Consider the following 57671-nt stretch of genomic DNA (forward strand, 5'->3'; position numbering starts at 1 on the left):
ACTTCCGGGGCCGGGGTGCCGGTGAGGCGCTGGTAGACGCGCAGCGCCTTCACCCCGCCCATGCCCAGCAGCAGTTCCTGCTGCAGGCGGTGGTCACCGCCGCCGCCGTAGAGGCGGTCCGTGATCCCGCGCGCGGCGTCGTCGTTGGCCGGAACGTTCGAGTCGAGCAGCAGCAGCGGCACGCGCCCGACGTCGGCCCGCCAGATGTGCGCCCGCAGCGTCCGGTCACCAGGCAAGGGAAGTGTGACCAGAGCCGGCGAACCGTCTTCCTCACGCAGCATTGTCAGGGGCAGGCCGTCCGGGTCGAGGACCGGGTAGGTTTCCTGCTGCCAGGCGTCCCGGGAAAGGGACTGCTTGAAGTAACCCGCCTGGTACAGCAGCCCGACGCCGATCAGCGGCACACCCAGGTCCGAAGCGGCCTTCAGATGGTCCCCGGCCAGGATCCCCAGGCCGCCGGAATACTGCGGAAGCACCTCGGTGATGCCGAACTCCGGGGAGAAGTACGCGATGCACGCCGGAGCGTCCGGACCCAGGCCCTGGTACCACCGCGGCTCGCTCAGGTACCGGTCCAGGTCCGCAGCCGCGCGCTGGACACGCTCAATGACTGCGCCATTCTCCGCGAGTTCATGCAGTTCCTCGCGGCTGACCAGGCCCAGGAAGGTCATGGGGTCATGATTGCTTTGCTCCCAGGCCTCGGGATTCAGCGCGGAAAACAGTTCACGTGTCGGCAAATGCCACGACCAACGCAGGTTCTTCGCCAATCGTGCCAGCGGGGCGATTGCTTCCGGGAGAACCGTTCGGACCGTGAACCGTCGAATCGCTTTCACTTCCGGCCACCTTCGAACGCGGACTGGGCCGATTGGGTCGACGTTTCCATGCGGTGTACCTCCAGGAGGTTGTTGTGATGATTGGGGAGATGTTGGCTAGGGGCGGGACCACCGGGGCACCGGGTGAGGAGGCTTCGCCGGGCGCCACCATTGCTGGGCAAGCGCTTACATTCTTTCTTTGAGCGGCATCGTTGGCTTCACAGGCGCACGGGTTCCGGGAACTCTGATCGGCGACTATCCGCCATGTTGTATAGGAGGAATTTCATCGCCGTTCGTCGACGCGCCTTGTCGACGCGGGTCGATGGCTCGACAGTAGTTGGCGGCGCAACGGTGTGTCAAATGTCACAATCACGTGGGCTCGGACCGCGTAATGATTGCGTCGAATTGGCGGATCACACCCGAACGGCGCGGAGATTCAGGGCTCGACGGCGCGCGCCACGGTGGTGCTTCCGCGCAACGTCAGTACCGGTTCGGCCAGCCATTGCAGGGCATCTGCACTCTCGCTCCTGAGGCGCCGGGAAAGGAATTGCGCAGCCTCGCGCCCCATTACCCTGGGTTGGGCGGACGCCGTAGTCAGGGCGGGCATGAAGCGCTCCGCGGAGCCGGCGCTGGTGTTGATCGCGACAATGGACAGGGACTCCGGGACCCGCCAACCATGGCTCGCCGCAGCACCCAGAAGGCCTGCCGTAGCCGCTTCGTTGATCACCACAAGTCCGGTGGTTTCCGGGGATTCGTCCAGGATCTGTCCGAACACCTCGCGACCGCCGGCAAGTGAGCTGGCGGTCGGGAACAGCCGGGCACTGACCCCGTGCCGCGACGCGGCGGCTGCCACGGCATCCCACGATCGGACCATCGGGCCGTAGCCGGTGTCCAGGGACTCCCGCGAATGCGTCACGAGGCCGATTTTCTTGTGCCCCAGGCTAACGAGGTGCGACACTGCCAGCTCGCCCATCGCTTCAAAATCCGCGTCCACGAATGTCAGCCCAGCGGCATCCGTTGGCCGTCCAATGGTGACGAATGGAACCCCCGTTTCACGCAGGACGGGAATCCTTTCGTCGAATGACCTGACTTCCATAAGGAGGATTCCATCCACCAGGCCCTGGGCAACGATCCGCTGCATCTCGCCCAGGTCGTCTGGGTCCATCGGCCACAGGAGAAGATGGTACCCGTCGACACGGGCTTGTTCGGCAGCGCCTTGAACGTATTCGAATTCCGTGGTGTTCATGCCTTGCTCCCCGACCGGGAAGATCAGGGAGAGGATGCCGGTCCGCTTGCCGGCCAAACCCTGGGCGAGCAGGTTCGGCGTATAGCCAAGGTCGGCCATGGCCTTCAGGATGCGCTCGCGCGTTTCGGGTGCAATCGGCCGGACACCGCTGAGGGCATAGGACACAGTGCTCCTGGAAACGCGGGCTACCCGCGCAACATCGGCCATGGTTACCAAGGACTATCCCCTCGTATTGTTGGTGGCTGGCCGGCGATGGACCCGCAAATGACTGCGACCCGCCGGACGGTAGTCCCTCATAGTAAACCGTAATCGGTTGGCAAAGTGTTGCAGGCGTGCTGAGCCCACTGTTGCATACGCTCGACGGCTAAGCGAGCCTAAGGCAAGGGGATACCTCCTCTACACGAAAAACGGAATAGCCACGTACCGTTGGCCGGATCACGGAATCCGGTAGAGCCGCACGCCGAGTCCTTCGATGTCGTCGGTGTACCTGCCCTGCCTCTTGCTGAGGCTCCGGTGTTCGTAGAGCACCTCCACGGGCTCGTTCCCCGGCGCGGCGAATGAAGCGGTACGGGCTTCTTTGGACAGGTTGACCATGAACAAGTAGTCACGGTTGTCATAGCGGCGCGTAGTCCAACGCAGCGCGTCATCGTCAGCCACCCGGATCGACGGCGGTCGGTCTGTGGAGAGGATGACCGGTGAGAGGTCGCGGATCTGGGTCACGACCGTTTTCGCATTGTCCAGCAGGGTGCGGTACGGGATGCCGCTCACGTCGTTCTCGATGTCGAACCGGGAATAATACAGCAGGCCGGTGGCGCCGGCCACGATGGCCTGCCACGACATACTCCGGACCTCGGCCAGGTTCGGCGGACGCACGCCGAAGTGCTTGTAGTTGCCGAGGTTGTGCAGCTGGATGACCGGCCAGATCGCGGTGTTGGGCAACTCCCGCACGGTTGCTTCGGTGTGGGTGAAGACACGGCGAGGGATGTCGGTCGGCTTGCCGAAGATCGGATAAGGGTCCGTCCCGAAGGCGTCGGTGACAAACTGGGCGTCGTCACCGGCCCACACACGGTAGTCGACCGAATAGCTCGGATGATTGGGATCGTTGTCGGCGACTGATGTGTATCGCGGACGGACGTGGTCGGCTTGGCTGTCGGCGGGTGTCTCGTCGTTGATGTACCAGCCCAGGAGCGAGGGGTGGTTCTTGTACTGGTTGATCTGGTTGGCGTCGGTATTCTGATGATTGAACAGAGTCGTCATCCCGCGCGCTTGGGTCTCGTCGAGAATCTGCGGGGACGGTACGTGGTAGGACAGAATCGTGGTGAACCCCGCGTATCTGAGATCGTCGAGGTTCTGCACGGTGGTCGGCCCGTTGTACGCCCCGATCGGGAAATACAGCTCGCCATTGCGCCGAAGCCTTCCGTGCGAGTCGAAATAGCTCGTTGGCACCTCATCCACGCGAAGCTTCCGAAGGGCGAACGTCTTCTCCGCGGCGGTGGAACCGTCGCGGGTGCGCGCGCTCACCCGAAGTTGGTGGGACCCTTCGCGCAGCCTCGAAACGGGGCTGGTATACCTAAGCTCGGACGATCCTTTGAAGGACTTGGCGTCGACGCGTTTGCCGGCGGTGTCGCTGAGTTCGACCTGCACCTGATAGTCGGTGGCACGAATACCGGACGGCGGGAATACCCCCATCCGAAGGTCGATTTCCTGTTGTTCGCCGGGAATGAGCAGACCACGATAGGCCGGGGCCGCGAGGGTCGCCCGCAGGAGGCGCGGCGTGTATTTGGTGATGGTGAGATCGTCATACCAGGCCGTTCCCGTGGCGCCGCGGCCGAGGAAGAAGATGGCCTTCATGTACGCGGCTCCGGCCGGGGCCGCCTGTGGGGGCACGGACAGCTGGACCCACTCGGTGGATTGGGTTGTGCCGGTGTAGCCGCCGGTGAGGAAGGTGCCGTCCTCTGCGTACCACTCCACGCAGACCGACGCCCCGCCGTTTTGCATGCCGGCGGTCTTCACCCACACGGAGACCGAGACAGGAACGTAGGCGTCGGTGGTCCCTGGGATTTTCTTGCCGGCAAAGACATAGGTGCTGCTGTCTGCCCGGGTGTAGCGCAGCGACGCAGCACCGGTGCGGTGCTGCGACGAGTCGAAGGCGGTGTAGTCCGACACCCATTCACGGTCCGAGAAGTCCTCGAACGAGGTCTGATAGAGGACCTCGGGTATCGTGTCCGGCAGGTTCGACTTGGGCATCGAGGCCGTCTCCTGGCTTGCTTGAGCGGAGCCGGGAAACAAAGCCGGACCGATGAGCCCGAGCGCTGCGGCGCTGAGCATCAGTGTTCGTCGGGAAACTCCGGATTCCCGGCCTTCGTCGTCCGGCGTCGAGGCGTGCGGGTTACTTGAGTCGTTCACTATTGTTTTCTCCTTTGCGGTCGATGTGGTGCATTCTGTTCGGGACGAATCGGGCGTGGCAGGATGCCCGGATCAACACGCGAGGCAAATCGCCGGCCCGTAAATTTCACTGCGTGATGATCTCGAGTTGCGGGGCTGAGCTGTTGTTCAGCCGGCACTGGAGAATGGTTGCCAGTCCAGGTGCCGGGCCGGGCTCCCAGACGGCCAGGGATGCGATCCCGTCGCCTCCCGAACCGGTGAGTGCCGAGGCGACGGCGGCCGTGACGTCCAGGCCGACCCAGTCAGCCACCAACCCGAGCGTTCCGGTTCCCAATGCCGTGGTGAGCGAAGGTGCGGTGGACCATGTCACGGCCGTCTCGGTCCACATGTCTGACGCCGTAGCGAAGGCTTGAAGGGTGGTCTGGGTCCCGCCCGAGTCGTTCACGAAGCCGTTCACCCACAGGATTGCCCGGTTGAGGTGTCCGGACACGGATGAGACATCGAACTTGAGCAGGGCCTCGCGGTTGTAGCCCGTGCTGGTCTTGGTGTCGTTCTTGACGATCATCGTGGTCTGGCCGCCGTAGTTTGTGTTCGCATAGGTGCCGTCCCGGACATAGGTCGTGGCCGTGGCGGCCAGCTGCGCGGCCGTCCTAGGTGCCGGGGAGGTTCCCGAAGCACTGAGGCAGGCGGTGAGGGTGGTGCCGTGGGTTCCGCCGACTTCTGCGAGGAGGGAGATTTGGCCCGCCGTTGTGAGCACGTTGATGCCCGAGGTCGAGGAGATTCCCGGGTAGGTGTCGCTCGCGATCGTGATCTGTACGGTGGCCTGGCCGCGGGTCGGGTCCGAGACGGCGATAGTCATGCTGCCGTTCTTCTCGCTCGTCAGTATCGAGCAGGGCCCTGATGCGGTCAGGGGGCCAGCTGTTCCGGCGGCGAAGAAGTTCGCCATGGTCAGCCCGAGCCCGGGGCAACTGATCGCCTGTACCGTCGGCGTGTTGGCGAGGATGACGAAGTCGGGGTTGGCCGAGCGCGCGGCGGCTGCAGCGGCGTCGGCCCCCGGCATGAGCTGGTAGCAGTACGTAGCCCATACCGGATCAGTGCCATGGTCGAACCACATCGTGACGTAGTTTTTGGTGATCTGGGCGGTCGGCCCTCCGGTATTGATGGCGGACCAGGCCCCCGTTCGGGCGATGCGCTTGGCGCTGACATTGGCGCCTCCAGGGAAGATCCATGACGCCATGCCGTCGATGCTCATGTAGTGGGCGTTGGCGAAGGTCTGATCCCAGCCCAGGGTGGAGTCTTGAACCGCGCCGTCGACCCAAAGGGCCTGGGTGTTGTTTGAGCCGAGGTTCCGGTTGTCGATGGTGGTCTGGACGCCGACCCCGTCAGCGCACGTGATGCCCGCGCCCAAGCAGACGATGGAATCGTCGAGGCAGAACCACGACTTCTTTCCAGTCAGGCTCGACTGGAGCCCGCGGAGGTCTTGGCCGAACGCTGTCCAGGTCCCGTCCGTAGCTCCGCCTGCCCAGGCCGTGGCTGGGTGGGACGCCCCCCACTCCCCTCCCGCGGCATCGGCCAACGAAAGCGTCGAGACGGTCGTTCCGGGCAGCATGTAGGGGTCGACTGTTGGCCAGAACGCGTCGGAGTGCTGGTCGTTGCCGTACGTGGAGCCATACCAGTAGAGCATGCCGCTGTTCGTGTGCCAGCCGTGGAGATTCTCTCCGTTGCCGGTCTCGTAGAAGGTGGTGCGGGAGGAACAAGCGCTGATCTGTGCTGCCCAGCCTTGGCGTCGATGGATGGCCCGGTCCATGCCGAAGACCTGGCTGCAGACAGGCTCCCCAGCAGCGGTAACGGTCGTATCGTTCAGCAGCGCCTGGGCGCGCGCGAGTTCAGGCACAGCGACCGAACTGTCGTTCATGTACGGTTTGGTGGTGTCGCGCTGGATCCATCCCTTGGCGATTGCCTTCCAGGAAGCTGCCTGGTCGGTGGATGCACCGCTTTCCGCCATCAGCAGGACGTCGCTGGCCAGCGCATGGCCCCGGGTGTGGGCGTCTTCCGTGCTCCTGCTGATGGCGCGGCCGGACTGCCCGTCGAAGGCGAGGCCGTTGTAGACGACGGGCGCGTAGCAGCTGCTCACGGCGTTGAGGATGTCCTGGATGTTGGGGTCCTTGATCGCCCAGCTGGTCCCGCTGAGCAGGGTGATGAGGCGGGCCACGCCTCCGATGAGGATGGCCCCGTAGGTGGCGGTGTACGGGACGTAGGTGTGCTGGATGAAGCTGCCGTCGGCATAAATGCCGTCGCCGGCGAGGACGTACGGCATAACCGGCGAGAGAGCAGTCTGGGCAGTGCTGATCGGAGCGGGCACTCTGCCGATCACTCCGCGAAGCGCGAGCACGCGGCAGAGGTCGACGCGGTTGGCCCCGGTGCTTGTCCCGGTGTACGAGGAAACCGCGCTTGTCGAACGAAGTGATCGATCGATGCACAATAGCTGTCGATCTGGGCAGGTGTGAGCTTGCCGTACGTGAGGATACAGGTGTCCAGGAGCGACTGGGGGGCGCCGATCTGCCAGTCCCACCAGTTGTTGTAGGGGATCGTCGTCGGGGCATAGGCCTGTGCCTGCATCCAGTCGAGCCCCGTAGTGACGGCCGAGGCGAGGGACGCACTGCCCGTGAGGCCGGTATTGGGCTGTGCGTAGGCCAGGGCCATGGTCTTCAGCCGCGAGTAGCTGCTAGTGACATTCGCGGAAACCGAGCCGGCGGGAAGATCGGGCCAGAGCGAGGATGAGGCGGGGGCCATCGTCGACTGGTATCGCGAGGCGGTCGATCCCAAGGAGGCAAGAGCGCCGGAGAACGGTGCGGAGGTGGGGTCGAACCCAGTGCCTGTGAGGAGTTGGAACCATCTGCCGCGCATGGAGTCGTACGTGTCGGCCCAGGCTGCTGGTGGCCCGATCAGCTGAGATGCCATGCCCAGCGCAGTGGCGGCACCCCCGTACTGGAGCAGTCGCCGCCTGCTGAGTTCAGCGCGGCTGGATCGCCTTTGTGAATCGCTACCTGTCATTTCATGCCTTCCTTGATGTTCGGCACCCAGGCCTGGGCGGTCCCCGCTCCCCTGACGGGGACCGCCCGTTGCAGTGCCGGGCTAGTCCAGCTTGGAGGACCCCGGTGCCCTCGTGTCGGCGCCGAGGCTGGGTGATGCGGGTATCGCCTTGCCGAAGTAATCGGTGGTCACATCATTGGAGATGGGAGTCCCGGCTCCGGCCGCAGGGGAATCGTGCCGGAGCCGGATGTCCTTGGGCGTTTTCGGATCGGCGTTCATGAACCCGGGGTCACCTGTCACCGCGTTGGAATTGTGCGCCGGGAGAGTGGTCGCGCCGAAGAAGAGATTGTGGTCATATGTGTTGCTCGAGTCGCGGACCGGCAGGCCTCCGGCGACGGTGGCGGCGAAGATGTTGTTGCGGAAGGTTACCCCGCCGAGGCCCCTGAGGTCGTTGACGAGTGTGGTTCCGCCCTGGTTGGACACGATGCTGTTGCCGTAGACCTGGGTGTTCGTCGTAGGAGCGCCGCAGCCGATGGTGATGATCCCGTAGTACGGCGTCCATGTGTTGCGGTCGTTGATGCTGACGTTGTACCTCGCGATGTTGTCGGCGGATTTGACTCCAGGGGAGGTGCAGATCAGCAGGAAGCCGCCCTCGTTGTCATGGCTGTAGTTGTACTGATAGACGTTGCCGTTGTTGGCGCCGTCGATGTCGTAGGCCATCGAGTCCAGTACCCCGTGCCCGTGGCTGACGTCGTTGTACTCATAGGTGACGTGGTCGGCGTTCCAGGACCAGATCCCGGCGTTGTAGGCGGCCGAGCGCATGTTGTAGCCGTCGACGGTGTTGCGGGCGACCAAGGCCCCTGTGGAGACGCGAAGGACGATGCCGTCCCCGCCGGTGTCCTTCACGTGGTTGCCGACAACGCGGACGCCGGTGTTCGGGTTCCAGGTGGTGATCTGGTCGCCCTGTTCTGGGCGTTTGTTCCAGCTGCTGGAGAAGCTGATGCCCGTCCGGTCCACGTGCGTGACAGTGTTGTCCAAAACCTGCACGTCATCGAAGCGTGTCGGGGTCGCGGTACCCAGCGAGGAGAACAGGATACCTGCCGAACCCTGGGCGCTCTTGTCGTCGAGGCCGTTGACATCATGGACGTCGACGTTGCTGATGACGTAATGGTGCCCTGTGCCGAAATCGGTCAGCCGGACCCAAATACCGCGCCTTTGGGACTTCGTTGGACCGGTGTTGACCACGTCGAGGTCGTGGAGTTCGACGTCTTCGGCATTGGAGACAACGATGGCGTCTGAGGCTCCGGCCCCGTCGATGCGCGCTTTTGCGTTTTCGCCGTAGCTGCGGACGGTGACATGGGAGTTGTGGATGGTCAGCGTTCCGGTGCATGTGGTCCCTGCGAGCAGTCGGATTTCCGCGCCGGCGGCGAAGCCCTGCGCACTTACATGTGCAAGGGTGCGCCAGGGGTGTCCGGGATCCGTGCCCGAAGCTGCGTCGTCTCCCCGGGAGCAGTCGACGTAGTACGCGGTGCTTCCTTGTGCTTGAGGGTCGGGCGCGGCTGACGCTGCGGTGGCGGAGAGGGTAGCGGCCAGCGAGGCGGCCAGGATAGTCGGAAGTGTCCGGTTGAGCCTGAACTTCCTGCTACTTGTCTTCATTGAGCTTTCCTTTGTTTGGGTGAGGGGTTCTGGTCTTCAGGGAAGGAGGTCCACTGCCAAGGTGGTGCCGGCAAGCCCGGCCGTGGACACCCGCAGTTCCACGCCGTCCGGGATGACGGTCAATTTCACCTCGCCCGCCGAGCGCGCCCGCGTCGCCTTCGTGCCTGCCACCCGGAGGACCAGTTCGACGGCGGTTTGGGTCGGTTCGGACACGGCCAGCTTGACGATTCCGTTGCTTTGCCAGGCCAGGACAAGTGCGGGGCCGGAGGCGGTGATTAAGCCGACGGTGGCCGCCTGCCAGAATGCGGCAGCGGTGAGCTTGCCGGTTCGTATGCCTTGGGCCAAGGCATCGTTGCGCAGCGGTTCGATGCGCAGGCCATCGAGGGACGATCGCTCTGTCTCGGCTGGCGTAGCGCCGGGGAGCAGGGCATAGAAATAGGTTCCCGGGCTTCCGGTGGCCGGGCGGAGGCCGTGGTCGATGGCTATCGTGGCGTATTCGCGGCTGTAGCTCGTGGTGGGGCCTCCGGTGTTGATGGCGCGCCACGTCCCTGATCGGCGCTGGCGGGAAACGCGCACGGGTGCCTCGCCGAGGAAGAGGTATCCGCCGACGCCCTCGACATGGGCCCAGCGCACGCCCTGCGCGCTCGCGCCGTCGGACGTGCCCAGAAGTGCGCCGTCGACTGTGATGGCACGCCCCCCGGACTGGCCGAGGTTCCGGTGCTCGATGGTCGTCTCGACTCTGGCTCCCGATGCGGTGGTGATGTCTGCGCCAAGGGCCAGGACGAACTCCTGGGTAAAGAACCATGACTTGCGGGCCTTCAGGCCTGTTCCGCCGGGTCCGATGAGGTGCTGGGCAACGAGCCCGTAGGAATCCAAAGTGGTTCCACCGGTGTATTCGTTCTTTGGCGTTGAAGACCCCCATTCCCCGCCGGCCTTCGGTGGAAGGGGGGTCTTGTCGACGGTCGTGCCAGGCAGCGCTGTGAGGTCGGCTGTCGGCCAGTAGTGGTCGTCCCAGTGAAGGGCGTCTGCTGCGTAGAGGTAGGTCAGGCCCGAGCCTGTGTTGTACCCCGTATCGTTCTCGCCGTTGCCGCATTCGTACCAGGCGATCCGCCGGCTGCAGAGGCCGAGGGCGACGGCCCACCCCGGTCCCCGGTAGGTTGAGCGGTCCATCGCGGGGAAGTACCGGTGTCCCAACGGCTCGGGTGCGGTGGCGGAGGTGCTGGCCTCGAGCTGGACGAGCAGGGCGAGCCGAGGGATCGAGGACGTCGCGTAAATGTCGGTGACGCCGTTGCGCTTGATCCATCCGAGGCACATGGAGCGCCAGGCCGCTGCCGTGGGCTGGTCGACGCCGCGGGCGAGCCAGAGAATGGCCTCGATCGCGCTCGCGCCGTCGTCGAAGCTCCGTTCGGAGCTCCGGGAAATGGCACGCCCGCGGACCGAGTCCATCATGAGGCCGTCGTGGATGAACGGCGCGAACGAGCGGTCGACGCTGTCGAAAAGCCGGGAGCGGCCGGGGTCGGCTGCTGCAGACGTGCTCGCTGCGAGCAGCGAGAACAGCTTGGCCAGTCCCGACAGGAGGCCGAGTCCGTAGGTTCCGGTGTAAGGAACGGTGTTGTGCTGGATGAACGAGCCGTCGGCATGGAATCCGTCTCCGCTTGCCACATACTGCCAGGTGGGGCTGAGTGCGGAAATCGCGGCTTGGAGCCGGGGCATGTCGCTCCCGACGATCGATCGGACCATGATCCCCTGGCAGATGTCCACCCGGTTTGCCCCCGTGGAGAGAACCTTTCCCCTTGAGTCGGGGTACTGGAGGGTCGGGTCGGGGATGAAGTGGTCGATGGCCCGGCAACAGGCGTCCAGAAGCGCAGGATCAAGATGGTCCTTGACGATGGCCAGCGTGTCACCGAGGGCCTTCGGGGTGCCGATCTCCCACGACCACCAGTTCCCGAACTCCGGCTGGGCGGTGTTGTAGACGAGACGATTACCGTCTGTGAGCCCCTCGGTAATCTCCTGCAGGACCACAGGGTCGGCCTGCACGGCGGTTCCGGGTGTCGCCCACGCGATGGCGAGAGTCTCGATCCGGGAATACGTGGTCACGATCTGGGCGTCCTGGGCCAGGTCTGCGTCGCTGAAGATGCGGGTCCGTGTCCCCGGGCCAGGGACCAGCAAACGACGGACGCTGGCGACCGCTGAGTCCATGCGGGTGATGACGGCGTTAAACCGGGGGTCTCCGGTGGCGATGGCTGTCCTGCCGGTGAGCTGGTCCACCCACCGCTGGCGCAGCGGCTCGAGATCCGAAGCGGACATTGCGGTGGCGGACGAGGCGAATACGGAGCCCAGCGCCGCTGCTACGGCAACGGCTCCCGTTCCGCGCAACAGGCTCCGTCGGGTGAAGGGGGTGGCCGCCAAGGCCGGGGGGGTCTTCATAGTCGTCTTCCTTGGATCTTCGAGAGTCAAGGCCGGTGGAGGTGTTCACAGAAGTGGACCCCTCCGCGACCAAAGGAATAAAGACTCATTCCCTCCTGAATGAACAGACTTGTCCGCCGGAACCGCCTGAGCCTCCCCATACGCCCCTGGATCATCATTGATTCCTCCCCACTTCTTCCTCGAAGCTGAAGTCGGAAATGGCAGATCATCATCCGAAGGACTGGTACATGGGCGGCAATTTCGGCCCCGAAGAACCCGGACGGCAGGCAGTCATCGGTCGTCAGGACCATGCCCAGCGGACTGCGTTGCTTACCGCCGGCATCTGTTCGGTCACGCTGCGACAGTTGCCCACCGCGTCTGTTGTGGCCACGGCCAGCCAAGCCGGTCTGGATGGCATCGAATGGGGGACAGATACCCATCTCACGCATGATGCCGAAGCGAGGACGGCTTCATTGCTTTGCCGCAGCCGCGGCCTTCGAGTCCTGTCTTTAGGCTCCTACTACAGGCTCGGCGACTTCACCGGCTTCGACGTGGTCCTTTCGCGTGCACGGGCTGCAGGTGCTCCTCGAATCCGGGTCTGGGCCGGTGGAAAGGGGTCCTCGGAGGCTTCACGTGACGACTGGTCCGCGGTCATCCGCGATGCGCAGCGGGTCTCAGACCTCGCGGAGGTGGCCGGGATCCAGATCGCCCTCGAATACCATGGCGGGACCTTGACCGACAGCACCATATCCACACTGCGGCTGCTCGATCGCGTCGACCGGCAGAACGTCGGCACGTATTGGCAGCCGCCAGTCGGCATGGACGATCGGACCGCGCTGGCCTCGTTCCAGGAGCTGGGACCTTTCCTTGCCGGCGTGCATTGTTTCAGCTGGCGTCCGGCCACCGAGCGCCGGCCGTTGGCTGAGGGTCTTGGCCTGTGGCAGTCGGTCGCCAACACCGCCTCGGACCTTGGCAGGCCGCTGGATTTCATGCTGGAGTTCGTCGCCGACGACAGTCCCCGGAATGTGCTCTCCGACGCCGCGACCCTGAACAAGATGCTGTCTGCAGCGTCTTCCGGTGGGCCATTCGGCTAGCAAGGCCTACGCCGGTTGCAGCGTGAGAGTCTGTCCGCTTGACGCAGATTGGTAGGCCTGCAGTACCACTTCGACGACGTGCCTTGCATGTTCGTTCGACACCAGGGAGGGCACTCCTGCGATCGCTGCACAGAAGTCGGCCATCTGGGAGGTGAAGGCATTTTGGATGTCGAGGTCCGAGTACTCGTGGAGCACTCTCGTGTGTCCGTTCTTCCGGAGGAAAGTGCCGCGCCGCGCGTCAGCCAGGAGGGTTCCGCCCTCGCACACCAAGAGCAGCCTGTCCACGGGCTCCGGGCAGTCCGAGACGACCCCGATACTCACATCGACGCCATTGGCCAGGGTCAGCGAAATCCGCCCGTCCGTCTCGACCCCTGCAGCGAAGCGGTCAAGGACCTTCGCCCGCAGGCTCTCGGCTCGCGCGCCCCCGAGCCAGAGACACCGGTCCAGGCAATGCGCACCGATGTTCATCAAGGCCCCTCCGCCGGACACTGCCGGGTCGAAAAACCACGCCGGCCGGGCGCTCGGGCGGTAGTCCGTGCTCCTCAAGTCCTGGACGGCCAGCACCCTGCCAAGCTCGCCGTCGTTGACGACCTTCTCCAAGGCCACTTTCTCTGGCAGGAAATGCTGGATCATCCCCACCACGAGGGCCACCCCGGCGCTGCGGCATGCCGCTTCCATCGTCAGGCAGTCCTCCACCGTGGTCGCCATGGGCTTCTCCACAAGCACGTGGCGTCCGGCTGCTGCCGCATCAAGGACCATCTGACGGTGCAGTGCATGCGGTGTGTTCACGATGATGGCGTCGATTTCAGGGTCATCGAGGAGGCGCCGGTAGTCGGTCGTTGTCCGTGCCCCCCAGTCAGCGGCGACTGAGCGCGCGGCTTCTTGCCTGAGATCGCAGACGGCTGTCAGCCGTAGACCGAGCCGTTTCGCGGCGACGGCGTGCAGCCGTGCCACTGCCCCCGCTCCGATGATGCCTATCTGCACAGTCCTCTTGTCCTTTCCCCGCGAAACGCGTTCAGCTTTCGATGATGATCGTCCGGGCCAGGTTCCGGGCGCCGCACGAGTCCCGTACGACGATCCGGGGCCGGAGCCGCACTTGGTGCAGCGGGCACTCGTCCCCCTCCTTCAGGCGGCGGAGCATCACCTCGGCGGCGATCCGTCCCAGCCTGTGCTTCGGGGGTGCCACCGCCGTCAAGGGCACCTCCGCCAGATCGGCGAGCTCGTCGTCGTAGGAGACGAGAGCAAGGTCCTCGGGTACGCGGAGGCCTGCCCTTCGGGCCGCGGCTTGAATCTGGGTCGCTTCCCGGTCTCCGAACACGAGAGCCGCTGTCGCGGCATGGAACCGCAAAAACTCAAGCATCTCCTGGGCGGCGCCCGCTTCCCATTCGGTTTTCGTGGCCCGCTCGAGGTGGGGGGCGAATCCGAAGTCTTCAGCAGCCCGGAGGTATCCGGCCACGATCGCAGGCTCCGTTGCGGTCCCGCCGCGGGTCAGTAGAGACACGGAAGGATGTCCGAGACCACGGAGGTGAGCGACGGCGTCGTAAGCTCCCCCGGCGTGATCCGAGCACACATGTTCCGTGCGGTCGGCCGGGCCGAGGTCCGTAAGGCTCCGCTCCAGCAGGACTACGGGAACGCCCTTCAGCATGAGGTCCTGGGCACGCGCATGAGGGTCGGAGATGCCGGTCAGGGTAGGAACGAGGATGAGGCCATCCACCCCTGACTCCAGCATCCGCTGGATACCTGTGTCTTCAAGCGAGGGGTCATAGTTGTAGGCCGACAGCTGCAAGCTCACACCGTTTGCCCTGAGGGTCTCCTCGATGCCCTGGAGGACCCGGGGGTAATACAGCTGGGTGTCCGGCAGAAGGACGCCCACGGCATAGCGTGAACGGCGCAGCACTGGACGGGGTTCGGCGACGAAACTCCCGGCACCCTGCCGCCGGACGACGAGCTCTGCCTCCACCAGTTCATCGAAGGCGCGTCGCACGGTCGTAAGCGACAAACCTGTCTGCATCGCAAGCTCCGCCTCCGTTGGCAGTTTCGCACCCACGGGCCACGCGCCGGCGAGGATCCCCCTGCGGAGGTCCTCAGCCAGGACCTTGAATTTGAGTTCGCGCGAGACCATGCCCTGGGCATACCCCCTCGGCGTCAACGACACTGTTCCCTCCTCCACATCGCCTCCCTTTCTAGTGTCGCCAACAGGAAAGGAGGAATACAGGAGTACTTAGTTCCCAATTCACCCTGGAATCTCCCCGTAATCCATACCTCCGCCGCCCCTCCGCCGCCCGGGAGCCGTCGGGACAACTCCACCCATGATGACCGTTCATGCATTCCTGCTTGATTCCTATTATTTCCCGCTGGTTATGTCTAGGCCCATGCCGCAATCGCGGCACCTTATGGACAAGAGGAGGACGACATGGGAATTGTTTCCCGTCTCATCCGGCCGTTGGCACTCGCCACCGTGTCGGCACTCGCCCTGGCCGGCTGCGGCACCGGCAGCAGCGGAACATCCGCCGGAGGCTCCAGCGGACCCATCACCTACTGGTCGATGTGGAAGGAGGGAGAACCCCAGCAGAAGGTCATCGCGGGGGCCATCAGCGACTTCGAGGCCGAGACAGGAATCCAGGTCAAGGTCCAGTGGCAGGGCCGATCGAACACCGACAAGCTCGTCGCCGCACTGAACACGAACAATGTCCCGGACATCGTCGACCAGACGTTCGCCAAACTCGCTACTGTCCTCGGCGATCCTGGCCAGGCAAAATCGCTCGGAGACGCCTATGCCGCGGACGTCGAAGGCTCGAAGGTCTCGGCGCTTGTTCCGGCAAAATACTCGTCGCTGGAGAACATCCAGAACAAGGACGGACAGCCCTGGCTGATCCCCTACAGCCTCATCACCGACGGGATCTGGTTCAACGCCGCCAAGCACCCCGAACTCGTGAGCGCACCGCCGAAGGACTGGGCAGGCTTCCTGGCGCTCCTGGACAAGATCAAGTCCTCCGGCGTCGCGCCGATCGCCGCCGACGGGGACATCTCCGGGTACAACTCCATGTGGTTCACGACCCTCATGAACCGGACCGGCGGAACCGGCTCATTCCGCAAGCTGGTCTCAGACCGCACCGGGGCCAGCTGGGACGACCCCGCTGTCCTGCGCGTCGCCCAGGACGTTGAGCAGCTCGTCCGCGGCGGATACCTCATCAAGGGATACGACGCGAGCAAGTTCCCCGCCCAGCAGCAAGCCTGGGGCGCAGGCAAAGCCGATCTGATCCTCAACGGATCCTGGATCCCGGCCGAGACCAAGAGCTACTCGGCAGCTGGCTTCCAGTACGGTTCGTTCCCGCTGCCCGGCGAAAGCGCGAAAGCCCCCCTCGCGCGGACCGACTTCACCGGATTCGCCGTCCCCGCCAAGTCCAAGAACGCGCAGGCCGCGCAGAAGCTGGCGACATACCTGCTGCGAAAGAAGTACCAAGACGCCTTCGGGTCGCAGGCGACCGTGCTGCCGGTTCGATCAGACGCCGCAGTTCCCGACGCCCTCAAGAAGGCCAAAGAGTCCCTCGACAGCGCCTCCGGCATCTACCTGCAGAACGACGGCGTTACGTACGCGGGTTACATCGAGAAGGTTTTCGGCCCGCTCGACGACCAGCTGTTCCTGGGCAAGATCTCATCTCAGGAGTTTGTCTCACAGATGAAAACGGCCCAGATCCAGTACTGGAAGGACAAGGGCTAATGACAGCCATTCTCCCCCGCCCGGAAGCACCGGCGCAGGTTCGTCCCGCTACGAATGGGCGGCGGCCCCGCGCCGCCGCCCAAGGCAGCACCATCGAACGCCAGCGGCGCCGACTGCTCGTTCCATTCGTGGGGCCAGCGTTTCTCTTCTACTCGGTACTGTTCGTCGTTCCCGCCCTCGCGGCCGTGTGGATCAGCTTCAACGCCTGGACCGGCTCGGGGCCCATGACTTTCGTCGGCCTCCAGAACTACACCGCAGTTTTCCAGGACCCGTTCTACCTCAAATCGTTCGGCAACACACTGCTGATCCTCTTCGTCGTAGGGAGCGTCATCTTCGTCCTAGCCTTCTCGATGACGCTTTTGCTGCGTGACATGGCCGGCCGGAAAATCGTCCGATCCGTGATCTTCTTCCCCCACCTGGTCAACGCGCTGGTCTTCGGTATCCTCGCGGGTTTCGTCTTCAACCCCGGGGGTCTTGTCAACACCCTTCTCCGTCCATTGGGTGTGACCTCCCCGCCGGCCTGGCTCGCACAGGATAATCTTTTCCCGCTGATCATGGCGACCCTGGTGGCCACAAGCACGGGTTACTTCACCACCATCCTCATGGCAGCCGTCGACAGAATCCCGCCCTACCTCTTCGAAGACTGCGCGTTGGCAGGCGCAACGGCCGTTCAACGACTGCGTCACGTCATCCTGCCCCTGACCTGGGACGTGTTCGGGACTTGCGCGGTCCTGTGGACAATCTCATCGATCAAGATTTTCGAGATCATTTGGGTCTTCGGTGGCAACTCGGGTTCGGGGATCCCGCCAACGCAAAGCTGGACCACAGCCGTCTATACCTACGTCACTGCCTTCTCCGGAATGTCGACGCCGGCGTACGGGGCGGCGACCGCGTCCGCCGTCATCTCCCTAGCGCTCGTGTCGGTACTCGTCATTCTGCTGCGGCGGCTCATGCACCGCGAAGCAATCGAGTTCTAGGAGCGTCACAATGACAACAGCAGCCAAGCCGCGATCCGCTCCCGGTCGTTCCGCCCGGACCCTCGTTGGAAGGTCGCCCCTGCGTACCCTCGGGGTCGCGACCTTGTGGGGTATCGTGGCATTGAGCATCGCCACACTCCTCTGGATGGTGCTCCAGGCCTTCCGCGACACGCGCTCGATACTCGGAGATCCGTGGGGGCTGCCGACTTCCGCGGACCCGACGAATTTCATCCACGCCTGGACTTCCAGTTCATTCGGACTGGCGACCCTCAACAGCGTCCTGGCCACCCTCGTTGCCTCGGCAGTGACGGTCGGCCTGGCAGCCCCGGCAGCCTACTACCTCAGCCGCATCGAAAACCGCCTCACAGGCTTCCTCAGCCTCTACTTCATCCTCGGCCTTGGCATCCCGGTCCAGGTCGTCCTCATCCCTCTGTTCGTCATGCTCGACCGTGCGCAGCTAACCGACAGCCTGCTCGGACTCAATCTCGCTTACATCGGCCTTGCCATGCCGTTCAATGTCTTCCTGCTTGCTGCCTTCTTCAGAAGCCTGCCCCTCGAACTTGAGGAGGCAGCCGCCCTGGACGGAGCGAGCGCGTTCTCCACTTTCCTCAGGATCACCCTCCCCCTGGCCAGAGGCGGACTAATCACGGCATTCATCTTGCAGGTCATCGGAAACTGGAACGAGACATTACTGGCCCTGACACTGCTCCAGAGCACGGAAAGGTACACCCTCCCCGTAGCGCTGATCTCCTTCCTCCAGCAGCAAACCTACTCCGGCGCTGACTGGGGCGGCCTCTTCGCCGGCCTCTGCCTCGTAGTATTCCCGATGCTGGTGGTCTACCTCTGGCTCGGACGACGGCTCACCGAAGGGCTGACAATGGGAATGAGCAAGTAGCAGGACGTCACAAGAAAGGCGTAGGAGAAACAAAAGGGCCACCCAACCGGGTGGCCCTTTTGACTTCCAAAAACCAAGGCCTTGCTAGGAACATTTACCAAACTAATGTTCCAGGCAAGGCCTCTATGGTGGAGCTGAGGGGACTCGAACCCCTGACCCCCTGCATGCCATGCAGGTGCGCTACCAGCTGCGCCACAGCCCCATATTTTCGCTGCTCCGAGAACCGTGAACTGGCTTGAAAACCTCGTCCGCTTTTCGGATTCCTCCGGAGCAACTCAAATATCTTAGAACAGCATTTCCGAAAATTCCAAATCGGGCATATTCAGTTGGTTTGCGCCTAGAGCCTAGGATTCCTCGACGGCAGGAGCCTTCGCCGAGGCGTCGTCACCGAGATCCAGATCCACAACCGGGCAGTCTTTCCACAGGCGTTCCAAGGCGTAGAAGACCCTGTCCTCGGAGTGCTGGACGTGCACCACGATGTCGGCGTAGTCCAACAGGACCCAGCGGCCCTCCGAACGTCCTTCGCGGCGGACGGGGCGCAGATCCTGCTTGAGCAGTTCTTCCTCGATGCCGTCGACGATGGCGTTGACCTGGCGTTCGGTCGGGGCCGAAGCGATGAGGAAAACGTCAGTCAGGGCCAGGCGTTCGCTGACATCCAGGGCGATGATGTCCTCGGCCAGCTTGTCCGCTGCCGCGCGGGCGGCGTGGCGGGCCAAGAGGACGGATTGTTCATGTGCAGTCACGGGACTCCTTGTATGCGGCTTCGAGAATAGACGAAGCCTGTTTGGTGGCAAAAGCCTTTATGGTCAGCGGGAAAGTCCGCTGGTGATCATGATGATGCCCGCAATCAGGGCGATGGCTCCGATGCCGACGAGTCCCAGGACCAGAAGCCGGGTACGCTGGGCCCGCCCAAGTCCCGCCGTCGCGGCGTCGAGCGGTTCAAGTCCGTAGGCCGAACTTGCCGAAACGGGCGGATGTTCGGCCGCTTCCGCGAACGCCTCGCCATCCGGTTCGGAGGCCGGCGCCGGGCGTCGACCTGCCGCTTTCGCAGCGGCTTCCGCGCGCGCCAGCACTCCTGCCCGGCCGCGCTGGCTGCGTGGCTTGCCCGGCGCCGACTGCCCCGGTTTCAGTTTCGGCGCAGGGGAGGTCACGAGAGGAACAAAGGTGGTGCCGGGCGGCTTCATGACGGGACGATCCAGCCCCGGAACCTTCACGAATTCAAGGGGCGTCACCATGGCGAGGTTGCTGGCCACGGAAGGTTCGGCACGGACCAGACCGGAAGGACGCTTGTTCTGTTCGGCAAGCTTCTGCTTGGCCATGGCCCTCTTGTTGAGGATCGCTTCACGTTCAGCCTGGGCGATTTGTTCAGCCAAGGCCTCTGGATCGGCCGGCTCAACATCGTTACCGGAAACCCCGGATTCAACGGCCGGGACTTTCTGCACCGCCGATTCCATCGCCGCGATGTGCTCAAGCTTGTTGGACTGATTGTTCGCTTGGGCGGCCAAAAGCTCACGGGCCATCAAGGCCTGCTCCACCGTCATTTCCGGTGCGCCGGGAGGAGGGCCCGCGGTGACGCGGACACCGCCGCCAGGCGATACGCCAGGGCGATCCGGGCCAGGCTGCTGTTTGCCGGAAGCCTGGACCGGGATGCCGGTTGTCCTCGGCCCGGATGCCGGTGCCGCCACAACGGGGATCGCCGACGTGCCAGGGGCAACTTCTTCCTGCAATTGCTGCAGGCGCAACTGACGGCGCGTAGGCGGGCCGCCGCGGGAAAGTTGCTGTTCCTTATCCGCGAGTTCCTTGATGGCGCGGAGGGCGGCGCGGTCTCGCGCACGCGCCTGGGAAGAGCGTTCCGAGGCCGGTTTGGCGTCCAGCGGAGCATCGGCCACCCGGCGCACCCGATTGACCGAAGCGCCACCGGACGCATGGCTGGCGTCGGCGGAGGCAGCGGCCTCGGCTGCCGCGGGACGTGCGCCGGTTTCTTCCAGGCGCGCGTCCCGGGCTCGTCGAAGCTCGCGCCGGCTAGGGATGGGGGGCTGTTCCTGGCTCATTCAAAACTCACTCGGTACGGGCTTGGTGTTCTGGTCCGGTCATAGCATGCAGGGGCTCCCCCATGCCGGGTTTGCCCGAGTACAGCTTGTATTTGGCGATGTACTGCACCACTCCATCAGGTACGAGGTACCAGACCGGATTGCCTGCACCCACGCGGGCACGGCAATCCGTCGAAGAAATCGCCATGGCGGGCACTTCCAACAGGCTGACGTCCTCCCTGCCCATGCCATCAAGAACATGACCAGGCCGGGTGACACCGACAAAATGCGCCAAGGACCAAAGCTCGTCGACATCTTTCCACGACAGGATCTGCGCCAGGGCGTCAGCGCCCGTGATGAAGAACAGGTCCGCGTCCGGCCGCTGGGTCCGAAGGTCCCGCAGGGTGTCGATCGTGAACGTGGGACCGGGGCGGTCCACGTCCACGCGGCTCACGGTGAAGTTGGGGTTGGAAGCCGTGGCAATGACCGTCATCAAGTACCGGTGCTCGGCTTCGCTGACCTGCTTGTGCGTTTTCTGCCAGGGTTGGCCGGTGGGCACGAAGACCACCTCGTCCAAGCGGAACTTAGCGGCCACCTCACTGGCAGCAACCAAGTGGCCGTGGTGAATGGGATCGAAGGTCCCACCCATCACGCCCAAGCGAAGTCGGCGCCCCGTTTCCTCGAAGGGTTTTGCGGCGGAAATGTTAGTGACCCAGCCCTGGGTGCTTGGCCGGGTGCTGGCGGTGCGGATCCGAGTGCTCTTCGACGGCGTCGTGGCGGTTGCCGAGGTTCGTGTAGGAAACGGCGATGAACAGCAGGACCAGCAGGACGGAGAACATCGTGATGCCGATGACGAAAGGAGGGGCAAACAACGGTGCCGGCGCCTCGGTTTCGCCCCCTTGCGTGAGAATTGAGATGGCGATCTGCTGAAACTGCATTTTCTCCCCTAGCGGTTCAAAGGATTTCGACGGCGGATCCTCCCACCGTTCAGGACTTCTGTTCTATGTTACAGCGTCGCTAGCTGCGGACCTGGCCTTCACCCTGGACGATCCACTTCGTGGTGGTCAACTCGGTGAGGCCCATGGGACCGCGCGCGTGGAGCTTCTGGGTGGAGATTCCTACCTCGGCACCGAGGCCGAACTCGCCTCCGTCGGTGAAACGCGTAGAAGCGTTCACAATGACAGCCGCAGAGTCGATGTCCGCGATGAACTTCTCCGCGTTCGCCAAGTTGTTCGTCAGGATGGCCTCCGTGTGGCCCGTCGACCATTTGCGGATGTGCGCGACCGCCTCGTCGAGGTTGTCCACCATGGCAACTGCGAGGTCAAGGTCCATATACTCCGTGGCCCAATCGACGTCGTCGGCCGGGACTGTATCCACGGAGCCGGACAGCGCCGCTTCGATCCGGGAATCCACATGCAGGGTGACACCGGCCGAGCGCAAGGCCGCTGCGACGGCAGGCAGCACCGTGGATTTCGAGTGCACCAGGAGAGTCTCCACGGTGTTGCAGACGCTGGGACGCTGGGTCTTGGCGTTAAGCAGGATATCGACGGCCATCTCTTCGCTGGCCGACTCGTCGAGGAAGATGTGCACATTGCCTTCGCCGGTCTCAATGACGGGCACGGAAGAGTTGTTGACCACAGTCTGGATCAGCTCCCGTCCACCACGGGGAATCAGCACGTCCACCCGGCCGCGGGCACGCATCAGGACGTTTCCGCCCTCGCGGCCGAACTGGTCCACGCTCTGGACGGCGTCGGCGGGAAGACCAACGGATTCCAGCGCATCGCGGAGGATGCCCACAAGGGCTGCGTTGGTGTGGGCAGCAGCCGATCCGCCGCGCAGGATCACCGCATTGCCGCTCTTCAAGGCGAGCCCGGCGATGTCGACCGTGACGTTGGGGCGGGCCTCGTAGATCGCCGCGACTACTCCCATGGGCACGTTGACCTGGCGCAAGCGCAGTCCGTTGGGGAGGGTCTGGCCCCGGACGACGTTGCCCACGGGATCCGGCAGGCCCGCCAGGTTTTCAAGGGCCGCCACAAGGCCGTCGATCCGGGCAGGAGTCAGGGTCAGCCGGTCCAGCATGGCAGCGGAGGTTCCGTTGTTGCGGCCAGACTCAACATCCTTGGCGTTGGCGGCGAGGATGGACCCCTGCTGTTCCCGGAGAGCCGCGCCGATAGCGTGCAGGGCGCGGTCCTTCCACGCACGGTTCGCCTGGGCCATGTGCCGCGCGGCCTGCCGTGAGCGGTCCGCGATCGAATGCACGGCCGCCTCCACTTGCTCAGAGGTGAGCGGCGCGGTTCCCAGCTCCGGAGTTTCCGGCACCTGGGCGGCATTGCCGGCAGCCAGGGCGTCAGTCATCACAGGAGAATCAGGGGTAAGGGCCTCAGTCATTCTCCAAGTTTAGTGGAGGGGGACCCCTGAACCAGCACGAGGTCGTCAACATGAACAATTACGCGGTCATACCCGCGGCCAAGGTCCTTGGCGAGTTCCTTGGTTGAACGGCCCAGCATGCGGGGAAGCTCTTCCGCCGAGTAGTTCACCAGTCCCCTGGCAATCACGGCGCCCTTGGCAGAAACCATCTCCACGGGATCGCCGGGCTCGAAGTCTCCCTGCACCGACGATATCCCGGCTGGCAACAGCGAGGTGTGTCGGTCGCGCACGGCCTTGACTGCGCCGTCGTCGAGCACCAAACGGCCCCGAACCGAGGCAAGGTGGGCCAGCCACAGCAGGCGGACGGGTTTGCGGTTGCCGTTGATGGCGAACCAGGTTCCCACGTCCTCGCCTGCCAGTGCGGCCGCGGCATTGGCCGTGGAGGTGACGAGGGCGTGGATGCCGGAGCCTGCGGCAATGGACGCCGCCTCCACCTTGGTGGTCATGCCCCCGGTCCCGACGCCGGCCTTGCCGGCCTTGCCGATAGTCACCCCGACGAGGTCAGCGGGACCGCTGACCAGCGGAATGCGCTTTGCACCCAACGACGGCGGACCGTCGTACAGCGCATCGACATCGGAAAGCAGGACCAGCGCATCCGCCCGCACCAGGTGCGCCACCAAAGCGGCCAGGCGATCGTTGTCACCGAAGCGGATTTCGTGGGTTGCCACGGTGTCGTTTTCGTTCACGACGGGTACGACGCCGAGGTTCAGCAAACGGTCCAGCGCACGGTAGGCGTTGCTGTGCTGCGTGCGCCGCATCAAGTCATCCGCAGTCAACAGGACCTGGCTGACCGTGACCCCGTGCGCAGCGAAAGCCTGCGAATAGCGCGCCATCAAAAGCCCTTGGCCCACGCTGGCCGCGGCCTGCTGTGTGGCGAGGTCCTTGGGACGCTTGGCGAGGCCGAGCGGTGCGAGACCGGCCGCGATGGCACCGGAGGAGACCAGGATGATCTCTGTCCCGGAGTTGCGCTTTTCGGCCAGGGCGTGGACGAGCGCCGTCAACGCCTTTTCCGAGATGCCGCCTTTGATGCTCGTCAGCGAGGACGAACCCACCTTGACCACGATCCGCTTGGCGCCGGCGAGTGCCTGGCGTTCGGCGGCGTCGTCGCCCTCAGCGACTTCAGCGATGCGGGCCGTGCTAGTCGTCATTTTCGGCTTCCAGGCCGCTTTCCTTCAGGGGCTTGGGGAGACGACGGCCGCTGACGGACTCGGTCCAGATGCCCGCCTTGCGCTCGGCTTCGAGCTCGGCGCGTGCTGCAGCCTTTGCCTCGCGGCGTTCGATCTGCTCATCGCGCTTCTGCGAACGGGTGGGGCGGTCACCGATGTCGGCAACACGGATGTCCGTGCCTCGGGGCGTCGCCAGGAGTTCGGCACCCGCCATCATGGTGGGCTCCCAGTCGAACACGACGCCGTCCTCTTCGCCGATCACCACGGTGTCGCCCGGGACGGCACCCATCTTGAACAACTCGTTTTCGATGCCAAGCTTGGCCAGCCGATCGGCGAGGTAGCCGATGGCTTCTTCGTTGGTGAAGTCGGTCTGCTTGACCCAGCGGACCGGCTTCTCCCCCAGCACGCGGAAAAGCGGCTCGAGGTTCTTTTCCTCGCGGCGGATCGTGAAGCCGGACTCGTTGACGGCACGCGGACGCAGGACGGGCGCTGCGACCTTGGGAGGCGCAGCGGCAACGGCCTTGCGGGCGGCCATGACAATCTCGCCCATGGCGAAGCTCAGTTGGCGCAGGCCTTCGTGGCTCGTGGCCGAGACTTCGAAGACGCGGTAGCCGCGCTGTTCCAGTTCGGGACGGACAAACTCGGCCATGTCCCTGCCGTCAGGCAGGTCCACCTTGTTCAGGACAACAAGCTTGGGGCGTTCGTTCAGGGGGACGACTTCGCCGTCAACGCCGGCGTAGCTCATGTCCACGGCGTACTTGTCGAGCTCTTGCTCGATGATCGCAAGATCCGAGAGCGGGTCCCTGTCCGCTTCCAGGGTTCCGCAGTCCAGCACGTGCACCAGCGCCGCGCAACGCTCCACGTGGCGCAGGAAGTTGTGGCCCAGGCCCTTGCCTTCGCTCGCGCCCTCGATCAGCCCGGGAACGTCTGCAATGGTGAAACGGACGTCACCGGCCTGGACCACGCCAAGGTTGGGGATCAGGGTGGTGAACGGGTAGTCGGCGATCTTGGGCCGCGCCGCTGACATTGCCGCGACGAGGCTGGACTTACCCGCGGAGGGGAAGCCAACCAGCGCGATGTCTGCGATGGACTTCAACTCCAGGACGATGTCACTGGAGTCGCCTTCAATTCCGAGGAGGGCGAAACCGGGGGCACGGCGCTTCTGCGAAGACAACGAGGCGTTGCCAAGGCCGCCCTGGCCGCCGGCGGCAGCAATGAATTCGGTGCCCTCACCTACGAGGTCAGCCAGGACGACGCCGTCCTTGGTCTTGACCACAGTGCCGTCCGGCACGGGAAGCACGAGGGTTTCACCGTTCTTGCCGCCGCGCCAGTCGCCCATGCCGGGGCCACCGTTGGTTGCGTGCCGGTGCGGTGCGTGGTGGTAGTCAAGCAAAGTGGTGGTCTGGGCATCGACGCGCAGGATGACGTCGCCCCCATTGCCGCCGTTGCCGCCGTCGGGTCCGCCGAGGGGCTTGAACTTCTCGCGCTTAACAGAGACACAGCCGTGGCCGCCTGTTCCGCCGGATACGTGAAGTACTACCCGGTCTACGAAGGTCGCCACGTGTTTCTCCTCTATGTGGAAATTACTGCTTGAAGTGCGCGTTGCGGGCTGATGCGCCGCCGCCCGCCCTACTAAATTCTAGTGCGGTTAAAAACACAGATGGAGCGGGCCATACGGCCCGCTCCACCCGTTCAGAACGTGTTGTTACTCTGCAGCTGCAGCAGCAACGATGTTCACTACGCGACGGCCGCGGCGAGTACCGAACTCAACCGCACCTGCCTGCAGGGCGAACAGGGTGTCGTCGCCACCGCGGCCGACACCGGCGCCCGGGTGGAAGTGGGTGCCGCGCTGGCGGACGATGATCTCGCCTGCGGAAACGACCTGGCCACCGAAGCGCTTTACGCCGAGGTACTGGGCGTTGGAGTCACGACCGTTGCGAGTGGAGCTCGCGCCTTTTTTATGTGCCATTTGAAATGCCTGCCTTTAAATTCTGGGGAACCTGTTGAAAACCTGAACAGCAACCAGTGGTTACTTGATACCGGTGATCTTGATCTTGGTCAGTTCTTGACGGTGACCCTGGCGCTTCTTGTACCCGGTCTTGTTCTTGAACTTCTGGATGACGATCTTCGGACCACGGAGGTCTTCGAGGATCTCAGCCGTAACCTTGACCTTGGCCAGATCCGCAGCAGCGGAGGTGACCTTGTCACCGTCCACCAGGAGCAGTGCGGGCAGCTCAAGGGTGCTGCCGGCTCCACCGGGGACGCGGTTCAGGGTTACGTAGTCTCCAACGGAAACCTTTTCTTGGCGGCCGCCTGCGCGGACAATCGCGTACACCACTTGGGCACTCACTTCTCTCGACGTTTATTACTAAATTTGCGTGCGGAACCCCGATCCGAAAACGGGCCTGGTTCACGCTGTGCCTCAACGCCGTGGACTCCGGTAGGGAATCCATGAGTCATCCCTCGAATAGTTCCAAATGAAAGGTCAGTTCCAAATGAACGGTTTCTGGGGGCATAACCCAAGTGTTGGCGTAAGCACCGAAGATCTAGATTACGCTAGTTTCGCCTTCGGCTGCAAATGAGGCCAGGTCCGGAGGCTGCCACGTGATGGCTGCCACAGACTGGCTATGCCGCCATCCGGTACCGTGCCCGTCCACCTTACCCTGCCGGGCGGGAAAAGCCCGGATCCCCACTCCGACACGCTGCAGCGCCCTCCGGCACAGGCCTTGTTCCCATCCTTCCGCGACAGGAACCGGGTTCAGCCGTGCAACCTTGGAGCATCGAAGAACGCCGTTTCATAACGGCAGGACTGGGTGAATGCCTCCATCATCGCGGTGCGCTCCGCAGGCGTTGCTGCCTGCGCGGCGGCATCCGTGATGTCGATCGCCTTGCGGGTGGCCTCGGCAAACGCCTCGTCCGCGTAGGTGCGCAGCCAGTCCGCGTAAGGGTGCTCCTCCGACGCTCCCGCCTGCCTGTAACCATGGTGGAGCTGCTGGCCCACTTCGGCGTACAACCAGTAGCAGGGAAGGATGGCAGCCAGCAGGACGGCATAGCTGCCCGACGCCGATGCCGCCAGCAAGTGGTCGACATAGGCCTTGGTGACCGGGCCTAACCCTCCACCTACCTGGCGTCCGCTGAGCCAATTCCGATGCAGCTCGGACTCGACTTCAAGGCACATTTGCGAGCCGCGGGCCCAGAACAGCTGTTCGCTTTCGCTTGGAGCGAGGGCGCTTGCCCGCGCCAGGACACGGGAATAGCCGTTGAGATAGATGGCATCCTGCGACAGGTAATAGCGGAACTGCGCTTCGCTGAGCCCGCCGGACTGCAAGTGCCGTATGAAGTCCAGGCCATAAATGGCCGCGAGTTCCGTTTGGGCGGCTTCCCACATCCGGACGGCAAAATCCCCCGGTTGAAGGGAATGCCGGAGCCCGTGGAAATGATGGATCGGCCCGTTGCCCTTCCCCACCTCCAGCACCCCGGACTGGGTCAGCGCCTCCTGAAGCCACGGCTTGACCACACGCAGGGCGGACTCCCATTCGCCGGTCCGCGCCTTGGCCGTCGCCATCGCCGACGACAGGGAACACCCCGTGCCGTGGCTATTGCGGGTCTCCACCCGTTGGCCGGCGAATTCCACCACGTCCTGGCTCAGGACTCCCCCGGTGTTGACGAGGGCGTCGGGGCAGCCCGCTCCCTGCAGATGGCCGCCCTTCACCAGGACGGTGTTCCCACAGGCGGCAGCCAGGCGTTTGCCTTGCTCCAATGCCGATGCCCAGTCAGTGGCCTCAGGTTCGCCTAGCAGCATGGCCAGTTCCGGAAGGTTGGGGGTCACCAAGTCAGCCAGGGGCAGAAGTTCCAGCAGTGCGGCTTCAGCGGACTCCGCCAGGAGCCGGTCGCCGCTGGTGGCGATCATCACCGGGTCCAGCACGACGACGGCGGGACGGGCCTCCCCGAGCCAGCGGCGGACCTCGTGGATGACCGCCGCATCCCCGAGCATGCCGATCTTGACGGCATCAACGGTGATGTCGTCGCTAATGGCGTCCAGCTGCTGGCGCAGGAACTCCACGGGTGGAACATGGACAGCAGTGACTCCCTGGGTGTTTTGTACGGTGAGCGCCGTGATGACGGCCATGCCGTAGCCGCCGTTGGCCGCGATGCTCTTGAGGTCTGCCTGGATCCCGGCGCCACCTGAAGGATCCGAGCCGGCAATGCTCAGGACCCTGGGGATAGGGCGCTGGACGGCCTTGAGCGGGTAGACGGCTGATTGCGCCGGAACAGTCATGCGAGACATCCCTTCGCCGGTGCTAACCGGACAGGTTCAACGGGTCTGGTCTCAGCCGGCTTGGTGCGCGGCACCCCGTGTCAGTCCCCAAGCTTAACCCGGATCACGCCCCGCCCGCTGAAACCGCCCTTTGCAACCGCTGCAGGGAGGTCCGGTCGCTTGGCCTGCAACGCAGAAGCCCCGGCGGTTTCCACTGGAGCGGGAACAGCCGGGGCTTCGGACAGGGTATTGCGCTTAGAGTTCGGACTTGGGCACGCCGACTCCGAGGATGATCGGTTCCGCTGCCGCCGTCGGCTTGGCCGGAGCGGCGTCCGCCGCCTTTGCCTCGTGCGCGGCCCCGCCGGAGGCGGCCGCGGCGACCTCGTGGTGCTCCACGTTGGTGGCGTTGGCGGCACCCTGGGCCCGGCTGGCACTACGGTTGCGGCGGCCTCGGCGTCCACGCGGACCCGTCTCCGGGGATTCTACGGGTGCAGCGGCAGCCGGGGCCGCTGCGGGCGCTTCCTTGGTTTCTGTCGCGGTCGCCGCGGTGTCCGGAGCTTCTCCCAGGCCAGCGAACGCCTGTGCCAACAGATCCAGGCTCATGGCAGGCGCCCCACTCGCCGGTTCCTCTTCGTGGTGGACGAAGGGCAACGCCACTTCCTCGCCGCCGAACCGCAGCACAGGCGTCGAACGTTCCTCGCCACCCGATGCAGCGGCGGGAGCCTGGACCGGGGCCGCAGGGGCCTGGACCGGGGTCGCTTCCGCTACGTGCCCGTCGGCGAGCAATTCGGCCGCATGGTGGAGCTCGTCGTCGTGCAAGTGGGCAGCGTGGGCGGCAGCCGCAATGGTGGCAAGGGCGGCGCGGGTGGCTGCCTTGCGATTCGGGTCAGTGGATTCCACGGAGTGGACCTGCACAGGAGGGGTCATCGGGAGCTCAGTAGTCCCCTGCCCCGTGCCCCTGCCGCGGCGGCGCTTGCGCTGTTCCGGGCGGACGGCCGGCTGTGACTCCGTACGCGGGTGGTGGTGTTCGGCGGCCACCACGTTGGCCCGACGGTGCTCCACCGGCTCGTCGTGCGTGACGATTCCGCGCCCTCCGCACGTTTCGCACTGCTCGCCGAAGACCTCTAGCAGGCCGGTGCCCATGCGCTTGCGGGTCATCTGGACCAATCCGAGCGACGTCACTTCGGCGACCTGGTGCTTGGTGCGGTCCCGGCCGAGGCACTCGACCAGCCGGCGCAGCACGAGATCGCGGTTGGATTCCAGGACCATGTCGATGAAGTCGATGACGATGATTCCGCCGATGTCGCGCAAGCGCAGCTGGCGGACCACTTCCTCGGCAGCCTCGAGGTTGTTCTTGGTGACGGTTTCCTCGAGGTTGCCACCGCTGCCGGTGAACTTCCCGGTGTTGACGTCAACAACCGTCATGGCCTCGGTACGGTCGATCACGAGCGAACCACCGGAGGGCAGGAAGACCTTGCGCTCCAAGGCTTTGTGGATCTGTTCGTCCACGCGCCAGGCCGAGAAGATGTCCTGATCCGAGGTCCACTTTTCGAGGCGTCCCACCAGGTCCGGCGCCACGTAGGTGACGTAGGCCTCGATGGTGTCCCAGGCTTCGTCGCCGGAGACGATGAGCTTGGAGAAGTCCTCGTTGAAGACGTCGCGGACAACCTTGATGGTGAGGTCCGGTTCGCCGTACAGCAGTTCCGGGGCCAGGATCTTGGTGGATGTGGACTGGCTTTCGATGCCTTCCCACTGGGCCCGCAAACGGTTGATATCGTGCGTCAGCTCTTCCTCGGAAGCGCCCTCGGCGGCGGTGCGGACAATGACGCCCGCGTTCTCCGGGAGGCGATCCTTGAGGATCTTCTTCAGGCGGTTGCGCTCCACGTCGGGCAGCTTGCGGGAAATACCGGTCATTGAACCGCCGGGCACGTACACAAGGTAGCGGCCGGGCAGCGAAATCTGGCTCGTCAGGCGTGCGCCCTTGTGGCCCACGGGGTCCTTGGTGACCTGGACCAGCACGGAATCGCCGGACTTCAGGGCGTTTTCGATGCGGCGCGGCTTGCCTTCCAAAGTGACGGCATCCCAATTGACTTCACCGGCGTACAGCACGGCATTGCGGCCGCGTCCGATGTCGACGAACGCGGCTTCCATCGACGGCAGCACGTTCTGGACCTTGCCCAGGTACACGTTGCCGATCAGGGAATCCTGCTGTGTCTTAGACACGAAGTGCTCCGCGAGGACGCCGTCTTCCAGGACGCCGATCTGGATCCTGTCGTCGCGCTGGCGGACGATCATCTGGCGGTCCACGGACTCACGGCGGGCCAGGAATTCGGCCTCGGTGATGACCTGGCGGCGGCGGCCGGTCTCGCGGGACTCGCGGCGGCGCTGCTTCTTGGCTTCAAGGCGGGTGGAGCCCTTGACGCTCGTGACGCGGTCGGAGCCGCTAGTGGACTCGACGTGTGCGCGGGGAGCACGAACACGGGTGACCGTGTTGGGGGGATCGTCGTCTCCGCCGCCGGTCAGCTCCAGGTCCTGGTCGCCACGACGGCGGCGCCGACGACGGCGGGAGGTCACGCCTTCTTCGAGCGCTTCCTCGGTACCGGCTTCTGCCTCGTCATCGGACTCCGCGGACGTTTCTTCTCCCGCGGCTTCATCACGCTCGTTGCCCCGGCGTCCACGACGCCCACGGCTACGACGGCGCCGGCGGCTGCCGGCTTCGTCCAGTTCGTTGTCCTCGGAAACGTCCTCAGCGTCAGCCTGCGGTTTTTCTTCGACGACGGCCGGCCTGGCAACCGCGCTCAAGTCCGGCGCCTGGAAGATCATGGACGTGACGGACGAAGGTTCCAGGAACAGCGATGCGATCGGGCTTGCAGCTTCCGCCTCGACGGCCGGCTCCTCGGTGGTTTCCTCGGGCGCAATCTCCGCAGCCGGGAGTTCCACACTGTTGTCCTCGGGGGCAACCCCGAGAGCGGGCGGTTCAACCGGGGCTTCTTCGGCGACGGGCTCGGCGCTCTTTGCCCTCGTCGTACGACGGCGGCGGACCGGCTTCTCGGGGGCGGCTTCGGCCTCTGCAGCCATTTCAGTTTCGACGACGGCTGGAACCTCCGGCGCGTCGCCACCTTCCGTGGAAGCTTCTTCGGCGAAACCTGGCAGCGGCTCGGAAGTTTCGACCTTCTTTCGAGCCCTGGTGCGCCGGACTGGAGCCTTGGGCGCTTCGATGTCCGTCGACTCGGCGGGGTGCTCAGCGTCGGCTGCGGCAGCTCCGGCGTCGGGGGCTTCATCCGCGGCGACCGTCTTCGGTGCCGCCTTGCGGCGGGTGCGGGTGACCTTTTTGGGTGCTTCAGTGGTCTCGGTGGACGCCGCATCTTCGGCGGCGGCTACAACTTGCTCATTATCCATATGTGGCAACACTCCTGCCCTTGCGCAACCGCCACATCCGGTGCCCAGAGGGGCAATATTGTCAAAACCCGCAGGCGTTGACAGAAGTCAGTAGTAGTCTTTCCGGTTCGCACCAGCATGGGGGTGCGGCATCCACGGAAAGCCGGCTTCGCTCCAAACCCGTTGTTCTAATGCCACAACCAGGTGCCGTCCATTGCCACTGCGGCCCTACCGGGGATCATTGGATCCTGGGCATGCCCTGCATATGACTGGCGGTCTTGGGAACAAGATACCGGACCGGATTCCGCATGTGGATCGGCTTCCGGCCATGTTCATTCTCTCACACGCCCGCACCCCCGGCAGGAAACACGCCCTGAAGGCTTCCGTGCCGCCGCCGACGCTGGACGCGTCATCCAGCCGTCGCGGCTAGAATCCTCCCATGAGCAGTCCCCGGTCCTGCGCCGGGCCATCCAGAAAAGGACAGCCAACCATGCCGAGCCCTGCCAGCCCGAACCTGGCCAACAACGATGCCCTCCCGGAGGGGAAAACCCCCTACCGGGAAAACGCCGTCGACGCAGCTATGCCACGCATGGTCCGCGACCGCCCCTTTGCGTGGCTGCTCCTCGCCACCGGCGCCATAGCGTGGCTCGCATCAGGGGCGCTCGTGCTGGAAAAGCTGCAGGTTCTCATCGACCCCAACCACATAACGGCCTGCGACCTCAATCCGTGGGTGTCCTGCGGCAGCGTCATGAAGACACCGCAGAGTTCGGTTTTCGGTTTCCCCAACATGTTCATCGGCATTGTGGCCTTCGCCGTGATCATCACCACCGCGATGGCGATCTTTGCCGGGGCCCAGTTCGCACGCTGGTACTGGATCGGACTGCAGACCGGCGTCACCCTGGGCTTCATCTTCATCGTCTGGCTCTGGTCCCAGGCACTGTATGTCATTCACATCCTGTGCCCGTTCTGCATGGTGGTCTGGGCATGCATGATCCCGCTCTTCGTCTTCGTGACCATCAGGAACGTCGCGCACGGGGTCATTCCAGCGCCCGCCCGCCTTGCCGGGATCCTCAGCGAATCCGGTTGGATCATTTCCGCGTTGCTCTACGTTGCCGTGATTGCAAGCATTTTCTTCGCCTTCATCAATGTCTTCATCGGCACGTCCGGTTACTGAGCACTCATCCCTTAACTAACGCGGGGTCACTTACGGCCCATTCCGGACCTCCGGATGGACTGTAAGTGACCCCGCGTTGTTCGTTTTTGGCGTGCCTGGAAACTACGCGCCGAACCAGATCTTGATCTCGCGCTCGGCGGAATCCACCGAATCGGAACCGTGGACCAGGTTCTGCTGCACTGCCAGGCCCCAGTCGCGGCCGAAGTCGCCGCGGATGGTGCCCGGCGCCGCCGTCGTCGGGTCCGTGGTTCCTGCGAGGGAGCGGAAGCCTTCGATCACGCGGTGACCCTCGAAGATGGCGGCGACGACCGGGCCGCTGAGCATGAACTCGACCAGCGGCTCGTAGAACGGCTTGCCGAGGTGCTCTTCGTAGTGCTGCTCCAGCAGCTCCCGGGTGGCGTTGACCTTCTTCAATTCGATCAAGGAGTATCCCTTGGACTCGATGCGGGCGAGGATGCTGCCGCTCAAGTTGCGGGCGACGCCGTCGGGCTTGATCAGTACAAGGGTGCGCTCAATGCTCACGGTTGCTCCAATGTTGAGTGTGTGGGTTTCCCAGCCAGTTTACGGGGTTTCGCTCAGGCGGACTGCCCGGCAGAGTCTTCCCCATGCGAAGCGTTCCACTCGGCTTGCTCACGATCGCGCTGGGCGTTCTCGCGGTCGATCCTCATGCCGGCACGGATGCCGTACCACCAGCAGGCCGCGAACAGGACTCCGACCACGAACATCGTGGGCTCGACGATGCCGCAAAGAATCAAGACCAGCTGCAATACCCAGCCGACACCGATGCCCCAGGGTTTGCTGAGCACGGCACAAGCCAGGATCAGCACCAGGCTCAGGGTGATCCCGGATGTCAGGATCAGCGCGGGCTGCACTTCGCCACGTTTCAGTCCGAAGACTGCCAAGGTGGCGAAGAACGCGACGAAGGCCTCCAGGAGCAACACGGTCGAAGCGAACATCACCTTGGTCGAGCGGCGCTTCTTGGGCATCCCGGGCCGCCATTCGCGCTGGGCTTTGGTGAGTTTGGCCATGCTCAGGAACCTGCCTTCCCGAGGAGCATGCGGGCTTCGGCCACCACGGTGATGGAACCCGTGACGAGTACTCCGCCGGCCAGGTCATCGTTGGCTTCGGCACGTTCCACGGCCCACTCGATCGCGTCATCCAGCTTCTCGGCAATGTGGACGTTGTCCGCACCAAAGCCAAGGTCGACGGCGAGATCGGCCAGTTGCGCGGCCGGGATGGCCCGCGGCGAGCTGGACTGCGTGAAGCAGAACTCCTCTGCCAGTCCGCCCAGGGATTCCTTGAGCTGCCGCAGGATTTCTTCCGCGTCCTTTTCCTTCAGGACCCCGAGGACCACCACCAGCTTGCTGAAGCTGAAGGCCTCTTCGATTGCCTCGGCTGAGACGCGGATGCCTTCAGGGTTGTGGGCGGCATCCACGATGATCGTGGGAGCGGTGCGCACCACCTCAAGGCGGCCGGGCGAGGTGACGTTGCCGAAACCCTCGCGCACGAGGTCGCCGTCGAGCTCTTTTTCGCCTCCACCGAAGAAGGCCTCCAGGGCAGCGACGGCGACTGCCGCGTTCTCGGCCTGGTGGGCGCCGTGCAAGGGCAGCAGCACGTCCTCATAGCGGCCCGCGAGCCCCTGGATGGTCAGCACTTGGCCGCCGACGGCCACGCTGCGGGACTCGACCCCGAATTCGACGCCTTCGAAGCGGAACGGCACGCCCACTTCGCGCGCCTTCTCCAGAAGCACCTGCGCGGCGTCCACGGGCTGGGCCGCGCTGATCAGGAAGCCGCCGGGCTTGATGATTCCGGCCTTCTCGTAGGCGATGTCCTCGGTGGTGTCGCCGAGGAGGTCGGTGTGGTCAAGCGAGATCGGCGTCACCACGGACACCTGCCCGTCGCCCACATTCGTGGCATCGGTAATGCCGCCCAGCCCTACTTCAATCACGGCGACATTCACGGGTTGGTCAGCGAAGATCGCGAAGCCGAGGATGGTCAGGCACTCGAAGTACGTGAGCTTGGGCTGGCCATCGGCCTCGAGTTCCTTGTCCACGATCTCAAGGTACGGACGGATCTCGTCCCAGATCCGGACAAAGGTCTCATCCGAAACCGGCTCGCCGTCGATGCTGATGCGCTCGGTCACCTTCGACAGGTGCGGACTCGTGTAGCGGCCCGTGCTCAAGCCGTGCGCGCGAAGCCCCGCCTCGATCATGCGGGCGGTGGAGGTCTTGCCGTTGGTGCCGGTGATGTGGATGATCGGGAACGCCTTGTTGGGCTCCCCCAGCACGTCCATCGCCCGGTACAGGGGCGCCAGCCGCGGCTCCATTTTGTTTTCCGGGGCGCGGCCCAGGAGTTCGGCGTAGACACTTTCTACGGAGAATTCGTCGCTCATGTACTAGGCCTCGATCTTGGTAACGGTGATCTGCGGTTCGGCAGCGTCGCCGGAGACGACGGGGTCGAGCTTGAGGGACAGGGTTTCGGTCTTGACCAGCTCTTCATTGGCGCGCAAGGCGTCAACAACGTCGGGGACGGCCAGGACCGTGGTGTGGATGCGGTCGCTCACGTTGAGTCCTGCGTCCTTGCGGGCCTGCTGGATGGCACGGACCATGTCGCGCGCCAGGCCCTCGGCAGCCAGTTCCGGAGTGACTTCGGTGTTCAGGACCACGAAGCCGCCGCCCGGAAGGACAGCGACGGCCGCGGAGGCTCCGCCTGCGGATTCCGCGACGACGGTCTCGAGCGTGTACTCCTGCGGCTCCAGTTCAAGGCCCCCTGCCGTGACCACCCCACCATCGGAAACGGACCAGTCGCCGGACTTGGAACCCTTGATGGCCTGCTGGACGTTCTTGCCCAGTCGGGGACCAGCCGCGCGGGCGTTCACCACGAGTTTCTGCTCGATCCCGAATTCCTCCGGCGATGCCGTAGCGGCATCCAGGAGCCGGACGGAACGCAGGTTCAGTTCATCCGCGACGACGGCGGCGAAGCCTTCCAGCGCGTCCGCGCCGGGTGCCACTACGGTAAGCTCCTGCAGCGGCAGGCGAACGCGAAGGTTGGCGGCCTTGCGCAGGCTGGAGCCGGTGGAGCAGATCTGCTGGACCCGGTCCATGGCTTCGACGAGTCCCGGGTTTGCCGGGAACAGGCTTGCCTCCGGCCAATCGGCCAGGTGCACGGAGCGCCCGCCGGTCAGGCCGCGCCAGATTTCCTCGGAGACCAACGGAAGCAGCGATGCCGAGACACGGCAGACGGCTTCGAGGGCCGTATGGAGTGCGTCAAAGGCGTCGGTGTTCTCGTCGAAGAAGCGCTGACGGCTGCGGCGGACGTACCAGTTGGTGAGCATGTCCAGGTAGCTGCGCAGTTCATCGCAGGCCCCGGAAATGTCGTATTCGTCCAGGCTGGAGGTGACGTTGCGGACGAGGTCGCCTGTGTTTGCCAGCAAATACTGGTCCAGGGTGTCCGTGTAGCCGTCGTAGCGCAGCTTGGCGTCATAGCCGGCGCCGCCATTGGAGGCGTTCGTGTACAGGGTGAAGAAGCTGTAGACGTTCCACAGCGGCAGGATGACCTGGCGGACGCCGTCGCGGATTCCCTGTTCGGTGACCACGAGGTTGCCGCCGCGCAGGATGGGGCTGGACATCAGGAACCACCGCATGGCGTCGGAGCCGTCGCGGTCCAGGACCTCGGAGACGTCCGGGTAGTTGCGCAGGCTCTTGGACATCTTCTGCCCGTCGGAGCCCAGGACGATGCCATGGCTGATCACATTGCGGAACGCCGGCCGGTCGAAGAGTGCCGTGGACAGGATGTGCAGCATGTAGAACCAGCCGCGGGTCTGCCCGATGTACTCGACGATGAAGTCTGCGGGGTTGTGGGTGTCGAACCATTCCTCGTTCTGGAACGGATAGTGCACCTGGCCGTAGGGCATGGAACCCGAGTCGAACCACACGTCCAGGACGTCCTCGACCCGGCGCATGGTGGACTGGCCCTCTTCGGCGGAGCGCGGGTCGTCCGGGTTGGGCCGGGTGAGTTCGTCGATGAACGGGCGGTGCAAGTCGACCTGGCCGTCGTTGTTCATCGGAAGGCGGCCGAAATCGGCCTCCATCTCGGCGAGCGAGCCATAAACGTCCGTGCGCGGGTACTCGGGGTCATCTGACTGCCATACCGGGATGGGCGAGCCCCAGTAACGGTTGCGGCTGATGGACCAGTCGCGGGCGTTGGCCAGCCACTTGCCGAACTGTCCGTCCTTGACGTTGCCCGGGATCCAGTTGATCTCCTGGTTCAGTTCGGACATCCGGTCCTTGAACTTGGTGACCTCGACATACCAGGAGGACACGGCACGGTAGATCAGGGGGTTGCGGCAGCGCCAGCAGTGCGGGTAGCTGTGCTCGTAGCTGGCCTGGCGGACCAGACGACCGCCGGAGCGCAGCGCCTGCGTGATCGGCTTGTTGGCATCGAACACCTGCAATCCTGAGATTTCGGCGAGGGGTCCGTGCGCGAACAGGTGGAGGAACTTGGCGCCTTCATCGACGGAAAGGACCACGGGGATACCCGCGTCCTCACAGACTTTCTGGTCGTCTTCACCGTAGGCCGGGGCCTGGTGGACGATGCCCGTGCCGTCGGTGGTGGTGACGTAGTCCGCCACGAGGAAACGCCAGCCGTTCTGCGTTCCGTACTTCTCGGTGTCGGAGAAATAGTCCCAAAGCGGCTCGTACTCCAGGCCGGCCAACTCGGTGCCGGTGTAGCTGGCTGTGACGGCAGCGGTGGCGGCAGCGCCGTCGTCGTACCCCAGGTCCTTGGCGTAGGTGCCGAGGAGATCGGCGGCCAGCAGGAAGCTGCCCGTCACCGGGGCCTCCGGCGAGGCGGCCTTGATGCCGTTGGGACCGGCCGGAACCACCGCGTAAGCGATATCAGGCCCGACTGCGAGCGCCAGGTTGGTGGGCAGTGTCCAGGGGGTCGTGGTCCACGCGAGGGCCTGCACACCCTCAAGGGACTTGGAGAGTTCCGACTCCCCGGCCTTGATGGGGAAGGTCACCGTGACGGTCTGGTCCTGGCGGTTCTTGTAGACATCGTCGTCCATGCGCAGCTCATGGTTGGACAGCGGAGTCTCGTCCTTCCAGCAGTACGGCAGGACGCGGTACCCGTTGTAGGTGAGGCCCTTCTCGTGAAGCTGCTTGAAGGCCCACAGGACAGACTCCATGTACTCGACGTTGAGGGTCTTGTAGTCGTTGTCGAAATCCACCCAGCGTGCCTGGCGCGTGACGTAGCTCTTCCATTCGTCTGCGTACTTCATGACCGAGGCACGGCACGCGTCGTTGAACTTGTCGATGCCCATCGCTTCGATCTGGGTCTTGTCCGTCATGCCCAGCTGCTTCATGGCCTCGAGTTCGGCGGGCAGGCCGTGGGTGTCCCAGCCGAAGCGCCGTTCGACGCGCTTGCCGCGCTGGGTCTGGTAACGGCCTACCAGGTCCTTGGCGTAGCCGGTCAGCAGGTGCCCGTAGTGGGGCAGGCCATTGGCGAAGGGCGGGCCGTCGTAGAAGACGAACTCGTTGCTGCCGGGGTGGCCGCCGGGAAGGTCGGCGCTGCGCTGGTCGATGCTGGCTTGGAAGGTGCCGTCTTCATCCCAGTACTTGAGGATGCGCTCTTCGATCTCCGGGAACTTCACGGAGGCGGACACCCCCGTGGAGGTGCCGGACGGAGCTGTGCCTGACACTGCGGTGGAGGCCTTGGGGTAATACGTCATCTCTTCATCCTGGGTTGAGCCGGTGAACACAAAGTTTCATTCAGGATGCGAGGACGGCGCCAGGCGTTGTTTCCAACCGCTCCGGTACCGCGGTACCACCTCACTTACCGTCGCTGGGGCTGCTCCCCGTGAAGAGGAACTGCTCCGGCGTCGGCCGCTCATTGCTGCTGTGACGGGCTTACCCGTCCGGTTCTACTGACCCCCATGGTGGCGCGGGCGTTCTTCCGGAAGCTCACCGGTGATGTCCGGGTCAAAGCTTGTGCCACAAGTCTAGCGGCAGCGGCGCCGCGAGCTCCACTTGAAGGCATGGGGCGCGCGACACCGCGACCTTAGCCCTTGCGGATCAACTTGTGGGTGGCTGCCTGTGCCACAGGACGGACGATGATCTCGTCGAGATTGATGTGGTGCGGAACTGAAACCGCGTACTTGACGACGTCGGCGACGTCCTCCGGCGTCAGCGGCTTCTCGACCCCGGCATACACTTTGGCTGCAGCAGTGGCATCGCCGAGGCGGTTGAGCGCGAATTCCTCCGTGCGGACGAGGCCTGGCGCAACCTCGATGACACGGATGTTGTTCTCGGCTTCCTCCAGCCGGAGGGCGCCGGTCATTGCGTGTTGGGCGAACTTGGCCGCGTTGTACCCGCCGCCGCCCTCGTAGGCCGTGAGTCCCGCGGTCGATGTCAGGTTCAAGACGGTGCCCTCGCCGTTGGCCCGCAGCATCGGGAGGAAGGCCCGGGTCAGCTTCAGGGTGCCGAGCACGTTGACTTGGTACATCCAGTCCCAGTCTTCGGTCTGCGCATTGGCCAAGGTGTCCGCGCCCCGTGCGCCGCCGGCAATGTTGATGAGCGTGTCCGCTCCCCCCGCCTCGGTGACGGCGGAGAGCAAGGCCGCAACGTCGTCGTCGTTGGTGATATCCGCGGCGAAAGGCACTGCGCCGCTCTCGGCGCCGAGTGCCTCGAGCCGTTCCGCACGGCGGGCAACGGCGAAAACCTTCCATCCATCGGCGGCGAGGGCGCGCACGGTGGCTTCGCCGATTCCCGTGCTGGCGCCGGTCACTACTGCGGAACGTTGGGACACCGAAGTTTCAGGAGCACTCATGTCACCAGCCTATCGCCGCCTCCCCCTCCCAGTTGTCCCATTCGCTGTTTCCCCTGTGCCGGACGTCAACCCTTCCGGCACCAGCTATCCCTTCCCTCACCAAGACTGGGACAGATGACGCGGACTTCATCGCCGAGAGTGCCCCGGACACAATGGGAAGCACAGAATTCGGATCCCGGAGAACCCAACGCGCCGGAATACGCACCACTGGGATGCCCTGCATGACCAGGGAATTCCAACGGCTGCGGTCGTTCTCGAATTCCTGTGGCCCCGAATGGAACTTCCGACCATCAACTTCGTACACGAGGCCACCATTGACGACGCCATCGACTCTTCCCACTCCGGCAATCTGTACCTGCGTGTCCACATGGAATCCTGCGTCTTCCAGGGCCAGGCGCGCCAACGTCTCCGGCATGGACTGTGAATCGGTGCGGATCCTGCCGATCAGAAGGCGGATCCGCCAGTCGTGGGACCCAGCGAAGTGCGACAGGAGGTCCCGCAGCATGACTCGTCCGCCGGCAACGGCCCCTTCCGCCACCACGAGCGCCTGCCAAGCCGGGACGCACCTGAAGGCCTGGCACACGGCGTCGAAATCTGAGACCACAAGCTGCCTGGCTGAACGTTTGCCCCGATGGACCACGCAGCCGGGAACCTCCTTGGCGCTGTCTCTGACTACGTGAGGCCTTACGGGCGACTTCCAGACCCATAAGCCCCGTGCCGAGGCTGCAGACACGCATGCCAAGGACACGTTTTGCCCGGCTGCTTTGACAATGTCGGGCCTGGCCGACGGAAGGGCATAGGTACCCCGCGCAGTCTTCAGCAGGAGCCCGTGGTCGACGAGGTCCCGGATCTGGAACCGGTCAAGGCCCAGCCGCCGTAAATGGCTGAAGCGGCATACCCCCCAATTGCGCTGCATCATGCGCTGAATCTCGTCCATGGCTCAACCGTGCTTCACGCAGACCAAGCAATTCCAGCTTCAACTGCCGTATGTGGACATCCCCCGGGCTACCTCGTCCCCAGTTGTCCCATCGCCTGTGACGCGTGTGGGCCCTGTCAACACCATGTACTTCATACGCCGCGTGGGACGCAGGGAGTGGGACAACTGGGTAGGAGAGGGGCGGCGGGGCGGGGCGGTGCAAGACCATGAAACAATTGGCGCATGGCTGAATCAACGCAGGGTACAGACACGCCCGCCACCGCCCCCATCAACGTTCCCGACAAGCCGGCCCTTGAAGGCCTCGAGGCTGCCCTGACGCAGCGCTGGCTGGACGATGGAACCTACAAGTTCAACCCGGACACCACCCGGGAGCAGGTCTACTCGATCGACACTCCCCCGCCTACCGCATCCGGTTCGCTGCACGTGGGCCACATGTTCTCGTTCACGCAGACGGATGTCCAGGCCCGCTACATGCGCATGACCGGCAAGAACGTCTTCTACCCGATGGGCTGGGACGACAACGGGCTTCCCACCGAGCGCCGCGTGCAGAACTATTACGGCGTCCGCTGCGATCCCGCCATTCCCTACAACGCCGACTACCGCCCGCCGGCACAGCCTGCGAAGAACCAGCGCGACTTCGACGTCGTCTCGCGCCAGAACTTCATCGAACTCTGCGAGGAACTCGCCGTCGAGGACGAGAAGGTCTTCGAGAACCTGTTCCAGACCCTCGGCCTGTCCGTTGACTGGGACCTGACGTACCGCACCATCGACGACACGTCCCGGGCAGTGTCCCAGCGTGCCTTCCTCGAGAACCTGAACGCCGGGGACGCCTACATGGCCGAGGCCCCCACCCTGTGGGACGTGACGTTCCGCACCGCGGTCGCGCAAGCCGAGCTGGAGGACCGCGAGGTTGCCGGTGCGTACTACCGGTACCCCTTCTTCACCGCTGACGGCGAGAAGATCTACATCGAGACCACGCGTCCGGAACTGCTCGCCGCGTGCGCTGCGCTGGTGGCAAACCCCGACGACGAGCGCTACCAGCCGCTGTTCGGCAAGACCGTCACCTCTCCCCTGTTCGACGTTGAGCTCGAGGTCAAAGCCCACCCGCTCGCCAAGGCGGACAAGGGCTCGGGCATCGCCATGGTCTGTACCTTCGGCGACCTGACCGACGTCACCTGGTGGCGCGAGCTGCAGTTGCCCACTCGCGCCATCATGGGCCGCGACGGCCGCATCATCGCCGAGACTCCAGAGTGGATCACCACCGACGCCGGCAAGGAAGCCTACGCGGCTATCGCCGGCAAGACGGCGTTCTCTGCCAAGGAGGCAGTGGTCGAGCTTCTCCTTGCCGCCGATCTGCTCGATGGCGAGCCCAAGAAGATCACGCACCCCGTGAACTTCTTCGAGAAGGGCGACAAGCCCCTTGAAGTTGTCACGTCGCGCCAGTGGTACATCCGCAACGGCGGGCGGGACGAGGACCGCCGCGAACGGTTGATCGCACGTGGACACGAGATCGAGTTCCACCCGTCCTTCATGCGCTCGCGCTACGAGAACTGGATCTCCGGGCTGAACGGTGACTGGCTCGTTTCGCGCCAGCGCTTCTTCGGGGTGCCGATCCCCGTCTGGTACCCGCTGGATGCCCAGGGCAACCCGGACTACGCAAACCCGATCCTGCCGTCCGACGAGTCCCTTCCCGTGGACCCTGCGGCAGACGCGGCCCCCGGCTTCGAGGAATCCCAGCGCGAGCAGCCCAACGGCTTCATCGGAGACGCCGACGTCCTGGACACGTGGGCCACGTCGTCGCTGACTCCGCAGATCGTGGGCGGCTGGAGCCGTGACGAGGAACTGTTCGGCAAGGTCTACCCCTTCGACCTCCGCCCGCAGGGACACGACATCATCCGCACCTGGCTCTTCTCCTCGGCTGTCCGGGCGGATGCCCTGCAGAACAGCGCGCCGTGGAAGCACGCCGCCATCTCGGGCTGGATCCTGGACCCGGACCGCAAGAAGATGTCCAAGTCCAAGGGCAACGTGGTTGTTCCCACCGACGTCCTGAACGAGTTCGGCTCCGACGCCGTCCGTTACTGGGCCGCCTCGGCCAAGCTCGGCGCGGACACCGCCTACGAGATCGCCCAGATGAAGATCGGCCGCCGCCTGGCCATCAAGCTTCTCAACGCCTCCAAGTTCGTGTTGAACCTGGGCGCTACGGAGAACTCGGTTGTCGGCGCCGACCTGTCCGTCCTGAGCAACCCCTTGGACCGCGCGTTGTTGGCCCAGCTGGCCGACGTCGTCGCGCAGTCCACCAAGGCATTCGACAACTACGACTACGCCCGCGCGCTGCAGATCACGGAATCGTTCTTCTGGCAGTTCACGGACGACTATGTGGAACTCATCAAGGACCGCGCCTACGGTGCGGCCGGCGAGACCGAACAGGCATCCGTGCTTGCAGCCCTTGCCACCACGCTTGACTCGCTGTTGCGGCTGTTCGCGCCGTTCCTGCCCTTCGCGACCGAAGAGGTCTGGAGCTGGTGGCGCGCGGGTTCGGTTCACCGCGCGGCGTGGCCGGCAGCGGTGGAAATCGTCGACGGCGACACCACCATGCTGGGCACCGTCGGCATCGCGCTGAGCGGCATCCGCAAGGCCAAGTCCGAGGCGAAGGTCAAGCAGCGCACCGAGGTCCTCTCCGCCACCATCACCGCTACCGAGTCGTTCGTTGCACAGTTGGAAGCCGGACTGGGAGACCTCAAGGCCGCAGCCAACGCACAGGAGATCTCACTGGTAGCAGGCGACGGCGAGCTCACGGTCAGCGACGTTGTCCTGGCACCTGCCGAGGAGCCCGCCCAGGCGTAGTTTGGACGAGCCCGGGAGTTTCCGGGACGAGCCAAAGAGTTTCCGGGCAAAGGGGAAGCCCCATCAGCGTTTAGCCGTTGGTGGGGCTTCGACTCTTCGGCTGCCTGGTGACGTCTTGGCAGTCTGGCGGAATCCTCGGACTTTCAGGTCTTCCTACCTCGTCACTGGTAGCTTGCATCCAACTTTGCCGAAGGCTGCGTCAGCTGCATATCACTGAATCTCTGGTTCCCGTGTCCCTCTTCTTTCGAAGTGGGTAAGTTCTATTCTTGACCCGCTCCCCGGCCAGCACAAGCCCTCTTGAGGAACTACTCAAATGTAATTCAGGGGCCTCATCGCAGGCGCCCGGGGTTCTGGGGCTGGGCGCTTTGTGGCACAGTGTTGCTATGCCAGAACTTCCCGAAGTGGCCGGGCTGACTGCCTTCCTGGGCAGGAATCTTCTCGGTGCCGAACTGACGAAGATCCAGATCACTTCTTTTGCCGTGCTGAAGACAGCCGATCCGCCTTACTCAAGCCTAGAGGGTCGCAAAATCGTCGGCGTTGAACGCTTCGGAAAGTTCGTCAGTCTCGACGCCGAGGGCATCCATTTCATCTTCCATCTCGCCAAGGCCGGGTGGCTGCGCTACACGGAGCAGCCATCCCACACCCAGCTGCGCATGGGCGGCAGCAATATTGCCGCGAGGCTCGGCTTCACCAAGAGCGACGGCTCAACCCACGTCGGAGTGGACCTGACGGAAGCCGGGACTAAGAAGAGCCTGGCCGTATACGTGGTGCACAATCCCTTGGACGTTCCCGGGATCGCGACACTCGGCCCGGACCCGCTGAGCCCTGAATTCACGGTGGAAACCCTCGCCGGAATCCTTTCCACAAGCGCGCACCAGATCAAGGGACTCCTTCGGAGCCAAAGTGTCATCGCCGGCATCGGCAACGCCTACAGTGACGAGATCCTTCACGCCGCCAGGATTTCACCGTTCGCGATCGCCAAATCGCTCGACGAAGACACCACCCGTGTCCTCTACGAGTCCATCGAGAGTGTCCTCGGTGCGGCCGTCGCTGCCGCCGTCGGCAAAGCCTCAAGCGAACTCAAGGACACGAAGCGTAACACCATGCGGGTCCACGGGAGGGCGGGCCAGCCTTGCCCTGTGTGCGGGACCACCATCCGCGAGGTGTCCTTTGCCGACACTTCATTGCAGTATTGCCCTGGCTGCCAGACAAACGGAAAGATCCTGGCGGATCGTAGAACGTCGCGGTTCCTGAAATAGCCGCGCCTGCGGTCCAGACGACCGCACGCTCAGGCTAGTTGAATTCCGGGCTTTCCGTGCGGCTGCGCTTGAGCTCGAAGAAGTGCGGGTAGCCGGCCAACGTGACGGTGGCGTCCCAGATCCGGCCGGCTTCCTCGCCACGGGGAATGCGGGTGAGGACCGGGCCGAAGAAGGCTGTGCCGTTGACGGCGACCACCGGGGTGCCGACGTCCTGGCCCACCAGGGAGATCCCCGATTCGTGGCTCGCACGCAACTGGACGTCGTATTCCTCGGAATCGGCGTATTGGGCCAACTCGGCGGGGAGGCCTGTTTCTGCCAGGGCCTTGGAGATGACCTCGGAGAAATCCTTGATGCCTTCGTGGTGGATGAGGGAACCCATCGAGTCGTATAGCGGTTTGATGTACTCGTTTCCGTACAGCTCGCGGGCGGCAATGATGACACGGACAGGTCCCCAGCCCAGCTTCATTTTCTCGGTGTATTCGGCAGGCAGCTCGCGGCCTTCGTTGAGGACGGACAGACTCATGACGTTCCAGTTGGTCTCGATGCCGCGAACGTCTTCCACTTCACCGATCCAGCGGGATGTCACCCAGGCAAAGGGGCACATGGGATCGAACCAAAAATCGACCTTGTTGGCGGTTTGCTCGGGCACAGGGAACTCCTTCAATAGGCGTAAGGGGGCGCGTTGGCCGGACGAAACGGTGTCCGGCACCAATCATGCCAACCTCAGGCTAGGCGGACTTATTCCGACGCTTCGCAATGACCTCGTGCGCGATCATGGTGGGCTGGCCCTTCTTGTTCACGGCGTCGGCAGTGATGACGACGCTCGCGATGTCTTCCCTGCTGGGCAGGTCGAACATGACCGGCAGCAGCACTTCCTCCATGATGGCCCGCAGGCCGCGGGCTCCGGTGCCGCGTTCAAGCGCTTGGTCCGCAATCGAGTCAAGGGCGTCGTCGTCGAACAAAAGCTCGACGCCGTCCAGCTGGAACATCTTCTGGTACTGCTTGATCAGGGCGTTCTTGGGCTTGGAGAGAATCTGGATGAGCGCGGAACGGTCAAGGTTGGACACGGTGGTGATCACCGGGAGGCGCCCGATGAATTCAGGAATGAGCCCGAACTTGAGCAGATCCTCCGGCATCACCTCGCCGTAGCTGTCTGCGTTGTCCTTGACCTCGTTGAGTGGGGCCCCGAAACCAATGCCTTTGCGTCCGGACCGCGATCCAATGATGTCCTCGAGCCCGGCGAACGCACCGGCCACGATGAACAGCACGTTGGTGGTGTCGATCTGGATGAATTCCTGGTGCGGGTGCTTACGTCCGCCCTGCGGCGGAACCGAGGCCACGGTTCCTTCGAGGATCTTCAGGAGGGCCTGCTGCACGCCTTCGCCGGACACATCGCGCGTGATGGACGGGTTCTCGCTCTTGCGCGAAATCTTGTCGATCTCGTCGATGTAGATGATGCCTTGTTCGGCCTTCTTGACGTCGTAGTCGGCGGCCTGGATGAGCTTCAGCAGGATGTTTTCGACGTCTTCGCCGACGTATCCGGCCTCAGTCAGGGCCGTGGCGTCGGCGACGGCGAAGGGTACGTTCAGACGGCGGGCCAGGGTTTGCGCCAGGTAAGTCTTGCCGCAGCCGGTGGGGCCGATCAGCAGGATGTTGGACTTGGCGATCTCCACGTCTTCGTGGTGTCCGCCTTCGCCGAGCCCTGTCTTCGGTGCGTGGCCCGCCTGGATGCGCTTGTAGTGGTTGTAGACCGCGACGGCGAGGGAGCGTTTCGCAGGTTCCTGGCCTATGACGTATTCCTGGAGGAAGTCGAAGATCTCCCGCGGCTTGGGCAACTCGAAGCTACCAAGATCCGATACTTCGGCGAGTTCCTCTTCGATGATCTCGTTGCAGAGTTCGATGCACTCGTCGCAGATGTACACGCCGGGCCCGGCAATCAGCTTCCGCACCTGCTTTTGGCTCTTTCCGCAGAAAGAACACTTCAGCAGATCCGTGCTCTCGCCAATCCGAGCCATGTGGGAATCCCTTCGTTTCATGCGGGTGGTGCAGCCCCGTATCTATCCGCAATTTCGCAAGATCGCAGCGGGGGCGCCACCATGACAACTTCCACTGTAGGACACAATGGGCTGCTTGGGTTGAAACAGAACGCCGATGCGGTCCATATTTCCTGAACCGCACCGGCGTCGAGTTTTGGCCAGTTACCTGGCGATCGCCTGGGGCTTGATCTTACGGGAATCGAGCACCTGGTCGATCAATCCGTAGCTCATTGCCTCGGCAGCGGTGAGAATCTTGTCGCGCTCGATATCGTTGTTGACCTGTTCCGGCGTCCGCCCGGAGTGCTTGGCCAGCGTGTCCTCAAGCCATGAGCGCATGCGCATGACTTCTGCGGCCTGGATCTCAAGGTCCGAGGCCTGGCCCCCTTGGCCGCCGGACAGCGACGGCTGGTGGATCAGGACCCGTGCGTTGGGCAGGGCGAGGCGCTTGCCCGCCGTACCTGCCGCGAGCAGCACGGCCGCGGCACTGGCCGCCTGGCCCAGGCAAACGGTCTGGATCTCCGGACGAATGTACGTCATCGTGTCGTAGATCGCCGTCATGGCCGTGAACGAGCCGCCCGGGGAGTTGATGTACAACGTGATGTCGCGGTCCGGGTCCGTGGACTCGAGCACCAGCAGCTGGGCCATGATGTCGTCGGCGGAAGCGTCATCAACCTGCACGCCGAGGAAGATGATGCGGTCCTCGAAGAGCTTCGTGTACGGGTCCTGGCGCTTGAAGCCGTAGGGCGTGCGCTCCTCGAATTGCGGGAGGACATAGCGGCTGGACGGGAGATTACCGGCAGACCATCCAAAGTTGTAGTTCATTTTTATTGCTCCTGATCTGAATGTTTCTTGCTGCCGGTTACTTCTCGGAGTTCGACGAGTTGGCTGTTCCGCCACCGCCGGCCACAGAGCCTGCGTGGGCGGAGATCTTGTCGAAGAAGCCGTACTCGAGCGCTTCGGTAGCCGTGAACCACTTGTCGCGGTCGTTGTCCTTGAGGATGGTCTCCACGGTCTGTCCGGTCTGCTCGGCCGTCAGCTCGGCCATGACCTTCTTCATGTGAAGGATAAGCTCCGCCTGGATCTTGATATCCGACGCCGTGCCGCCGATGCCGCCGGAGGGCTGGTGCATCAGGATGCGGGCGTTGGGCGTGGCGTAGCGCTTGCCCTTGGTGCCCGAGGAAAGGAGGAACTGGCCCATGGAGGCCGCGAGCCCGGTGGCAACCGTCACGACGTCGTTCGGGATGAACTGCATCGTGTCGTAGATGGCCATGCCGGCGGTCACGGAGCCGCCGGGAGAGTTGATGTACAAGTAGATGTCCTTCTCCGGGTCTTCAGCGGAGAGGAGGAGGAGCTGGGAGCAGATCGCGTTGGCGTTCTCGTCACGGACTTCGGATCCGAGCCAGATGATGCGCTCTTTCAGCAGGCGGTTGTAGATGTAGTTGTCCTGGGCCGCTGGATCGACGGTTGCCATCCTGGGGGCCTCTGCGTGCTGTGACATAAGTACTTACCTCTCGCTGGTGACAGGGCCATTGCTGAACTTGCCATCCCTGATCTTCACTACTTGGACACTAACCGTTTTCCACGGCGATTTGTTCTCTCAAATCGCGCTGTTCGCTGACGGCGCACGATTGCGGAAGGGTGCCGCTTTTGGTGCTGGCCGGGCTTAAACCAAGCCGCCCCCGGATCACGGATCCGGGGGCGGTTTGAGTTGAAACTAGAACTTCACTGCAGCGGGGTCGTCGCTCGGAACAACAGCCGCTTCTTCGGCTTCAGCTGCTTCTTCCATTGCCGGGAGTTCTTCGCCAGCGGGGCGCACGAAGTCGCTGAGGTCGACCTTGTTGCCTTCGGAATCGACAACCTCGGCCTGGCCGAGGACGACCGCGAGAGCCTTACGACGGCGTACCTCGGAAACCATCATGGGAACCTGGCCGCTCTGATCGATGATCTGGGCGAACTGGTTCGGATCCATGCCGTACTGGCTTGCGGTGCTGACGATGTAGTCGATCAGCTCGTTCTGGCTGACGCTCACTTCTTCCTTGTCGGCAATGGCGTCAAGGATGATCTCGTTCTGGAAGGCGCGGGCTGTGTTGGCCTTGACCTCGGCGCGGTGTTCCTCGGTGTCGTGCTCGCCTTCACCGTGGGCGTTCTCCGCGTTGAAGTGCGCTTCGAGCTGCTCTTCGACCACGGAATCCGGAACCGGAACCTCGATGAGCTCGACGAGCTTGTCCAGGACCTTGTCGCGGGCTTCGACGCCCTGGCCGACGACCTTGGACTCAGCGGCCTGCTTGGCAAGGTCTTCACGCAGTTCAGCAAGGGTGTCGAACTCGGATGCCAACTGGGCGAAGTCGTCGTTGGCCTCAGGAAGCTCGCGCTCCTTGACGGTCTTGACAACAACCTTCACCTGGGCTGCCTCGCCGGCGTGCTCGCCGCCAACCAGCGTGGTGTCGAAAATTGCTTCTTCTTCGGCAGAAAGGCCGGTGACAGCCTCGTCGAGGCCCTCAAGCATGGTGCCTGCGCCGACCTGGTAGGACAGGCCGGTGGCGGAGTCAATCTCGGCGCCGTCGATCGTGGCGGTGATGTCGATGGTCAGGAAGTCGCCATCGGCGGCCGGGCGGTCAACGGACTTCAGCGTGCCGAAGCGGCCGCGGAGCTCGTCGAGGGCCTTGTCGACGTCGGCGTCGGAGGATTCGGCTGCAGCAACCTCGACCTTGATGCCGGCGTAGTCGGGCAGTTCAACCTCGGGACGGACGTCGATCTCGACCTGGAACTTCAGCTCACCGTCGGTCGAGGACGGGTCCGGAACCTCGGTGATCTCAACCTCGGGGCGGCTCAGCGGGCGGAGGCCGGCTTCCTGGACGGCAGCCTGGTACCAGCCGTTGAGGCCGTCGTTGATGGCGGTCTCCAGGATGTAGCCGCGGCCGACGCGCTGGTCAACCAGCTTGGAGGGAACCTTGCCCTTGCGGAACCCGGGAACCTGGATCTGCGAAGCTACGGTCTTGTAAGCGGCATCGATGCTCGGCTTCAGTTCCTCAAAGGGAACCTCAACGTTGAGCTTGACCCGCGTGGCGGTGAGGTTCTCGACAGCGCTCTTCACAGTCTAAGTACTCCTGGTTTTGTGGGATGGGGTTCTGCCGCGTCCCGGATCGGGACAGGCACACAGAGTCGGGGTGACAGGATTTGAACCTGCGACTTCCTGCTCCCAAAGCAGGCGCTCTAGCCAAGCTGAGCTACACCCCGTGAATGCACAGGACAGTCTACGGGCATGTCGGCGGAGAATGCACATTTGACACTTGGCCCCTGAATTAGGTTTAGTTATATCCGGCTTCAACAGCCGCCGGAAAGATGTGCGGAACACTCTGTCAGTTTGATAGAGATCCGTGCAGTCTTGCCCGGGGACGTAGCTTAATGGTAAAGCCTCAGTCTTCCAAACTGATTACGCGGGTTCGATTCCCGTCGTCCCCTCCAAGAACGAAGGGCCCCTCCTCGAGGGGCCCTTCGCGTTTCCCAAGGTTTGCAACCGCCAAGGGCGGACTTCAGTTCTGGCAGCCGGGGCACCAATAGAGTTTGCGGGCACCGATCTCGGCCATCGCCACGGCTTCGCCGCATCGGCGGCACGGCTGTCCCTGCCGCTTGTAGACAAAGTGGGCCTCGCCGTCGAACGCTCCGGAGTTCCCGCCGCTCCACAAAGCCGGCGGGGTCGTAACAATCCGGCCGTCACGGACGCCGTCGGACATCGCCGACACGGTGTCATCCCACAGTCGTCCGGCGGTTTCTGCGTCCAGGGAGCTGCCCGGAGTCCACGGATCAACCCGCTGGCGGAACAGCACTTCCGCGCGATAGATGTTTCCGATCCCGGCCACGACAGACTGGTCCATGAGGAGGAGCCCGACGGCGGTCTTGCGGCGCAGCAAGCGGCGGATGAACTCCGCACGGTCCCCAGTGCGGTTGTGGAGGGGATCGGGACCCAAGCGGGCCAGGACAGCCGCGGCGTCCGCCTCGGTGATCGCTGCGCATGTGGTGGCGCCCCTCAGGTCTGCCCAGCCGTTCGCCGAAACGAGGCGCACGCGCACGGCACCCACGGGCTCGGGCGGACCCGCGTAGCCGATTCCGGCGCTCCCTGCGCGGGAATCCGCACCCAGACCGGCATCCTGCCCGGCGTCTTGCGGGTAAGTCTCACGTTCGCCGATCCGCCGTGGCGCACCGATGCTCGAGGCCCCGCGGAAAGATTCATCGCCACCGAAACTCCACGCGCCGTAAAGACCCAGATGGACATGCAGAAGAACCCCATGGTCAAAACGGAGGAAGAGCTGCTTGCCGTGCGCCGTCGCTTCGAGCAGTTCGTGGCGGTCCAAAAGCGCCGCGCCTGCCGCGAACCGGCCTTGGGGGCTGGAGACCTCGAGCACCTTGCTGGCAAAAACATCCTGGAACTGGCGTGCCAGGCGATGGATGGAGTGCCCTTCAGGCACTATGCAACGATTTCGCCGGTGTTCTCATAGACGGCGATTTTTCCGATGCGGCGCACGTGGCGTTCGTCGTTGCTGAACGGTTCTTCCAGGAAGGCCTCGATCAGTTCGGTGGCTTCCTCGACGGTGTGCTGGCGGCCTCCAACGGCAACCACGTTGGCGTCGTTGTGCTCGCGGGCCAGTTTCGCTGTGGAGAGGTTCCAGGCGAGTGCGGCCCGGACGCCCTTGACCTTGTTCGCGGCAATTTGCTCACCGTTGCCGGATCCGCCCAGGACAATGCCCAAAGCGTGAATGCCTGCCTTCTGGTCGGCGACTACGGCGGTAGCCGCGTTGATGCAGAACGAAGGGTAGTCATCAAGGGCGTCGTACACCTTGGGGCCATGGTCAACGACGTCGTAGCCTTTGGCGGTCAAATGGCTTACGAGGTGGGCGCTGAGCTCCATGCCGGCGTGGTCCGTGGCGATGTGGACGCGGGGTGTGGTCACAGGAAGTCCATTCAGTCTGGCGCGCGAACGCGGCAATGCCGGGCGCGGCGGTGAGGGATGCGGTTCCTAGGTTACTAGGATCGGACCCCGGCTCACCTCTTAAGACGAAGCCAGACCATACGGGCTCAGGGGACAGGAGGCTGCTCGCCGTGCTGGGCACGCGCCGCGACGCGGTTCAGGATTCCGGCAAGCCTGTCCGCCGTGGCCGAGGTCCCGGCGCTGAACGCCACCCTCCGGCCGCTGACCTGACGGACAACGACGGCGGGACCGCTACTAACGAGCATGGCCGTGGCTCCTCCGTGGTGCCGGAGTCCCCAGCCGCCGAAGTCGGCAGCCCTGACGTCCTGCGCGGCAGCGCCTGCGATATCCACGGCAGGCACCGTAAGGACCCGCAGAACGCCCGCGACGAAGACCTGCACGCCTCCCCTGTCCGCCCTGACCCGGACGAAGAGGAAACAGGCTCCGATGACGGCGATCACTGCGAGCAATGCGCCCAACCACGGGAGCGCAATCGCGATCAACGTGGCGGGGAACAAGGTGGCCACGCAGATCATCACGAATACCGAACTCCGCGCGTGGACCCACAGCAACATGGAATCCTCCGCCAGGCCGGGGTCCTCCGCCCGGATCCTTTCGGCCTCGAGGGCTGCGTCGTCTTCCGGCGTCCAGTGCGGGTCGGGCTTGAAAGCCATCATCATGACCACGCCCAGGGGCAGCGCCGCGCCCGCGCCCAGCGCGAGGACCGTGGCATCAACGTGGGAGCTGCGGGCGTCGGCCAGTCCAGTCTGCCCCACGAGGCCGGCGGCCAGCACGGAGGTGATGAAGAGGGTCACCATAAGGCCCATGCCCATCATGACCCGGCGCATGATCACGGGCCGGGCCAGGGGAACCGCCTGGATGAACACCAGCCAGCCCGCGAGGACCAGGAACCCTCCGCCGCCTAAAACGTAGGCGAGGAACGGCGCAAAGCTGGTTCCGCCGTCGGCGTTCCACGCGATGGCGACAGGATCGGGAAGGTTGTTGCGCAACATGAGGGCGCACACGGCAAATGCGCCCGCCAGCAGCAGCGGAAATACCACCGCAAAGCGGAGTGCCCGGAGGTCCAACGAGTCGCGCATCTTTCCCATATTCCAACGCTACCCCGCGCCGGCGACACTGTGATCGAGCTGCCTTGCCAAGGCAGGATCAAGTGAAAGAATAACTTCACAGCGCCGGCGCTGGCTGAAACCAACCGGCTTCTCGACACCATTCTTGGAGGCAAACCTTGCCAGGCCTGAACCTGACGCGCGCCGAAGCCGGACAGCGCGCGGAATTGCTCACCGTGACCTCGTACGACGTCACCCTCGACTTGACGAAGGGCGCCACGGTGTTCGGCTCCACCACGGTGGTGAAGTTCTCCGCCGTCGAGGGCTCCTCAAGCTTCATCGACGCGATCACGGAGACCGTGCACAGCGTGACGCTGAACGGCGTCGAACTCGATCCGGCAGCAGTGTCCGACGGCGTGCGCATCGAGTTGCCCGGACTCGCCGCCGAGAACGAACTCAGGGTAGTTGCCGATGCCCCCTACATGAACACCGGTGAGGGCTTGCACCGTTTCGTGGACCCTGTGGACAACGAGGTCTACCTGTACACGCAGTTCGAGGTGCCAGATTCCCGCCGCATGTTCGCCGTCTTCGAGCAGCCGGACCTGAAGGCCGCATTCACGTTCACGGTCACTGCGCCCTCGCACTGGGACCTCATCTCCAACTCGCCCACTCCGGTACCGGTGGAAACCACTCCCGGGGACGACGGCGGAGCGCGCTCGGTCTGGCATTTCGCCCCCACTCCCCGTATCTCTTCCTACGTCACTGCCTTGATCGCTGGACCGTACCAATCGGTCCGAAGCAAGGTCACCAGCTCCGACGGCCGCGTCATCCCGCTCGGGGTTTTCGCCCGCAAATCCCTCATGCAATACCTGGACGCCGACAACATCTTCGAACTGACCCGCCAGGGTTTCGAGTTCTTCGAGGCACAGTTCGGATTCCCGTATCCCTTCGAGAAGTACGACCAACTGTTCGTTCCCGAGTTCAATGCCGGCGCCATGGAAAACGCCGGCGCGGTGACCATCCTCGAAGGCTACGTGTTCCGGGGCAAGGTCACCGGCGCCCAGATCGAGCGCCGCGCCATTACCGTACTGCACGAGCTGGCGCACATGTGGTTCGGGGACCTCGTCACGATGCGATGGTGGAACGACCTCTGGCTCAACGAGTCCTTTGCCGAGTACATGTCCCACTTGGCGGCGGTCGAGAACACGGAATTCGACCGGGCGTGGACCACTTTTGCCTCGGTGGAGAAATCCTGGGCGTACCGGCAGGACCAACTGCCCACAACGCACCCGATTTTCGCCGAGATCAACGATCTCCAGGACGTCGAGGTCAACTTCGATGGCATCACGTACGCCAAGGGAGCTTCCGTGCTGCGCCAGTTGGTTGCCTGGGTGGGACCGGAACAGTTCATGGCCGGCGTCCGCGAATACTTCCAGAAGCATGCCTGGCAGAACACCGAACTCGTGGACCTCATGAAGGAACTCGAAGCTGCCAGCGGCCGCGACTTGGACCAGTGGGGCAAGCTCTGGCTCGAGACTGCCGGCGTCAATACGCTCTCACCCGAGCTTGAGGTCGACGCCAACGGCATCATCACGTCCTTTGCGATCCTGCAGACGGCTATCGACGAGCAGCCCACGCTGCGGCCGCACCGCCTCGCCGTCGGGTTCTACAACCTCTCAGCCGAAGGCAAGCTTGAGAGGACCCACCGGGAGGAGCTCGACGTCGACGGCCCCCGGACCGACGTCGCCGCCCTTGCCGGAAAGCCACGTCCGGACCTGGTCCTGCTCAACGACGACGACCTCGCCTACGCCAAAGTGCGCCTCGATCCCCCGTCCTTGGCCACTGCGAAGGCCCACCTGAAGGACTTCGCCGACAGCCTGCCGCGCACCCTCGTGTGGGGCTCGGCCTGGGATGCGGCCCGCGACGGCGAGACCCCGGCCCGTGGCTACGCCGAGCTGATCCTGGCGAACATCGCGTCCGAGACCGATTCTTCCGTGATCCAGACCCAGCTCCGGCAGCTGGCCACCACCCTGACCTACTACGTCGCAGCCGAGCACAAGGCTGCCGCCACGGCGGCGGCCGCTGACGCGCTGTGGGACCTCTCGACCACCGCGGCTGCCGGATCGGACGCCCAGCTCCAATTCGTGAAGTCCTTCGCGCTGCTCGCCGCGAGCAGCTCCCAATTGGACACCATCCAGGCGGTCCTGGACGGCAGCACTGTCCTGGATGGCCTGACCGTCGACCAGGACTTGCGCTGGGAACTCCTCACCGCACTGGTGGTGGGCGGGCGCCAGGGCCAGGACCGGATCGACGCCGAACTCGAGCGCGACCACACGGCCAATGGCCAGAACGCGGCCGCTTTGGCGACGGCAGCCCTTCCCACCCCCGAGGCCAAGGCCGCCGCGTGGAAGAAAATCGTTGTCACAGGCGAGCTTTCCAACGCCATTCAAAGCTCCGCCGTCACGGGCTTCACCCGGGTGCTGGACACCTCCCTGTTGGAGCCGTACGCCGAAGAGTACTTTGAGGCCGTGCCGGAGATTGTTGCTACCCGGACCCATGCGCTGGCCCAGCAAATCGTCGTCGGGCTCTACCCGGCTCAGCTGACCACGCAGGCCACGGTTGACCGCACGGACAAGTTCCTCGCCGAGCTGCCGGCGGATAGCAGCGCCCTGCGGCGCATGATGCTCGAAAACCGCGACGGCGTTGCCCGCGCCTTGAAAGCCCGCGCGGCAGACGTCTAGAAACCGTCGGGTAAATCACCGGCAGGCCCCGGTTCCGGTTCACCGGGACCGGGGCCTGCCCGTGTGCCGCGCGCGAAATCACCGCCGCTAGACTTTCCGCATGAGCCTGGACGAACACCGCTACTCCCTGACCGTGCGCTGGACCGGAAACCTGGGCGCCGGGACTTCCACCTACCGGGGCTACACGAGGGACCACGACGTCGAGATTCCCGGTCTGCCTGTCCTGAAGGGCTCCTCGGATCCCGCCTTCCATGGAGACCGTAGCCGGTACAACCCCGAGCAACTTCTCCTCACCGCCCTTTCCCAGTGCCACATGCTGTCCTTTCTGCATGTCGCGGTCAAACACGGGGTGGTCGTCACCGATTATGTAGACCATGCCGAGGGCATGATGAGGCTCAATCGCGACGGCAGCGGCCAGTTCGAGAACGTCACCTTGAAGCCGCAGGTCACGGTTGCCGACCCGGCGCATGTTTCCCTGGTTGACGAACTGCACCATGAGGCCAATCAAGTGTGCTTTATCGCCAGGAGCGTCAATTTTCCCGTTCTGCATGAGCCAAGCACGGCGGTGGCCGCCAGCTAGCCACACGACGGGAAGGCTGTCACGCCAGGAATCACGATGCGCATCCGGCCACGCTACGGCGATAGGGTTGACCGTGGACAAAATGTTCAGCGCCCGGCAAAAAGGGCCCGGCGAACAAATGGATCCCGTGAGGAGCATTCCCGCATATGAACGTCGCCTCGTCGACCGACAACATCGTGGCCGATGCAGCCAAAATCGATTACGCGTCAATCTTCGTGACGCTGGGCATTGGGTTGGTGGTCTGGGTTGTGGCCCGGTTCATCATCCTGCGTATTACCCGCCGAGTGGCCGAGGGCACGAGCTTCTTCAAGAAACCGCATTTCCGGTGGGTCCAGCCGGCCTTCCGGGCGCTCGACCATGAGCGGCGCGCCCAACGCGCCCACACGATCGGCTCGCTGCTGACAAGCGTGCTGAGCGTAGTGGTGGTGGTCATCGTCATCATCTACGTGCTCAAATACCTGAATGTGGATATTGCACCGCTGCTCACCAGCGTCGGGATTCTGGGTGTGGCCATTGGCTTCGGCGCCCAACAGCTCATCCGCGATTTCCTGTCCGGCATTTTCATCACCATCGAGGACCAGTTCGGGATCGGCGATGTGATCGTGACCACCGAAGTGATCGGCACCGTTGAATCCGTGGGCCTGCGCATCACCCGGCTCCGGGCCGAAGACGGCGCCATCTGGTATCTGCGCAACGGAGAGATCCTGAGGGTGGGCAACCGCTCCCAAGGCGACTACGTGCCGGCGGAACCAGCAGTCCCGGACGAAGTTCCGCCTGCGCCCCCGGGCACTGCGCCCGCCGAAACCGCCGCATCCGGCGCGCCCAAATCTTCAAAGGAATCCCTCAAGATTCAAGAGCAGAAAGCAGGTGAGTGACATGGGCGGCGAGCCGGTATCCTCAACACCGCAGCCGGCCGAACGGCGGCAGTTGATGCAAAACGATCCGTTCAGCCAGCCTGCCTACACCGACAGCTTCTATGAGGCCATCGGTGGCCACGAGACTTTCGTGAAGCTCATCGATGTCTTCTACGATGGCGTCGCAGGAGATCCATTGCTCCGGCCCATGTACCCGGAACAAGACCTCGCCCCGGCAAAGCGCCGGTTCCTCATGTTCCTTGAGCAGTATTGGGGCGGTCCAGGTACCTACAGCGAGGAACGCGGGCACCCCCGGTTGAGAATGCGGCACATGCCGTTCCAGGTGACGCCCGAAGCCAAGGACCGCTGGCTCTTCCACATGCGCGCCGCAGTGGATTCGCTCGGCTTGTCGCCGCTCCACGAAGGAACGCTGTGGGACTACATGGAGCGGGCTGCGCTCACAATGGTCAACAGCCCGTCGGTCCAGCAGCCCTGAGCTTGTAAGACGGCGCTTGGGGCTGCCCGGGGAGTGCTCAGGGCCTGGGACGGGTTTAGCGGGCTTGGAAACCCAGGCCTGATCCGGATCGTGCCAGGATGTGGCCCCGGCTCCCGCTGAGCCGGAACCAACGGCCGTTGCGGAAGAGCCGGTGTTCGCCGTCGCCAAGGAAGCCGAGCGCCAAGGCCGCGAATGCCGCGCCTGCGGGCACGCCGTCGAGTCCGGGAATCTCCCGACCCCACACCGCGGCTCTGGCATTGTTGACGATCAACGCACCAGGCTGCTCCGGAACAATCCCTGCCACCTCGGCAATGCCGGCATTCGCCACGGACTTGAGTTCGGCGTCGGGCACTGAACCCAGCGGCTCCCAGCCGCTGCGGGGCGCTCCGACTCCTGCCCACGATTCGGAAACGG

Annotated in this window: 45 protein-coding genes, 3 tRNA genes, 1 pseudogene and 1 riboswitch (1 of these 50 running past the window's edge); of the genes and pseudogenes, 12 read left to right on the plus strand and 37 right to left on the minus strand. The window is 64.1% G+C overall.

What is annotated here, in order from left to right:
* From glgP to AB0O52_RS11955, 7 genes and pseudogenes are all read right to left on the minus strand, one after another.
* A partial coding sequence (gene glgP / locus AB0O52_RS11925; RefSeq protein WP_364537793.1) for an alpha-glucan family phosphorylase occupies positions 1-827 on the minus strand: 827 nt, incomplete at its 3' end.
* A gap of 415 nt (positions 828-1242) precedes the next feature.
* Complete coding sequence (locus AB0O52_RS11930; RefSeq protein WP_364537795.1) at positions 1243-2259, minus strand: LacI family DNA-binding transcriptional regulator; 1017 nt, start codon at positions 2257-2259, stop codon at positions 1243-1245.
* Between the two features lie 228 nt (positions 2260-2487).
* A complete protein-coding gene (locus AB0O52_RS11935) occupies positions 2488-4458 on the minus strand; it encodes a hypothetical protein (RefSeq protein ID WP_364537797.1) in 1971 nt (656 codons plus the stop codon).
* A 106-nt stretch (positions 4459-4564) separates the two neighbouring features.
* The gene (locus tag AB0O52_RS11940) at positions 4565-6442 is read right to left on the minus strand and encodes a polysaccharide lyase family 8 super-sandwich domain-containing protein (protein ID WP_364538048.1); all 1878 of its coding nucleotides are present in this window, start codon (positions 6440-6442) and stop codon (positions 4565-4567) included.
* A gap of 9 nt (positions 6443-6451) precedes the next feature.
* A pseudogene (locus AB0O52_RS11945) lies at positions 6452-7491 on the minus strand (hypothetical protein); the annotation flags it as partial.
* A gap of 81 nt (positions 7492-7572) precedes the next feature.
* A complete protein-coding gene (locus tag AB0O52_RS11950) occupies positions 7573-9126 on the minus strand; it encodes a right-handed parallel beta-helix repeat-containing protein (protein WP_364537799.1) in 1554 nt (517 codons plus the stop codon).
* A gap of 36 nt (positions 9127-9162) precedes the next feature.
* Entirely contained in the window at positions 9163-11553 is a 2391-nt protein-coding gene (locus tag AB0O52_RS11955) for a polysaccharide lyase 8 family protein (RefSeq protein WP_364537801.1), read from the minus strand.
* Between the two features lie 197 nt (positions 11554-11750).
* Between AB0O52_RS11955 and AB0O52_RS11960 the strand changes: the two genes are divergently transcribed.
* Positions 11751-12626, plus strand: a complete 876-nt coding sequence (locus AB0O52_RS11960; protein ID WP_364537803.1) for a TIM barrel protein — start codon at positions 11751-11753, stop codon at positions 12624-12626.
* Between the two features lie 6 nt (positions 12627-12632).
* Here AB0O52_RS11960 and AB0O52_RS11965 read toward each other — a convergent pair whose 3' ends face one another.
* Together AB0O52_RS11965 and AB0O52_RS11970 are read right to left on the minus strand one after the other, a co-directional pair.
* Positions 12633-13610, minus strand: coding sequence for a Gfo/Idh/MocA family oxidoreductase (locus AB0O52_RS11965; protein ID WP_364537805.1), 978 nt, complete (start codon positions 13608-13610; stop codon positions 12633-12635).
* Between the two features lie 31 nt (positions 13611-13641).
* A complete protein-coding gene (locus AB0O52_RS11970) occupies positions 13642-14796 on the minus strand; it encodes a substrate-binding domain-containing protein (RefSeq protein ID WP_364537807.1) in 1155 nt (384 codons plus the stop codon).
* Between the two features lie 243 nt (positions 14797-15039).
* Here AB0O52_RS11970 and AB0O52_RS11975 point away from each other — a divergent pair, with 243 nt between their 5' ends.
* From AB0O52_RS11975 to AB0O52_RS11985, 3 genes are read left to right on the plus strand one after another with little or no spacing between them, the layout of a single operon-like run.
* On the plus strand, positions 15040-16347 hold the full coding sequence (locus AB0O52_RS11975) for an ABC transporter substrate-binding protein (protein WP_364537809.1): 1308 nt from the start codon (positions 15040-15042) through the stop codon (positions 16345-16347).
* Positions 16347-17324: a sugar ABC transporter permease gene (locus AB0O52_RS11980; RefSeq protein WP_364537811.1), complete on the plus strand. Its 978-nt coding sequence runs from the start codon at positions 16347-16349 to the stop codon at positions 17322-17324. Before AB0O52_RS11975 ends, AB0O52_RS11980 begins: the two co-directional genes overlap by 1 nt.
* 10 nt (positions 17325-17334) lie before the next feature.
* The gene (locus AB0O52_RS11985; RefSeq protein WP_364537813.1) at positions 17335-18219 is read left to right on the plus strand and encodes a carbohydrate ABC transporter permease; all 885 of its coding nucleotides are present in this window, start codon (positions 17335-17337) and stop codon (positions 18217-18219) included.
* A 126-nt stretch (positions 18220-18345) separates the two neighbouring features.
* Here the strand turns inward: AB0O52_RS11985 and AB0O52_RS11990 are convergent.
* From AB0O52_RS11990 to AB0O52_RS12045, 12 genes are all read right to left on the minus strand, one after another.
* A tRNA-Ala gene (locus tag AB0O52_RS11990) sits at positions 18346-18421 on the minus strand.
* A 142-nt stretch (positions 18422-18563) separates the two neighbouring features.
* A complete protein-coding gene (gene rsfS, locus AB0O52_RS11995; RefSeq protein ID WP_284984195.1) occupies positions 18564-18962 on the minus strand; it encodes a ribosome silencing factor in 399 nt (132 codons plus the stop codon).
* Positions 18963-19025: 63 nt separating this feature from the next.
* Positions 19026-20270 (minus strand): hypothetical protein, encoded by a 1245-nt coding sequence (locus tag AB0O52_RS12000; RefSeq protein ID WP_364537815.1) that lies wholly within the window; start codon positions 20268-20270, stop codon positions 19026-19028.
* Between the two features lie 7 nt (positions 20271-20277).
* Positions 20278-20907 (minus strand): nicotinate-nucleotide adenylyltransferase, encoded by a 630-nt coding sequence (gene nadD, locus AB0O52_RS12005; RefSeq protein WP_364537817.1) that lies wholly within the window; start codon positions 20905-20907, stop codon positions 20278-20280.
* Between the two features lie 46 nt (positions 20908-20953).
* On the minus strand, positions 20954-21187 hold the full coding sequence (locus tag AB0O52_RS12010; RefSeq protein ID WP_364537819.1) for a hypothetical protein: 234 nt from the start codon (positions 21185-21187) through the stop codon (positions 20954-20956).
* Positions 21188-21266: 79 nt separating this feature from the next.
* Complete coding sequence (locus tag AB0O52_RS12015; RefSeq protein WP_364537821.1) at positions 21267-22637, minus strand: glutamate-5-semialdehyde dehydrogenase; 1371 nt, start codon at positions 22635-22637, stop codon at positions 21267-21269.
* Positions 22634-23824 carry a glutamate 5-kinase gene (proB, locus tag AB0O52_RS12020; protein ID WP_364537823.1) on the minus strand — a complete coding sequence of 397 codons (1191 nt, stop codon included), beginning with the start codon at positions 23822-23824 and terminating at the stop codon, positions 22634-22636. The genes AB0O52_RS12015 and proB overlap by 4 nt, the downstream gene beginning before the upstream one ends.
* On the minus strand, positions 23814-25403 hold the full coding sequence (gene obgE / locus AB0O52_RS12025) for a GTPase ObgE (RefSeq protein ID WP_364537825.1): 1590 nt from the start codon (positions 25401-25403) through the stop codon (positions 23814-23816). Before obgE ends, proB begins: the two co-directional genes overlap by 11 nt.
* Positions 25404-25547: 144 nt before the next feature.
* The gene (gene rpmA / locus AB0O52_RS12030; protein ID WP_003803426.1) at positions 25548-25811 is read right to left on the minus strand and encodes a 50S ribosomal protein L27; all 264 of its coding nucleotides are present in this window, start codon (positions 25809-25811) and stop codon (positions 25548-25550) included.
* 60 nt (positions 25812-25871) lie between these two features.
* On the minus strand, positions 25872-26180 hold the full coding sequence (gene rplU / locus AB0O52_RS12035; protein ID WP_028267456.1) for a 50S ribosomal protein L21: 309 nt from the start codon (positions 26178-26180) through the stop codon (positions 25872-25874).
* Between the two features lie 420 nt (positions 26181-26600).
* Entirely contained in the window at positions 26601-28121 is a 1521-nt protein-coding gene (thiD, locus tag AB0O52_RS12040) for a bifunctional hydroxymethylpyrimidine kinase/phosphomethylpyrimidine kinase (protein WP_364537827.1), read from the minus strand.
* A riboswitch (TPP riboswitch) is annotated at positions 28113-28209 on the minus strand. (Overlaps the previous gene by 9 nt.)
* Positions 28210-28355: 146 nt before the next feature.
* Positions 28356-31499, minus strand: a complete 3144-nt coding sequence (locus AB0O52_RS12045; protein ID WP_364537829.1) for an Rne/Rng family ribonuclease — start codon at positions 31497-31499, stop codon at positions 28356-28358.
* Between the two features lie 469 nt (positions 31500-31968).
* Between AB0O52_RS12045 and AB0O52_RS12050 the strand changes: the two genes are divergently transcribed.
* On the plus strand, positions 31969-32652 hold the full coding sequence (locus tag AB0O52_RS12050) for a vitamin K epoxide reductase family protein (protein WP_364537831.1): 684 nt from the start codon (positions 31969-31971) through the stop codon (positions 32650-32652).
* A 102-nt stretch (positions 32653-32754) separates the two neighbouring features.
* Here the strand turns inward: AB0O52_RS12050 and ndk are convergent, their stop codons facing one another.
* From ndk to AB0O52_RS12080, 6 genes are all read right to left on the minus strand, one after another.
* Entirely contained in the window at positions 32755-33174 is a 420-nt protein-coding gene (gene ndk / locus AB0O52_RS12055; protein WP_364537833.1) for a nucleoside-diphosphate kinase, read from the minus strand.
* 53 nt (positions 33175-33227) lie between these two features.
* On the minus strand, positions 33228-33680 hold the full coding sequence (locus tag AB0O52_RS12060; RefSeq protein WP_364537835.1) for a DUF4233 domain-containing protein: 453 nt from the start codon (positions 33678-33680) through the stop codon (positions 33228-33230).
* A 2-nt stretch (positions 33681-33682) separates the two neighbouring features.
* A complete protein-coding gene (locus AB0O52_RS12065; protein ID WP_364537837.1) occupies positions 33683-35044 on the minus strand; it encodes a folylpolyglutamate synthase/dihydrofolate synthase family protein in 1362 nt (453 codons plus the stop codon).
* 3 nt (positions 35045-35047) lie between these two features.
* On the minus strand, positions 35048-38380 hold the full coding sequence (gene ileS / locus AB0O52_RS12070) for an isoleucine--tRNA ligase (RefSeq protein WP_364538050.1): 3333 nt from the start codon (positions 38378-38380) through the stop codon (positions 35048-35050).
* A gap of 329 nt (positions 38381-38709) precedes the next feature.
* Complete coding sequence (locus tag AB0O52_RS12075; RefSeq protein ID WP_364537839.1) at positions 38710-39477, minus strand: SDR family oxidoreductase; 768 nt, start codon at positions 39475-39477, stop codon at positions 38710-38712.
* A gap of 1 nt (position 39478) precedes the next feature.
* On the minus strand, positions 39479-40414 hold the full coding sequence (locus AB0O52_RS12080) for a type IV toxin-antitoxin system AbiEi family antitoxin domain-containing protein (RefSeq protein WP_364537841.1): 936 nt from the start codon (positions 40412-40414) through the stop codon (positions 39479-39481).
* Between the two features lie 222 nt (positions 40415-40636).
* On the opposite strand from AB0O52_RS12080, the gene valS reads away from it, so the two are divergent.
* Positions 40637-43258 (plus strand): valine--tRNA ligase, encoded by a 2622-nt coding sequence (valS, locus tag AB0O52_RS12085; protein WP_364537843.1) that lies wholly within the window; start codon positions 40637-40639, stop codon positions 43256-43258.
* A gap of 383 nt (positions 43259-43641) precedes the next feature.
* Entirely contained in the window at positions 43642-44517 is an 876-nt protein-coding gene (locus AB0O52_RS12090; RefSeq protein ID WP_364537845.1) for a DNA-formamidopyrimidine glycosylase family protein, read from the plus strand.
* Between the two features lie 34 nt (positions 44518-44551).
* On the opposite strand, the gene AB0O52_RS12095 is transcribed toward AB0O52_RS12090, so the two are convergent.
* The 6 genes from AB0O52_RS12095 to AB0O52_RS12120 form a co-directional block, all read right to left on the minus strand.
* Positions 44552-45121 carry a disulfide bond formation protein DsbA gene (locus AB0O52_RS12095; RefSeq protein ID WP_364538052.1) on the minus strand — a complete coding sequence of 190 codons (570 nt, stop codon included), beginning with the start codon at positions 45119-45121 and terminating at the stop codon, positions 44552-44554.
* Positions 45122-45245: 124 nt separating this feature from the next.
* Positions 45246-46532, minus strand: coding sequence for an ATP-dependent Clp protease ATP-binding subunit ClpX (gene clpX / locus AB0O52_RS12100; protein WP_364537847.1), 1287 nt, complete (start codon positions 46530-46532; stop codon positions 45246-45248).
* A gap of 183 nt (positions 46533-46715) precedes the next feature.
* On the minus strand, positions 46716-47375 hold the full coding sequence (locus AB0O52_RS12105; RefSeq protein WP_364537849.1) for an ATP-dependent Clp protease proteolytic subunit: 660 nt from the start codon (positions 47373-47375) through the stop codon (positions 46716-46718).
* 37 nt (positions 47376-47412) lie between these two features.
* Positions 47413-48024 (minus strand): ATP-dependent Clp protease proteolytic subunit, encoded by a 612-nt coding sequence (locus AB0O52_RS12110; RefSeq protein ID WP_284991226.1) that lies wholly within the window; start codon positions 48022-48024, stop codon positions 47413-47415.
* 243 nt (positions 48025-48267) lie between these two features.
* Complete coding sequence (tig, locus tag AB0O52_RS12115; protein ID WP_364537851.1) at positions 48268-49647, minus strand: trigger factor; 1380 nt, start codon at positions 49645-49647, stop codon at positions 48268-48270.
* A gap of 68 nt (positions 49648-49715) precedes the next feature.
* Positions 49716-49790, minus strand: a tRNA-Pro gene (locus tag AB0O52_RS12120).
* A gap of 154 nt (positions 49791-49944) precedes the next feature.
* On the opposite strand from AB0O52_RS12120, the gene AB0O52_RS12125 reads away from it, so the two are divergent.
* Positions 49945-50018 (plus strand) — tRNA-Gly (locus AB0O52_RS12125).
* Between the two features lie 68 nt (positions 50019-50086).
* Here the strand turns inward: AB0O52_RS12125 and AB0O52_RS12130 are convergent.
* The 3 genes from AB0O52_RS12130 to AB0O52_RS12140 form a co-directional block, all read right to left on the minus strand.
* On the minus strand, positions 50087-51019 hold the full coding sequence (locus tag AB0O52_RS12130) for a DNA-formamidopyrimidine glycosylase family protein (protein ID WP_364537853.1): 933 nt from the start codon (positions 51017-51019) through the stop codon (positions 50087-50089).
* Entirely contained in the window at positions 51019-51501 is a 483-nt protein-coding gene (locus AB0O52_RS12135) for a ribose-5-phosphate isomerase (RefSeq protein ID WP_364537855.1), read from the minus strand. The genes AB0O52_RS12130 and AB0O52_RS12135 overlap by 1 nt, the downstream gene beginning before the upstream one ends.
* A gap of 125 nt (positions 51502-51626) precedes the next feature.
* Positions 51627-52628 carry a hypothetical protein gene (locus tag AB0O52_RS12140; protein WP_364537856.1) on the minus strand — a complete coding sequence of 334 codons (1002 nt, stop codon included), beginning with the start codon at positions 52626-52628 and terminating at the stop codon, positions 51627-51629.
* 137 nt (positions 52629-52765) lie between these two features.
* Between AB0O52_RS12140 and pepN the strand changes: the two genes are divergently transcribed.
* The 4 genes from pepN (at position 52766) to AB0O52_RS12160 (ending at position 57257) form a co-directional block, all read left to right on the plus strand.
* The gene (gene pepN / locus AB0O52_RS12145) at positions 52766-55327 is read left to right on the plus strand and encodes an aminopeptidase N (protein ID WP_364537857.1); all 2562 of its coding nucleotides are present in this window, start codon (positions 52766-52768) and stop codon (positions 55325-55327) included.
* Between the two features lie 100 nt (positions 55328-55427).
* Entirely contained in the window at positions 55428-55907 is a 480-nt protein-coding gene (locus AB0O52_RS12150; protein WP_364537859.1) for an OsmC family protein, read from the plus strand.
* A 146-nt stretch (positions 55908-56053) separates the two neighbouring features.
* A complete protein-coding gene (locus tag AB0O52_RS12155; RefSeq protein WP_364537861.1) occupies positions 56054-56782 on the plus strand; it encodes a mechanosensitive ion channel domain-containing protein in 729 nt (242 codons plus the stop codon).
* Position 56783: 1 nt separating this feature from the next.
* Positions 56784-57257, plus strand: coding sequence for a globin (locus AB0O52_RS12160; RefSeq protein ID WP_364537863.1), 474 nt, complete (start codon positions 56784-56786; stop codon positions 57255-57257).
* Positions 57258-57312: 55 nt separating this feature from the next.
* Here AB0O52_RS12160 and AB0O52_RS12165 read toward each other — a convergent pair whose 3' ends face one another.
* A protein-coding gene (locus AB0O52_RS12165) for a hypothetical protein (RefSeq protein ID WP_364537865.1) crosses the window boundary here: on the minus strand, positions 57313-57671 show its 3' portion. It continues 316 nt past the right edge of the window; the window shows 359 of its 675 coding nt (coding positions 317-675); the start codon falls outside the window, past its right edge; its stop codon occupies positions 57313-57315.

Source organism: Arthrobacter sp. NPDC080073, assembly GCF_040686575.1.
GTDB lineage: Bacteria > Actinomycetota > Actinomycetes > Actinomycetales > Micrococcaceae > Arthrobacter.

Bases quoted from the DNA above. Each gene is read 5' to 3' on its own strand.
- AB0O52_RS12075 (WP_364537839.1), bottom strand. From the start codon at position 39,477: ATGAGTGCTCCTGAAACTTCGGTGTCCCAACGTTCCGCAGTAGTGACC.
- AB0O52_RS11960 (WP_364537803.1), top strand. From the start codon at position 11,751: ATGGCAGATCATCATCCGAAGGACTGGTACATGGGCGGCAATTTCGGC.
- rpmA (WP_003803426.1), bottom strand. From the start codon at position 25,811: ATGGCACATAAAAAAGGCGCGAGCTCCACTCGCAACGGTCGTGACTCC.
- AB0O52_RS11985 (WP_364537813.1), top strand. From the start codon at position 17,335: ATGACAACAGCAGCCAAGCCGCGATCCGCTCCCGGTCGTTCCGCCCGG.
- thiD (WP_364537827.1), bottom strand. From the start codon at position 28,121: ATGACTGTTCCGGCGCAATCAGCCGTCTACCCGCTCAAGGCCGTCCAG.
- AB0O52_RS12110 (WP_284991226.1), bottom strand. From the start codon at position 48,024: ATGGCAACCGTCGATCCAGCGGCCCAGGACAACTACATCTACAACCGC.
- AB0O52_RS11980 (WP_364537811.1), top strand. From the start codon at position 16,347: ATGACAGCCATTCTCCCCCGCCCGGAAGCACCGGCGCAGGTTCGTCCC.
- AB0O52_RS12095 (WP_364538052.1), bottom strand. From the start codon at position 45,121: ATGTGCCCCTTTGCCTGGGTGACATCCCGCTGGATCGGTGAAGTGGAA.
- ileS (WP_364538050.1), bottom strand. From the start codon at position 38,380: ATGACGTATTACCCCAAGGCCTCCACCGCAGTGTCAGGCACAGCTCCG.
- AB0O52_RS12060 (WP_364537835.1), bottom strand. From the start codon at position 33,680: ATGGCCAAACTCACCAAAGCCCAGCGCGAATGGCGGCCCGGGATGCCC.
- AB0O52_RS12015 (WP_364537821.1), bottom strand. From the start codon at position 22,637: ATGACTGAGGCCCTTACCCCTGATTCTCCTGTGATGACTGACGCCCTG.
- AB0O52_RS12105 (WP_364537849.1), bottom strand. From the start codon at position 47,375: ATGAACTACAACTTTGGATGGTCTGCCGGTAATCTCCCGTCCAGCCGC.
- AB0O52_RS12150 (WP_364537859.1), top strand. From the start codon at position 55,428: ATGAGCCTGGACGAACACCGCTACTCCCTGACCGTGCGCTGGACCGGA.
- AB0O52_RS12065 (WP_364537837.1), bottom strand. From the start codon at position 35,044: ATGAGCGACGAATTCTCCGTAGAAAGTGTCTACGCCGAACTCCTGGGC.
- AB0O52_RS12160 (WP_364537863.1), top strand. From the start codon at position 56,784: ATGGGCGGCGAGCCGGTATCCTCAACACCGCAGCCGGCCGAACGGCGG.
- AB0O52_RS12090 (WP_364537845.1), top strand. From the start codon at position 43,642: ATGCCAGAACTTCCCGAAGTGGCCGGGCTGACTGCCTTCCTGGGCAGG.
- AB0O52_RS12080 (WP_364537841.1), bottom strand. From the start codon at position 40,414: ATGGACGAGATTCAGCGCATGATGCAGCGCAATTGGGGGGTATGCCGC.
- AB0O52_RS11950 (WP_364537799.1), bottom strand. From the start codon at position 9,126: ATGAAGACAAGTAGCAGGAAGTTCAGGCTCAACCGGACACTTCCGACT.
- AB0O52_RS11955 (WP_364537801.1), bottom strand. From the start codon at position 11,553: ATGAAGACCCCCCCGGCCTTGGCGGCCACCCCCTTCACCCGACGGAGC.
- AB0O52_RS11975 (WP_364537809.1), top strand. From the start codon at position 15,040: ATGGGAATTGTTTCCCGTCTCATCCGGCCGTTGGCACTCGCCACCGTG.
- clpX (WP_364537847.1), bottom strand. From the start codon at position 46,532: ATGGCTCGGATTGGCGAGAGCACGGATCTGCTGAAGTGTTCTTTCTGC.
- AB0O52_RS12155 (WP_364537861.1), top strand. From the start codon at position 56,054: ATGAACGTCGCCTCGTCGACCGACAACATCGTGGCCGATGCAGCCAAA.
- valS (WP_364537843.1), top strand. From the start codon at position 40,637: ATGGCTGAATCAACGCAGGGTACAGACACGCCCGCCACCGCCCCCATC.
- AB0O52_RS11940 (WP_364538048.1), bottom strand. From the start codon at position 6,442: ATGGCGGAAAGCGGTGCATCCACCGACCAGGCAGCTTCCTGGAAGGCA.
- AB0O52_RS12000 (WP_364537815.1), bottom strand. From the start codon at position 20,270: ATGAGCCAGGAACAGCCCCCCATCCCTAGCCGGCGCGAGCTTCGACGA.
- AB0O52_RS11930 (WP_364537795.1), bottom strand. From the start codon at position 2,259: ATGGCCGATGTTGCGCGGGTAGCCCGCGTTTCCAGGAGCACTGTGTCC.
- AB0O52_RS12010 (WP_364537819.1), bottom strand. From the start codon at position 21,187: ATGCAGTTTCAGCAGATCGCCATCTCAATTCTCACGCAAGGGGGCGAA.
- AB0O52_RS12140 (WP_364537856.1), bottom strand. From the start codon at position 52,628: ATGGGAAAGATGCGCGACTCGTTGGACCTCCGGGCACTCCGCTTTGCG.
- proB (WP_364537823.1), bottom strand. From the start codon at position 23,824: ATGACGACTAGCACGGCCCGCATCGCTGAAGTCGCTGAGGGCGACGAC.
- AB0O52_RS12050 (WP_364537831.1), top strand. From the start codon at position 31,969: ATGCCGAGCCCTGCCAGCCCGAACCTGGCCAACAACGATGCCCTCCCG.
- AB0O52_RS12045 (WP_364537829.1), bottom strand. From the start codon at position 31,499: ATGGATAATGAGCAAGTTGTAGCCGCCGCCGAAGATGCGGCGTCCACC.